The 57,671-nt window shown below is 43.5% G+C and carries 52 protein-coding genes, 1 tRNA gene, 1 other RNA gene and 2 pseudogenes (1 of these 56 running past the window's edge); 12 read left to right on the top strand and 44 right to left on the bottom strand.

Going from position 1 to position 57,671, the window contains the following annotated elements; genetic code table 11:
* A protein-coding gene (gene dnaX / locus EAI83_RS12215) for a DNA polymerase III subunit gamma/tau (protein ID WP_110102770.1) crosses the window boundary here: on the bottom strand, positions 1 to 816 show its 5' portion. The gene continues 807 nt to the left of window position 1, outside the view; the window shows 816 of its 1,623 coding nt (coding positions 1–816); the start codon lies at positions 814 to 816; its stop codon lies off the left edge, out of view.
* Positions 817 to 886: 70 nt separating this feature from the next.
* Positions 887 to 1,969 (bottom strand): 6-phosphofructokinase, encoded by a 1,083-nt coding sequence (locus tag EAI83_RS12210; protein ID WP_021977972.1) that lies wholly within the window; start codon positions 1,967 to 1,969, stop codon positions 887 to 889.
* A gap of 290 nt (positions 1,970 to 2,259) precedes the next feature.
* Here EAI83_RS12210 and EAI83_RS12205 point away from each other — a divergent pair, with 290 nt between their 5' ends.
* Together EAI83_RS12205 and ffs are read left to right on the top strand one after the other, a co-directional pair.
* A complete protein-coding gene (locus EAI83_RS12205; protein ID WP_059086189.1) occupies positions 2,260 to 3,021 on the top strand; it encodes a hypothetical protein in 762 nt (253 codons plus the stop codon).
* 53 nt (positions 3,022 to 3,074) lie between these two features.
* Positions 3,075 to 3,336: signal recognition particle sRNA large type (ffs, locus tag EAI83_RS12200), an RNA gene on the top strand.
* Positions 3,337 to 3,430: 94 nt separating this feature from the next.
* Here ffs and EAI83_RS12195 read toward each other — a convergent pair.
* From EAI83_RS12195 to EAI83_RS12185, 3 genes and pseudogenes are all read right to left on the bottom strand, one after another.
* Positions 3,431 to 3,868, bottom strand: coding sequence for a GatB/YqeY domain-containing protein (locus tag EAI83_RS12195; protein ID WP_129975521.1), 438 nt, complete (start codon positions 3,866 to 3,868; stop codon positions 3,431 to 3,433).
* A 122-nt stretch (positions 3,869 to 3,990) separates the two neighbouring features.
* A complete protein-coding gene (gene tadA / locus EAI83_RS12190) occupies positions 3,991 to 4,551 on the bottom strand; it encodes a tRNA adenosine(34) deaminase TadA (RefSeq protein ID WP_243113491.1) in 561 nt (186 codons plus the stop codon).
* A gap of 304 nt (positions 4,552 to 4,855) precedes the next feature.
* Positions 4,856 to 5,044 (bottom strand): annotated as a pseudogene (locus EAI83_RS12185) (family 1 glycosylhydrolase); the annotation flags it as partial.
* A gap of 163 nt (positions 5,045 to 5,207) precedes the next feature.
* Here EAI83_RS12185 and EAI83_RS12180 point away from each other — a divergent pair.
* A complete protein-coding gene (locus tag EAI83_RS12180; protein WP_129975518.1) occupies positions 5,208 to 5,903 on the top strand; it encodes an anaerobic ribonucleoside-triphosphate reductase activating protein in 696 nt (231 codons plus the stop codon).
* A gap of 51 nt (positions 5,904 to 5,954) precedes the next feature.
* Here the strand turns inward: EAI83_RS12180 and EAI83_RS12175 are convergent, their stop codons facing one another.
* The 5 genes from EAI83_RS12175 to EAI83_RS12155 all read right to left on the bottom strand — a co-directional run bounded on the left by EAI83_RS12175 (position 5,955) and on the right by EAI83_RS12155 (position 12,378).
* Positions 5,955 to 7,067: a DUF6128 domain-containing protein gene (locus EAI83_RS12175; RefSeq protein WP_129975516.1), complete on the bottom strand. Its 1,113-nt coding sequence runs from the start codon at positions 7,065 to 7,067 to the stop codon at positions 5,955 to 5,957.
* Between the two features lie 135 nt (positions 7,068 to 7,202).
* Positions 7,203 to 7,276, bottom strand: a tRNA-Pro gene (locus tag EAI83_RS12170).
* Between the two features lie 209 nt (positions 7,277 to 7,485).
* The gene (locus EAI83_RS12165) at positions 7,486 to 10,992 is read right to left on the bottom strand and encodes an Ig-like domain-containing protein (RefSeq protein WP_129975514.1); all 3,507 of its coding nucleotides are present in this window, start codon (positions 10,990 to 10,992) and stop codon (positions 7,486 to 7,488) included.
* A gap of 404 nt (positions 10,993 to 11,396) precedes the next feature.
* Positions 11,397 to 11,837, bottom strand: a complete 441-nt coding sequence (locus EAI83_RS12160; RefSeq protein ID WP_129975512.1) for a DUF1284 domain-containing protein — start codon at positions 11,835 to 11,837, stop codon at positions 11,397 to 11,399.
* The gene (locus EAI83_RS12155) at positions 11,827 to 12,378 is read right to left on the bottom strand and encodes a biotin transporter BioY (protein ID WP_059086926.1); all 552 of its coding nucleotides are present in this window, start codon (positions 12,376 to 12,378) and stop codon (positions 11,827 to 11,829) included. Before EAI83_RS12155 ends, EAI83_RS12160 begins: the two co-directional genes overlap by 11 nt.
* 278 nt (positions 12,379 to 12,656) lie before the next feature.
* Here EAI83_RS12155 and pduB point away from each other — a divergent pair, with 278 nt between their 5' ends.
* Positions 12,657 to 13,379, top strand: coding sequence for a microcompartment protein PduB (gene pduB / locus EAI83_RS12150; RefSeq protein ID WP_015525654.1), 723 nt, complete (start codon positions 12,657 to 12,659; stop codon positions 13,377 to 13,379).
* Positions 13,380 to 13,534: 155 nt separating this feature from the next.
* On the opposite strand, the gene EAI83_RS12145 is transcribed toward pduB, so the two are convergent.
* The 4 genes from EAI83_RS12145 to EAI83_RS12130 all read right to left on the bottom strand — a co-directional run bounded on the left by EAI83_RS12145 (position 13,535) and on the right by EAI83_RS12130 (position 17,938).
* Positions 13,535 to 14,923 (bottom strand): PcsB-like coiled-coil domain-containing protein, encoded by a 1,389-nt coding sequence (locus EAI83_RS12145; RefSeq protein ID WP_021652858.1) that lies wholly within the window; start codon positions 14,921 to 14,923, stop codon positions 13,535 to 13,537.
* Between the two features lie 265 nt (positions 14,924 to 15,188).
* The gene (spoVG, locus tag EAI83_RS12140) at positions 15,189 to 15,485 is read right to left on the bottom strand and encodes a septation regulator SpoVG (protein ID WP_015525652.1); all 297 of its coding nucleotides are present in this window, start codon (positions 15,483 to 15,485) and stop codon (positions 15,189 to 15,191) included.
* 57 nt (positions 15,486 to 15,542) lie between these two features.
* Entirely contained in the window at positions 15,543 to 16,664 is a 1,122-nt protein-coding gene (gene glgD / locus EAI83_RS12135; protein WP_021652857.1) for a glucose-1-phosphate adenylyltransferase subunit GlgD, read from the bottom strand.
* Complete coding sequence (locus EAI83_RS12130; RefSeq protein ID WP_015525650.1) at positions 16,661 to 17,938, bottom strand: glucose-1-phosphate adenylyltransferase; 1,278 nt, start codon at positions 17,936 to 17,938, stop codon at positions 16,661 to 16,663. The genes glgD and EAI83_RS12130 overlap by 4 nt, the downstream gene beginning before the upstream one ends.
* A 313-nt stretch (positions 17,939 to 18,251) precedes the next feature.
* Here EAI83_RS12130 and murC point away from each other — a divergent pair, with 313 nt between their 5' ends.
* The 4 genes from murC (at position 18,252) to EAI83_RS12110 (ending at position 23,254) form a co-directional block, all read left to right on the top strand.
* Positions 18,252 to 19,631, top strand: coding sequence for a UDP-N-acetylmuramate--L-alanine ligase (murC, locus tag EAI83_RS12125; RefSeq protein ID WP_129975509.1), 1,380 nt, complete (start codon positions 18,252 to 18,254; stop codon positions 19,629 to 19,631).
* Positions 19,632 to 19,961: 330 nt separating this feature from the next.
* The gene (locus tag EAI83_RS12120) at positions 19,962 to 21,059 is read left to right on the top strand and encodes a DnaD domain protein (RefSeq protein ID WP_118752415.1); all 1,098 of its coding nucleotides are present in this window, start codon (positions 19,962 to 19,964) and stop codon (positions 21,057 to 21,059) included.
* Positions 21,060 to 21,081: 22 nt separating this feature from the next.
* Positions 21,082 to 22,068 carry an ATP-binding protein gene (locus EAI83_RS12115; protein ID WP_015525647.1) on the top strand — a complete coding sequence of 329 codons (987 nt, stop codon included), beginning with the start codon at positions 21,082 to 21,084 and terminating at the stop codon, positions 22,066 to 22,068.
* Between the two features lies 1 nt (position 22,069).
* Complete coding sequence (locus EAI83_RS12110; RefSeq protein ID WP_015525646.1) at positions 22,070 to 23,254, top strand: ribose-phosphate pyrophosphokinase; 1,185 nt, start codon at positions 22,070 to 22,072, stop codon at positions 23,252 to 23,254.
* A gap of 163 nt (positions 23,255 to 23,417) precedes the next feature.
* Here EAI83_RS12110 and EAI83_RS12105 read toward each other — a convergent pair whose 3' ends face one another.
* The 9 genes from EAI83_RS12105 to EAI83_RS12065 all read right to left on the bottom strand — a co-directional run bounded on the left by EAI83_RS12105 (position 23,418) and on the right by EAI83_RS12065 (position 35,825).
* Positions 23,418 to 24,965, bottom strand: a complete 1,548-nt coding sequence (locus tag EAI83_RS12105; protein ID WP_110102762.1) for an ATP-binding protein — start codon at positions 24,963 to 24,965, stop codon at positions 23,418 to 23,420.
* Between the two features lie 27 nt (positions 24,966 to 24,992).
* Positions 24,993 to 26,054 (bottom strand): metallophosphoesterase family protein, encoded by a 1,062-nt coding sequence (locus EAI83_RS12100; protein ID WP_129975507.1) that lies wholly within the window; start codon positions 26,052 to 26,054, stop codon positions 24,993 to 24,995.
* A 111-nt stretch (positions 26,055 to 26,165) separates the two neighbouring features.
* Entirely contained in the window at positions 26,166 to 27,557 is a 1,392-nt protein-coding gene (asnS, locus tag EAI83_RS12095) for an asparagine--tRNA ligase (protein ID WP_022426258.1), read from the bottom strand.
* Positions 27,558 to 27,760: 203 nt separating this feature from the next.
* On the bottom strand, positions 27,761 to 29,242 hold the full coding sequence (locus tag EAI83_RS12090; RefSeq protein ID WP_129975505.1) for an InlB B-repeat-containing protein: 1,482 nt from the start codon (positions 29,240 to 29,242) through the stop codon (positions 27,761 to 27,763).
* A gap of 54 nt (positions 29,243 to 29,296) precedes the next feature.
* On the bottom strand, positions 29,297 to 30,787 hold the full coding sequence (gene galT, locus EAI83_RS12085) for a UDP-glucose--hexose-1-phosphate uridylyltransferase (protein WP_044962316.1): 1,491 nt from the start codon (positions 30,785 to 30,787) through the stop codon (positions 29,297 to 29,299).
* Between the two features lie 139 nt (positions 30,788 to 30,926).
* Positions 30,927 to 33,380: a hypothetical protein gene (locus EAI83_RS12080; RefSeq protein WP_110102759.1), complete on the bottom strand. Its 2,454-nt coding sequence runs from the start codon at positions 33,378 to 33,380 to the stop codon at positions 30,927 to 30,929.
* A 1-nt stretch (position 33,381) separates the two neighbouring features.
* Positions 33,382 to 34,551 (bottom strand): class I SAM-dependent methyltransferase, encoded by a 1,170-nt coding sequence (locus tag EAI83_RS12075; RefSeq protein WP_129975529.1) that lies wholly within the window; start codon positions 34,549 to 34,551, stop codon positions 33,382 to 33,384.
* A gap of 113 nt (positions 34,552 to 34,664) precedes the next feature.
* Positions 34,665 to 35,045, bottom strand: a complete 381-nt coding sequence (locus EAI83_RS12070) for a hypothetical protein (protein WP_021652849.1) — start codon at positions 35,043 to 35,045, stop codon at positions 34,665 to 34,667.
* Positions 35,046 to 35,123: 78 nt separating this feature from the next.
* On the bottom strand, positions 35,124 to 35,825 hold the full coding sequence (locus EAI83_RS12065) for a 5'-methylthioadenosine/adenosylhomocysteine nucleosidase (protein WP_015525635.1): 702 nt from the start codon (positions 35,823 to 35,825) through the stop codon (positions 35,124 to 35,126).
* Positions 35,826 to 35,999: 174 nt separating this feature from the next.
* On the opposite strand from EAI83_RS12065, the gene EAI83_RS12060 reads away from it, so the two are divergent.
* Positions 36,000 to 36,248 (top strand): TIGR03905 family TSCPD domain-containing protein, encoded by a 249-nt coding sequence (locus tag EAI83_RS12060; RefSeq protein WP_015525634.1) that lies wholly within the window; start codon positions 36,000 to 36,002, stop codon positions 36,246 to 36,248.
* Positions 36,249 to 36,365: 117 nt separating this feature from the next.
* Here the strand turns inward: EAI83_RS12060 and EAI83_RS12055 are convergent, their stop codons facing one another.
* The 3 genes from EAI83_RS12055 to EAI83_RS12045 all read right to left on the bottom strand — a co-directional run bounded on the left by EAI83_RS12055 (position 36,366) and on the right by EAI83_RS12045 (position 39,718).
* Positions 36,366 to 37,982: an MBL fold metallo-hydrolase RNA specificity domain-containing protein gene (locus EAI83_RS12055; protein ID WP_129975503.1), complete on the bottom strand. Its 1,617-nt coding sequence runs from the start codon at positions 37,980 to 37,982 to the stop codon at positions 36,366 to 36,368.
* A 347-nt stretch (positions 37,983 to 38,329) separates the two neighbouring features.
* Positions 38,330 to 38,809 carry a DUF6147 family protein gene (locus tag EAI83_RS12050; protein ID WP_049947028.1) on the bottom strand — a complete coding sequence of 160 codons (480 nt, stop codon included), beginning with the start codon at positions 38,807 to 38,809 and terminating at the stop codon, positions 38,330 to 38,332.
* Between the two features lie 66 nt (positions 38,810 to 38,875).
* The gene (locus EAI83_RS12045) at positions 38,876 to 39,718 is read right to left on the bottom strand and encodes a DUF4367 domain-containing protein (protein ID WP_129975501.1); all 843 of its coding nucleotides are present in this window, start codon (positions 39,716 to 39,718) and stop codon (positions 38,876 to 38,878) included.
* A gap of 92 nt (positions 39,719 to 39,810) precedes the next feature.
* On the opposite strand from EAI83_RS12045, the gene EAI83_RS12040 reads away from it, so the two are divergent.
* Positions 39,811 to 40,878, top strand: coding sequence for an undecaprenyldiphospho-muramoylpentapeptide beta-N-acetylglucosaminyltransferase (locus EAI83_RS12040; RefSeq protein ID WP_044962288.1), 1,068 nt, complete (start codon positions 39,811 to 39,813; stop codon positions 40,876 to 40,878).
* A gap of 64 nt (positions 40,879 to 40,942) precedes the next feature.
* Here the strand turns inward: EAI83_RS12040 and EAI83_RS12035 are convergent, their stop codons facing one another.
* Positions 40,943 to 41,470 (bottom strand): RNA polymerase sigma factor, encoded by a 528-nt coding sequence (locus tag EAI83_RS12035; protein ID WP_118368464.1) that lies wholly within the window; start codon positions 41,468 to 41,470, stop codon positions 40,943 to 40,945.
* Between the two features lie 23 nt (positions 41,471 to 41,493).
* Positions 41,494 to 41,898: an HIT family protein gene (locus EAI83_RS12030; RefSeq protein WP_015525628.1), complete on the bottom strand. Its 405-nt coding sequence runs from the start codon at positions 41,896 to 41,898 to the stop codon at positions 41,494 to 41,496.
* 130 nt (positions 41,899 to 42,028) lie between these two features.
* Here EAI83_RS12030 and EAI83_RS12025 point away from each other — a divergent pair, with 130 nt between their 5' ends.
* Positions 42,029 to 42,703, top strand: a complete 675-nt coding sequence (locus EAI83_RS12025; RefSeq protein WP_092071665.1) for a two-component system sensor histidine kinase NtrB — start codon at positions 42,029 to 42,031, stop codon at positions 42,701 to 42,703.
* Here the strand turns inward: EAI83_RS12025 and EAI83_RS12020 are convergent.
* The 16 genes and pseudogenes from EAI83_RS12020 to EAI83_RS11945 form a co-directional block, all read right to left on the bottom strand.
* Entirely contained in the window at positions 42,670 to 43,272 is a 603-nt protein-coding gene (locus EAI83_RS12020; RefSeq protein WP_092071668.1) for a rhomboid family intramembrane serine protease, read from the bottom strand. The genes EAI83_RS12025 and EAI83_RS12020 overlap by 34 nt on opposite strands.
* A 157-nt stretch (positions 43,273 to 43,429) precedes the next feature.
* Positions 43,430 to 44,860, bottom strand: a complete 1,431-nt coding sequence (locus EAI83_RS12015) for a DUF6382 domain-containing protein (RefSeq protein ID WP_129975499.1) — start codon at positions 44,858 to 44,860, stop codon at positions 43,430 to 43,432.
* A gap of 1 nt (position 44,861) precedes the next feature.
* A complete protein-coding gene (locus EAI83_RS12010; RefSeq protein ID WP_021652838.1) occupies positions 44,862 to 45,293 on the bottom strand; it encodes a TadE family protein in 432 nt (143 codons plus the stop codon).
* Positions 45,290 to 45,706, bottom strand: coding sequence for a prepilin peptidase (locus EAI83_RS12005; RefSeq protein ID WP_129975497.1), 417 nt, complete (start codon positions 45,704 to 45,706; stop codon positions 45,290 to 45,292). The genes EAI83_RS12010 and EAI83_RS12005 overlap by 4 nt, the downstream gene beginning before the upstream one ends.
* A gap of 11 nt (positions 45,707 to 45,717) precedes the next feature.
* Complete coding sequence (locus EAI83_RS12000; protein WP_237972017.1) at positions 45,718 to 46,317, bottom strand: hypothetical protein; 600 nt, start codon at positions 46,315 to 46,317, stop codon at positions 45,718 to 45,720.
* A 195-nt stretch (positions 46,318 to 46,512) separates the two neighbouring features.
* Positions 46,513 to 48,006 (bottom strand): DUF5702 domain-containing protein, encoded by a 1,494-nt coding sequence (locus EAI83_RS11995; protein WP_180214086.1) that lies wholly within the window; start codon positions 48,004 to 48,006, stop codon positions 46,513 to 46,515.
* 59 nt (positions 48,007 to 48,065) lie between these two features.
* Positions 48,066 to 48,236, bottom strand: coding sequence for a Flp1 family type IVb pilin (locus tag EAI83_RS11990; protein WP_044962312.1), 171 nt, complete (start codon positions 48,234 to 48,236; stop codon positions 48,066 to 48,068).
* A gap of 44 nt (positions 48,237 to 48,280) precedes the next feature.
* Positions 48,281 to 49,306 (bottom strand): type II secretion system F family protein, encoded by a 1,026-nt coding sequence (locus EAI83_RS11985; RefSeq protein WP_021652833.1) that lies wholly within the window; start codon positions 49,304 to 49,306, stop codon positions 48,281 to 48,283.
* 9 nt (positions 49,307 to 49,315) lie between these two features.
* Positions 49,316 to 50,098, bottom strand: a complete 783-nt coding sequence (locus EAI83_RS11980) for a type II secretion system F family protein (RefSeq protein ID WP_021652832.1) — start codon at positions 50,096 to 50,098, stop codon at positions 49,316 to 49,318.
* Positions 50,095 to 50,436: pseudogene (locus EAI83_RS11975) on the bottom strand (ATPase, T2SS/T4P/T4SS family); the annotation flags it as partial. The gene EAI83_RS11980 and the pseudogene EAI83_RS11975, both read right to left, overlap by 4 nt.
* Before the next feature lie 139 nt (positions 50,437 to 50,575).
* Positions 50,576 to 50,956, bottom strand: coding sequence for a hypothetical protein (locus tag EAI83_RS11970; RefSeq protein ID WP_227337809.1), 381 nt, complete (start codon positions 50,954 to 50,956; stop codon positions 50,576 to 50,578).
* Between the two features lie 47 nt (positions 50,957 to 51,003).
* The gene (locus tag EAI83_RS11965; protein WP_008374212.1) at positions 51,004 to 51,384 is read right to left on the bottom strand and encodes a TnpV protein; all 381 of its coding nucleotides are present in this window, start codon (positions 51,382 to 51,384) and stop codon (positions 51,004 to 51,006) included.
* A 20-nt stretch (positions 51,385 to 51,404) separates the two neighbouring features.
* Positions 51,405 to 51,812 carry a DUF6262 family protein gene (locus EAI83_RS11960; protein ID WP_008374214.1) on the bottom strand — a complete coding sequence of 136 codons (408 nt, stop codon included), beginning with the start codon at positions 51,810 to 51,812 and terminating at the stop codon, positions 51,405 to 51,407.
* Positions 51,796 to 53,304 (bottom strand): tyrosine-type recombinase/integrase, encoded by a 1,509-nt coding sequence (locus EAI83_RS11955; protein WP_227337806.1) that lies wholly within the window; start codon positions 53,302 to 53,304, stop codon positions 51,796 to 51,798. The genes EAI83_RS11960 and EAI83_RS11955 overlap by 17 nt, the downstream gene beginning before the upstream one ends.
* Positions 53,291 to 55,021 carry a tyrosine-type recombinase/integrase gene (locus EAI83_RS11950; RefSeq protein ID WP_055164289.1) on the bottom strand — a complete coding sequence of 577 codons (1,731 nt, stop codon included), beginning with the start codon at positions 55,019 to 55,021 and terminating at the stop codon, positions 53,291 to 53,293. Before EAI83_RS11950 ends, EAI83_RS11955 begins: the two co-directional genes overlap by 14 nt.
* An 18-nt stretch (positions 55,022 to 55,039) precedes the next feature.
* Positions 55,040 to 56,143, bottom strand: coding sequence for a tyrosine-type recombinase/integrase (locus EAI83_RS11945; protein WP_055164292.1), 1,104 nt, complete (start codon positions 56,141 to 56,143; stop codon positions 55,040 to 55,042).
* A 241-nt stretch (positions 56,144 to 56,384) separates the two neighbouring features.
* On the opposite strand from EAI83_RS11945, the gene EAI83_RS11940 reads away from it, so the two are divergent.
* A complete protein-coding gene (locus EAI83_RS11940) occupies positions 56,385 to 57,182 on the top strand; it encodes a helix-turn-helix domain-containing protein (RefSeq protein WP_129880098.1) in 798 nt (265 codons plus the stop codon).
* Positions 57,183 to 57,671 lie beyond the last annotated feature (489 nt).

Genomic DNA, 57,671 nt, shown 5'->3' with positions numbered 1-57,671 from the left:
CAGGTCCTCCAGCACATGGATGGAACCTGTCACATCGCCGGAAAGAACCTTTCGGAGAAGTCTGCTGAATACCTCTGTATCCACAGCTCCCAGAACATCCAGGACTTTATCATAAGTAAGCACCTGTCCCAGATAAAAGGAAATACACTGATCCAGAAGACTCAGGGCATCTCGCATGGACCCGTCGCCTTTTTTTGCCACATAGCGTACAGCCTTCTCCTCTGCTTCCACCCCTTCTGCTGTCAGAAGCTCGGAAAGTCTGGCAGCAATGGTATCAATGGATATCCGGTGAAAGTCATAGCGCTGACATCTGGACAGTATTGTGATCGGTATCTTGTGGGCCTCTGTAGTCGCCAAGATAAAAATAACATAAGAAGGCGGCTCCTCCAATGTTTTCAGAAGAGCATTAAATGCACCTGTTGAGAGCATATGCACCTCATCGATGATATAAACCTTGTATTTGCCCTCTGTTGGACGATAAGCCACTTCCTCACGGATCTCACGGATGTTATCAACACCGTTGTTGGAGGCTGCATCGATCTCGATCACATTCATGGCAGTTCCCGCCTGAATGGCCTTGCACATGGCACATTCATTGCAGGGGCTGCCATTTACAGGATGTTCACAGTTTACTGCCTTCGCCAGGATCTTTGCAACCGTAGTTTTTCCGGTACCACGCGTTCCGCAGAACAGGTATGCGTGTCCGATACGGTTCGCCTTGATCTGGTTGGTCAGTGTTGTCACAATATGGTCCTGTCCTTTTACATCGTCAAAATTGTCGGGACGAAATTTACGGTAAAGAGCAGTATAACTCATAAAACTCTCCTTCTCTTCGCCACAGTCGCCGCGGAAAGACTCCCGCGGCGGCCAGATGACTCATAATTCATTAATCGCCAAAACTGATTCCGATCTGTTTGGCTGCTTTTACAAGCTGATCCTTTGGAGATACCATCTTCAGCTTGCCTGCGCATTCAGCAAGAGGAACCCTCTTGATCTTGCCGTTGATGACACCGATCATAACACCGTATTCCTCATCCATGATCGCCTGCGCTGCACCGGCACCGATCCTTGTGGAAAGAACGCGGTCATATGCACATGGCTCTCCGCCTCGCTGCATATGTCCCGGAACTGTGATACGTACCTCACTTCCGGTCACCTGCTGGATCTGGTCTGCGATCTCATAGGATACAGACGGATATTTCTTCGCTCTTTCCGCAAGCTTTTCTTTGTATTTTTTCTTCGGAAGCTCTGCATCTTCTTTTGAGATAGCTCCCTCAGCTACTGCAAGAATGGTAAAACGCTTGCCTGCCTTGTTACGCTTCTGGATGGCTTCTACAACCTTATTGATATCATATGGGATCTCCGGGATCAGGATCACATCTGCTCCGCCTGCAACACCGGCATTCAGTGTAAGGCTTCCGACCTTATGTCCCATGATCTCAACAATAAATACACGTCCATGAGATGCAGCTGTTGTATGGATGCAGTCAATGGCATTTGTTGCGATCTCCAGAGCGCTCTGGAAGCCAAAGGTCATATCTGTACCCCAGATATCATTATCAATGGTCTTCGGAAGATGGATGATATTCAGGCCTTCCTCGCGGAGAAGATTGGCGGTTTTCTGCGTTCCGTTTCCGCCGAGGATCACAAGACAGTCAAGACAGAGCTTATAGTAAGTCTGTTTCATGGCCTCAACCTTGTCCAGTCCCTTCTCATCCGGAACCCGCATCAGTTTGAATGGCTGTCTGGATGTTCCGAGAATAGTTCCGCCCTGAGTCAGGATTCCGGAAAAGTCCCTGGCTGTAAGCATACGGTATTTCCCGTAGATCAGTCCCTTATATCCGTCATCAAATCCATAAACCTCAAGGTTCTCAACGCTGTTGCTCAGACCCTTTACAACGCCTCTCATGGTTGCGTTCAGTGCCTGACAGTCACCACCGCTTGTCAGCAGACCGATTCTTTTAATCATAGCGTCCTCCATTCTATGCCCTCTTATGTGCACATTTTATTTGTTGCTGTCTGCATATAAGACAGATATTCCACCTGACGTATTTCTGCAGAACAACTACTGTATCCTCTCTTTTCACAGAGTTTTACACAATATAATATTATAAAGCATTTTCAGGCAGTGTACAATAGCCAAAAAAGCACGAAAACAGCGAGTGTATTGATTGACTTTACCTGTATCTCATCGTAAAATAAAATTATCAGTAACTTTCGTATGTTTACAGAAAATTTTTACCAGGAAAGGAGCGTCCTATGAAAAAAATCCTCAAAAAACTATCCTGCGCTTTATTAGCCGCAGCCATGGTATGCGCCATGACTCCTCTCGCCGCCAGTGCAGCGATCAATTATTCCAAAACCCGGATCGTTTATATGCCCACATCCGGAAAGGACTTGGGATACGATGAGATCTCGATCAGCAATATTCCTGCTAAACAGAACATTCTCAAATCCAATGTTAAAGTGGTCAGCGGCGGTTCTGTGATCGCACTGGACTCCTTCGGTTCCAGCAGCTTCAAAAGTACCACGGAGGCTTTCCGCAAGGGTGCAAAACCGTACACTCACTCCGATCATTTCTACAATATCGGTTTTGCCGTTAAAAAGCCCGGAACTGGAAAGATTTCCTTCAAGGTCGGAAACAAAACCTATACTTCCACCATCAAGGTGCTTCGTTATGTCAACCCGTTGAAATCCGTCTCCATCACAGGTGTAAAAGGCAATCTTGCCGGAAAATTCAAAAGCTCCGGCCATAACGCCTTTCGTTACGCCAACAAGGCACAGAAGAATGCTGTCATGAAATGCACCGCTGCAAATGGCTGGAAGATCACAGGCGTTTCTTTCAACAACAACCGGACCCATACACAGTATAGTACCAATTACAACGCCCCTAACAGCGGGGCTTCTTCTTCCACGCTCCGTATCGGAAATCTTTCCGCGAAGCAGTCCGCCTATATCAGCTTCACCCTTCGCAACACCAAAAACGGGGCGGTACAGTACTGTACACTTAATATGAACTGATTTATTTCGGTCTGTACCTTGACAAATCCGGTTTCAGAGTCTATAATTAAATTCCGCGCAGCCGGGGAGATAGCGGTGCCCTGTACCTGCAATCCGCTACAGCAGGGGTGATGCCAATCTGAGGCTTGTATCTTGCAGAGCAGCCCTTTATAAGTGGCGTTGACGTCTGGGTCTTACGCAACAGGAATCTGTGAACCGTGTCAGGGCAGGAATGCAGCAGCACTAAGCAGAAGCTCTTGTGTGCCGTGAGGGTGCCTGGGCTGAGTTAACTGTAAAGGTAACGTCTGTGAGACCATTCCGAGGTGCGGCGCGCGTAAAAAAGGTTATAATATATGATCTCTATATAAACAGCATTCCCGCCGGGTCCGTCATTTATGACTGATCCGGCGGGATTTTTTGTGCTATTATTTTATTTACAATATCCGGCAACTACCTGATTAATCAGCTTGCCGTCTGCCTTTCCCTTCAGATCTCCCATAACTGCCTTCATGATCTGGCCTTTATTTCCTGTTGCCAGAACATCTGCAAATTTCTCCTCGATATAAGCCTTGATCTCTGCTTCATCCATCTGCTTCGGAGCATATTTCGCAATGATATCATATCTTGCCTGATACTCCTCTTTCAGATCTGTACGTTCTGCAGGGCAGGTGTCGATCTGCTCTTTTGCTGTTTTCAGCTCTTTCAGGATAACTTTGTCTACAAGCTCTCCTTTGATGTCATCACGGCATCCCTTATCAATGGCAGCTTTTTTTACTGCTGCGATCAGTGCGGAAACTGCTTCCTTTGTTACCTTATCTTTGGCCTTCATTGCTGCTACCATGTCTTTTCTTAAAGCTTCAAGTTCCATTTTTTGTTCCTCCATTTTCTGTCGTTCCTGTATCAACGACTTTCGTTTGACCTGAATGGATTTTCTGTCTGTAATAGTGAAATCCATTTATGATTTTATTTTGATATTTTCACAGGATTCTGTCAAGAGTAAATCTCCCGGGATTTTTCGTTCTGTTCCGCTCTCTCTGACTGTGTCTGCCCGGCAAGGCGCTCTGCTTCCTGCTTCTTCAGGATTTTTGCCTGCTTCTTTTTCTCCCGCAGTTCCCTGAAAAATGTGGAAAGCATTTCGGAGCATTCCTCTTCCAATATCCCTTCTGTGATCTTTACCTGATGATTAAAGCCTTCGATCTGAAGAAGATTCATCACAGATCCGGCACAGCCTGCTTTCGGGTTCATACAGCCGATCACCACCTCATCGATCCTGGATTGTACCAGTGCACCGGAACACATCTGACAAGGCTCCAGCGTTACATACATGGTGCATCCCTCCAGACGCCAGTCTCCCAGCTTTTTACTTGCCCTTCGGATAGCATTAAGCTCTGCATGGGATAAGGTATTTTTATCTGTATTGCGGCGATTGTAGCCTCTGGCTATGATCTTTCCCTCATGCACGATCACGCAGCCGATCGGCACTTCCTCCAATGCACGGGCCTTTTTTGCCTGGCGGATCGCCTCTTTCATAAAACGTTCCTGATCTGTCACGTTTTTACTCCTCCTGTAACTTCACATTCCGGAAAAAGCTCCGGGATCCTATCTTGTTCATACTAAGACTGCTCTCAGCCTTCTGTCCGTTCGATTATAGCTTTTCCGGTATTTCATGTCAATCTGCTGCAAAACAGATATTCGCACACAGCCAAAAACGCCACAGAAATTTCCACACTAATTTCTGCAGCGTTTTCTTATTGTATGACAGAAAAACGCAGACAACGGAAGCTCTCGCGAACTCCATTGTCTGCGTCAATGAATGCATTATATCTGCTTTTTTCCGGAAAGTCAAGCAGCCAGATTATTTGTGAAGTGACTCACCATTGGTAGCGATCACATCTTTATACCAATAGAAGGATTTTTTCTTATAACAGTTCAGTGTACCTGTTCCATCGTCGTTGCGGTCCACGTAGATGTAGCCGTAGCGTTTTTTCAGCTCTGCTGTAGATGCACTGACAAGGTCAATGCAGCCCCAGGAGGTGTAGCCCATAAATTATATGTTTTTTTCTTCCATGAGCAAGTCCCCATCTCTGCTTACTGCTTTTCGCAACTCCGCAGGAAACTTACTTGATTCGGTTAAAAAGGCTTGCAGCTTTTTTCGGGGGAGAGTATGCTTGTAGTATCATAAATAAGAGAAACAAGGGGATTTTCCTATGAAAATATGTGGCTTTAACAAAACAACCCTGCTGGATTATCCGGGAAGGGTAGCCTGTACCATATTCTTAGGCGGCTGCAACTTCCGCTGCCCATTCTGCCAGAATGGAGCTCTTGTCGTGGAGCCTGACACCCAGCCTGAATATTCCCAGGAGGAAATCCTGGCTTTTCTAAAAAAAAGAAAGGGGATTCTCGATGGCGTCTGTATTTCCGGCGGTGAACCCACACTTGCACCGGAGCTGCCGGAATTTCTCAGCAGGATCAGGGAGCTGGGCTATGATGTGAAGCTCGATACCAACGGTTCCCGCCCCTCCGTGGTAAAAAATCTCGCAGCAGCTGACCTGATCAACAAGGTTGCCATGGATATCAAGGCCTGTCCTTCCAACTATCATGTGCTTACCGGTGTACATGCTGATCTGGATGGGATCCGGGAAACTGCCGGATGGCTGCTGGACGGACACCTTGATTATGAATTTCGTACAACAGTTGTGAGGGAACTTCATTCCGAAAAAGATTTTCAGGAGATCAGCCGGTGGTTAAACGGTGCAAAAGCTTATTATCTCCAAGCTTACCGGGATTCCGACGGAGTTCTGATACCGGGATTCTCTGCCTGCTCCGAGGAAGAAATGAAAAACTACCGGGATATCCTGTCTCAGACGATCCCGGTAGTAGAAATTCGTGGTATGGAGCTGTGATCTGCAGATTTGCAAAACTGTTTGCTTATATGGATGCCAAAATTTTTCTGATCAGATGTTAATAAAACAGTACCAGTATCCTCCCTTTCCGCCTGGGATATGAATATCCGGACATTCCTTAAAGTAGGGAAAGCCAAACATATTGGCCATAAACCGTTCCTGCTGGCTGTATCCACCGGGTACTCCCAGTATGTACTGTCCCCGGGGATTTCTGCACAGCAGAAGATGGCCGAAATTCTGATATCCGTACATGACAAAACGGTTGCTGCAGAAGCAGCCGTTTTTTCTGCATAAGGCACTGCAGTCCGATGGTCTGATCTTGCGGCAGTCTGTGAAATAGCCGTCGTTAAAGGGATCATCACAGGGTATTCCCGGAAGTGGACGCGATGGCTCCGGTCGCGATGGTTTCGGCGGATGCGGTGACGGCTGGCCTGGCCGTGGTAGTTTCGGCGGATGCGGTGACGGCTGGCCTGGCCGTGGTAGTTCCGGCGGATGCGGTGATGGCTGGCCTGGTCGCGGTGGCTCCGGCGGATGCGGACCGGGAGCCTGATATGAATTTCCGGTTTCCGATGTCTTTAATACATCCTCCTGAATCTCCTCCACCGTCATGATCCTGTCTGACTCCTTCTGATTTTCCTGCACTTCTGGCAAGGTTCCATCTTTTTGATTTTCTTCTTCCTTTTCTTCCCGCTCTCTGCCTTTTTTCTCCGCCGCCTTCTGATATTCCGTTCCTGTTTTCTCCGTTTCCTTCCGAGGTTCCGTTTCTTTTTTCTTCCACTCGCGGAAATTCTCCGGCCGGATCGGCTGATCATCCCATTCCGTTCCCCAGAATCCGCCGGCATCGGAGATCAGAAGCAGTCCTCCAAGCTCCTGAAGACTTTTTCCCATGCCTCCAATATCCCCTGTATCCGTCTCCAGTGCGCACTCGATCCGTTCCCGCCCGGTAACACAGCTTCCGATCAAAATACCATCCATCAACCCTTCCTGCCGCACAAACCCATACACTCTGCACCGACTTCCAGGCTCCAGTCCAACGCAGCGCAGATGAACCTCCACACGGCATTTCCTATCTCTAGCCTCCACCCTCACATAACCGCTGCTGCCATCTTTTTTTCCTTTCCGATACTCGTACACATACGCAACAAAACGCTGATATCCAGCCAACGCACGTCCCTCCGGTATTTCGGTTTCGTTAATATATATGAAGATCGAGAGAAATCATTCCATCAACTGAAAAAAGCTCCAGGATGTACAAACATAAAAAAGAACCCCTCAACCAAGGGATTCTCAAGCTGTTAGTCGAAGCGACAGGATTTGAACCTGCGACCTCTGCGTCCCGAACGCAGCGCTCTACCAAACTGAGCCACGCTTCGTTATTCTGTTTCAGTTGTTTGTGTGTTGCTCAACTGCAAGAGCTATTATATTAGAGTTTCTGTACTTTGTCAATAGAAAAAATTAAAATTTTTCAAAAAAATCGAATTTTTTCTTTTTTCCTGCTTCGGGCGTGCATTTTTGCAGACCCGAAGCAGTTTTGGGAAAGGTTCTTTATAACATATCAAATATATTCAGGTGAAATATGTGCTTATTTCACTGTAACTGTTACCTTTTTTGTGATTCCGTTGCTGCTTACATAGATAACAGCTTTTCCTTTTTTCACACCTTTAACAACACCTTTGCTGCTTACAGTAGCAACTTTTGTATTGCTGCTTCTGTAGGTGATCTTTGCCTTTGAAGTAGCAGCTGCCTTGATGGCTGTTGTTTTCTTTGCTTTTACACTTACAGCTGTTTTGGATGTGATCTTCAGGCTGCCTTTTTTCACTGTGATCTTGCAGGTTGCTTTGTAGCTTCCGCATTTTACTGTAATTGTAGCTGTTCCTGCTTTTTTTGCTATTACTTTTCCGCCTGCGCTTACCACTGCAACGGATTTATTACTGCTTGTATAAGTAACTTTTCCGCTAACGCCTGTTTTTTTCACTGTGATCTGGCTTGTTCCACCCACAAATACAGTTTTCGCTGAAGCCGAAGCTTTTACAGACGGCTTCTTAACTGTAATTTTGCAGGTTGCTTTATAATTTCCGCATTTCGCTGTGATCACAGCTGTTCCTGCCGCCTTTGCAGTTACCTTTCCATTTGCGGCTACAGCTACAACAGATGGTTTACTGCTTGTATAGGTTACTTTTCCGGTAACACCTGCGGTCGTTGCTTTCAGCGTCACTATAGCCGGAGATCCTTTTACATAAAGCGTCTTCGCTGATGCATTCAGTTTTACAGATGGCGTTTTTACAGTAAGCTTGTACTGTGCAGTTTTTCCTGCTGCAGATGTTGCTGTGATCACGGCTGTTCCTGCTGCTTTTGCAGTTACTTTTCCGTTCTCGTCCACAGATGCAACCGTTTCATTATCGGAAGCGTATGTTACATCCTTGCAATTTTCGCCTGCTGCTTCAAGCTGTCTGGAGCTTCCGATATAAAGAACTCCTGAATTTTCTTTAAAAGCAATTGTTCCATACACCAGCTGAACAGAAACATCCGCGTGATCATCACTGGAGACTCTTACTGTATAGGTTTCATTTTCCGGTCTCGCCACAGTAGAATCCAAAGCAACCACTCCATCTGCGGCTACACCATCCTGTACAAGATATGTTGTCTGTGAATCATGTCCGACACCTGTTGTATAGAAAACAGATACCTTCGGATTTTTGTATTTATCAAGATTTGCAAGCTTTACATGGGTGCTGTCCGTAAATTCCGGAGAAACATCCATCTCTTCTGTTGCCTGCGGTTTGATATAAATACCATCTGCAAATTCATATACATACGCACCGTCTGACATAATATACGTGATCCTGTTTACGGTTTTTCCTTCAAGACCTGCATCTTTTGCAAACGCAGCCTTATATACCTTCACCCACATCTCGTTCATATGACGCATACCATATTTTCCGCCATCTGTTGTTTCCAGGATCATTCCCTGGATCCCGGAGTTAACTGCAAAACCAGCATCACTCTTTGTGTCGCGGAGATATTTTGTGCTGGTTTCTTTTACTTTGATCTCATAATCTCCCCAACGAGAAGATGTATTGAGTGTTGCCTCCGCATCTGTCACAGTTGCCTTTACATTAAATTTTGTAGCACTGTATGTTCCATCTGCATTCAATGTTTTATACTGCCCAGGCTCTACCGTCGGAGTACGTCCAAGGGTGATCCCTGCTGCTTCTATATATGCTCCGCTTTCCGGAAGTTCTCCCGCTTCTGAAAGGATCCGCGCCTCTACATACGTTTTTGCATCTGTAGCTACACTAACCTTTTTTACTCCTGCGATCTCATATCCATTTTCTGTCAGATTCTGAACATCTGCATTTCCGAAAGCAGTGCTTTTTCTGGTTGTGGCAGATGTAACGGAATCATATTTGCGGCTCGTTGCATCTCCCGCATAAAATTCCTCGTATGACAGAGATGCCGTACCGTAAAGTATTCCTGTCAGTGCCTGATGTCCATTTGCCGCCTTATAATAAATATCTGTTCCCGGGATCTGTGTATATCCATCCAACGCTCCCTTTACCCAGTAATAGGAAACATTGGAAACCGTGATCGGCTGGCCTGTCAGTGTGATATTTTTTGTCATATCCACATAATTGTCGCTTGAGATCATAACCGTGTAGATCTCATCCCCGGCCCTGGCTACACTGCTGTCAAAGGTTACCACCCCGTTCTCTGCCACTGCATGATCTACAACATATGTTGTCTTTTTACCATGACCACTTCCTGTTGTGTAGTATACGGAAACCTTAGGATTTTCATATTTGTCAAGGCCATCTACTTTAACCTGAGTTGTATTTTCTTTTACAAAAGCCGCCTGTACCTTCATTCCTGCTTCAGGCTGTTTTTTCACAAGAGGAGCTTTGTCTCCGAACTCATATACATAGGAACCGTCCGGAGTAATATAAGTCACCTTTGATATTTTTTCCCCGATAAGCCCGGATCCTGCTGAAAACGCAAGTTCGTAGGGCTGTACCCAGATTTCATAGGTATGACGAAGTCCTACCTTCTTGCCACTGGCAGTTTCAAGGATCACTCCCAGTGTATTTCCGCCTACAGCAAAATCACCCTGTCTGGAATTGCGGAGATATTTTGTGCCGGCTTCTTTTACCACCAGCATGTAATCACCCCAGATCGATGGTGCCTGAATCTGGGTGGATGCATCTGTGACCGTTGCTTTTACATCGAATTTTGTTGCACTATATGTTCCGTCTGTATTCAGAGTTTTATACTGTCCTGTTTCCTGTGACGGTGCTTCATTCAGCGTAATATCTGCTGCCTCTGTATAGACACCCTCTCTCGGAAGCTTGGAAGCAGCTTTCAGCGCCTGTGCATCTACATAGGTTTCCGCGTCCACTGCAACACTTACATTCTTCACACCCTGGATCTGATATCCGGAAGAAGTCACCTCTGTGCTGTCCTCATTAGCAAAAATCTGATTTTTACTCGTTGTTGCCGAAGTGATAGCGTCATAGCTCTCCTGAGTGGTATCCCCGGCATAAAATTCCGAATAACTTAAAGTTGTCGTTCCGTACAGTTTTCCGTTCAGAGCGGTCTGTCCATCTGCCACTTTTACATAAACGCCTGTTGTTCCTATCTGTGTATATCCCTCTGCCGGCTGCATGGACCAGAGATATTTCACTCCTGCAACAGTGATCTCAGAAGCATCCTGAAGAACCTCGCCTGCTTCTGCCATAAATGCTTCTCCATCACCGAATGCCTCTTCTGTATCCTCCTGGATCTGCGGTTCCTCTTCCTGTTGAATCTCTTCTGCTGAAATTTCTGCTACTTCTTCCTGAATAGCTTCTGCATCACTTTCTTCCGGCTCTTCCGACTGAATATCAGCTTCACCAACTTCCAGCTGGTCCTGGGAAACCGACTCCTGATCCTCGTTCTCTCCTTCTTCCTGTGCTGTCTCTCCTTGTGTTTCTTCTGACACGTCACTAAAAACTTCCGCCTCAGACGCCATTGCCGTTACCGGCACTCCTGACGCGATCACCGCTGAACTCAGAACGAGTGCAGCTGACTTCTTAAAAAGCTTCCACTTATGCATACCTGTCCTCCTCTTTGTCTTTTATATTACACGACTTTATACCAGATCATGACCTTACAGCTGCTCTGGTTAATTGAAATTTCTTCTGCAGAATATTCAACATATGTCAGTTTCCGCAGAAGTGCTCTGTCAAGCACACTTTAGTTTGTCCAAACTAACATATCGTCATTTTATCAATGCTTAAATTATTTGTCTATACATATCTGGCAAAAAAGCCTCGCGGTTATTGTTGTTTTTTTCTCAACTAAAAATTGTTTTCAAAATATTTATATTATTATCTGATATTTCAAATAAAAAAAGTATATATTCCAAGACATCATTTCAGGAAATGCAACAGCCATTGCCATTTCCTCCGGCATTCTCAGATCATATACTTTTTTATATTTCTATATTTTTGCTTTCTTTTATGCCCAGCGGCTCTTCTGTTCTTCGCAGATGCTGTTCCACTGGCAGTTTCCACAGATTTCCTTACGTTTATCCGTCGCAAGGATTTTTTCCTGGACTTTTTTTGTAAATTCGCTGAAGTGCAATGTCTGTCCGGCCTTCAGTCCACATTTTTCCAGCACGGCATTGTCATACTCTGCCACTTTATCTCCGGCTTCACAATGTCCGCCCAGATTATTCGGACAGGCAGAGCAGATCTCATCCGTATCCACATGAAGCCTTATTTTCTTTCCCTCCAGAAAAATCTTCAGCATCTCGGCCATATGTGCAGTAAAACCGTTACTGTAGCCTTCCCCCTTAAAATACGCCAGGCACATACCATGATGAGGGCGCAGAGGAATGACTATTTCCTCTGTGCCCTCATCAGAAGCATATGCCGCAGCACTGCTTTTATCTTGCATATTTACGTACCTTTCCTGATAAAACATAAGCCAGTGCGATCTTGATAAGATCCGGAATGATAAACGGGAACACACACCAGCCAAGAACTGCCATAAGGCCTACCGGACCTGTGCTTCTTGTGTAGGCAAACATAAACCATGCGGTTCCAAAGGCATAGCATACGATCAGTCCAACGATCATGGAAATGATCTGAACAACCGGCTTTCTGCCAAAAACGTGCTCAATTGCCCACATAACAAGTGCGGAAAAGATAAATCCAATGATATATCCACCTGCATTTCCGAGAAGAGCTCCAATGCCTCCGGAAAATCCTGCAAAAACCGGAACTCCTACTGCTCCAAGAAGAACGTAAACCAGAACTGCCAGAGTTCCTCTTTTTCCTCCAAGCACACCAACTGCCATAAATACTCCGAATGTCTGCAGAGTAAACGGTACCTGTGCCGGAATGGAAATCCATGAGCAAACTGCCATCACTACTGCAAAAACTGCACTGTAAACAAGATCATACGTCTTGCTTCTGCCTGCTGCCACTGTTGTCATAATAATCTGTATCCTTTCTTTCCTTTTCTGCTTTTCCTGTCGGAAGATCATTCCTGTCCTTTATAAATGATATCCGCTCTTTCGCTGTTAACAATTTAACACAGCAGGATTTGAATGTCAACTTAATTTTATTTTTTAAGTTTACATTTTACAATGCCGTTTACTACTATGTAAACCTGCCATTTACAAATGATATTGTCAATTTTCACTTTCAAATTCCCCTCTCTGATGCTATACTGAAACCAATGAGTTTTCAGCAAAAAGGGGGATTTTTCCACATGGATATACACGATATTCATAACATCAGCACCAACTGCACACGTACTGAATTTGTAGGGACCGCAGTCCTTGACACAATCGGACTCGTGATCTCCGGAGTTGATGATTCTCTGCTTAAAAAGATGAACGTAGGTACCCAATACCACTGTCTGGGGCTTTTCAGTTCCCGAACAGGCGCTGCCGGCCAGATCACAGCTATTGACGATGCAGTAAAAGCCACAAATACAGAAGTCCTTTCCATTGAACTTCCAAGAGACACCAAGGGCTGGGGTGGTCACGGAAACTATATCGTCCTTGGCGGAAATGATGTATCCGACGTGCGTCACGCCATTTCTCTGGCTCTGGAACTGACTAACAAATATGCAGGTGAGGTCTACATCAGCGAATCCGGCCACCTGGAGTTTGCTTTTTCCGCAAGTGCAGGTCCTGCTATCCATAAAGCCTTCGGCACACCTCTGGGTGAAGCATTTGGTTTCATGGCAGGTTCTCCGGCTGCTATCGGTCTTGTGATGGCAGATAATGCCGTGAAATCCGCAGCAGTATCCATTACACAATATATGACTCCGAATATCGGTACCAGTCATTCCAATGAAGTGATCATCGCCATCTCCGGTGATGCCAGTGCTGTAAAAGCTGCTGTACTGGAAGGCCGTCAGACAGGCCTTGAGCTTCTCATCGGTATGGGAACCTATCCGGAGATCCCGGGTACGCCGTATCTGTAAAATCTCCGGATTGCAGGAAATTTGTGAATTTCCACACACTACACTTCACGAAACACATATCTGCGTCATGTATACAAAAGCAGCGCTGCAAGGATCAGCATACGATCCTGCAGCGCTGTATTTCTCTTAAATATTCTCCTATGGATTTTTCCGGATCAGCCCACCTGATATACATCTGCAGACTGAAGTCCGAAGCTTAATGCCTCAGAATGGCTTCCACAATAGATATCCACATGTCCGTAAGGAGTTCCCAGATCCTCTACCGTATAAACAGTGCCGTTGATCAGAAGCTTGGTCCCAAACGGAACACCTGCCATAGCAACGGTACGTCCTGCTGTCGGAACTGTTCCGCTGGCGGTAAGATTGCCGGCTGTACCGCAGCACTGTGCACAGTTGCAGTATGCGGTCAGTGTAAAGTTTCCAAGATATGTTCCCTGACTGGAAGAACCGGAATCGGACGTATCCGCAGAGGCATCTTCCGTCTCCTCGGAAGCTGTCTCATCATTGGAAACCTCCTCAGAAACCTCCTCCTGGGAGCTGTCCTCGGAAACATCTTCGGAACTTCCGGACTGTACATCATCCGCTTCCTCTTCCTCCTCTACAACAATGTCTGTACTTGTAGAGCTACTGGAAGACTCGGTTGTATCCTCCTCCGGATCATAGCCATAATCATCGTCAGAATCAGCCTCTTCACTGTCCTCGTTATCCTGATCGGCTTCTTCCTGGGCTGCCGCTTCTGCTGCCTGTCTCTCAGCCTCTGCTGCCGCTTCAGCCTTAGCTTTCTCTTCTGCAGCCTTCTCCGCCTCTGCCTGCTGTACCAGAGCGGTAATACTGCTGTCTGCATTACTGATATCTGCCATCAGCTGCTGAGCCTCTTCCTGGCTGGCGCTGATCTGGTTTACATAAGAGTTAATATCATCGCTTGTGCTGGAAGCCATGGACTGCACTTCCTGCTGTTTAGCTGCACGCTCCGTCATCAGATCATCGATCTCTGCGGACTCCGTCTCAACCTTTTTCTCATTCTCCTGGATATTCTTCTGAAGACTCACATATTTATCCAGCATGTCTCTGTCGTATGTAGAAATCTGTATCGCATTCTCCGCGCGATTGAGGAATTCTGCAAGGCTTTCGGAAGAAAGCAGTGTCTCCAGTGCGGAAGTTCCGGCATTTTCATACATATATGCGATTCGAAGCTTCATGGATTCATACTGATCTGCAGAAGCTTTCTTTGCTTTTTTCAGTTCTTTTTTTACTTTATTTAATTCATCTTCCTTCTCAGCAGCCTGGATACTAAGCTCAGAAATGCTGTTGGTAAGATCCTCATACTGTGCGTTTAAATCAGCCAGATAGCTCTCCAGCTCCTGCTTCTTGCTCTCCAGTGTGCCGATGCTGCTCTGTACCTGCGCAAGACCCTCCTCAGCGGCCTGTTTCTCCGCCTGTGCCTCTGCGATCGCAGCGTCTGTACCTGATGCATATACGGTGCTTCCCATGGAAAGGGTCAGCATACCTGTAAGCAGTAATGTGAAAACTTTTCTATTCTTCATATAAACACCTTTCGTCCTTTCATGGATTCTAGTATAACACATTTTTCATAAAAAGCAATAATTTTATTTTATTTCTGTAACAAATACGTAATAATTTAAATTTTTATGAACTGAAAAGCGTTTTTTTGTTTTCCGGAGCATAAAAAAACTGCCCTCTCACAGATTTATCTGTAAAACGGCAGTTTTTATTCTATGCTGTTTCAATCCAAAGATCATCAGCTACGAGAATACTTCTCTGATGTAATCCCCCCTGAAGCTACTTCTCTTACTCCGCAGCCTCCATAAGAACCTCATTCTCAGCTTCCTCAGCCATTACTTCCTGATACTTGTCCAGGATGATCGTCTGGATCTGCTCTCTTGTTGCTGAATTGATCGGATGTGCGATGTCACGATATTCACCGTCGCTTGCCTTACGGCTTGGCATTGCGATGAACAGCCCCTTCTCACCTTCGATCACCTTGATGTCATGTACCACAAACTCATCATCTATTGTGACAGACACAACGGCCTTCATTTTCCCTTCTTTTGCTACCTTCCTCACACGTACATCTGTAATATTCATTGCTACTTGCCCCTTTCATTTCGCTAACCGTATCTGCGGAAAACTGATCTTCCGCATTTATAATACGTAGCGTTCGTTTTTCTCTACGACGATCTTCACTTCTCCTTCTTCGCCGCAGTAATATGAATTCGCCCGGATGGTATCCCGGCTCTCAACAATGCAATTCTCAATATGCGTATTATCTCCAAGATATACGTCATTAAGGATCACAGAGTTTTTGATCACACAGTTATTTCCTACAAATACATCACGGAACAGAACAGAATTCTCCACGGTTCCGTTGATGATACATCCGCTGGACACCAGACTGTTCTTCACAGTTGCACCCGGATTGTACTTAGCAGGAGGTACATCTGCGATCTTGGTTTTGATCGCCGGCTCCTGTTTGAAGAAATAGTTCCGGATCTCCGGTTTCAGGAAATCCATATTTGTCTGATAATAAGCCTCTGCAGTAGAGATATTATTCCAGTAGTTATCGATCTTATATCCGTAAATCCTCTTCAGATTTTTGTAACGGATAAGAATATCATTTACAAAATCATGCCTTCCTTCCTGGGCAGCACGCTCGATCAGTTCGATCAGCTGCCTTCTTCGGATGACATAGATACCAGTAGATACCGTATTATAGGAGGAAACGATCGGTTTCTCCTCAAATTCCTCGATCCGACAGTCCTCATTCATGCGAAGAACACCAAATCTCTCAACCTGGCTCTGATCCTTGCATGTAGTACATACAACGGTAACATCTGCCCGCTTTGCGATATGATACTCCAGGACTTTATTGTAATCCAGCTTGTAGATTCCATCGCCGGAAGCGATCACCGCATAGGGTTCATGACTGTTCTTTAAAAAGCTCAGGTTCTGATAGATCGCATCTGCAGTACCCTGATACCATAAGCTGTTATCTCTGGTAATGGTTGGAGTAAAGACATAAAGTCCTCCCTGTTTTCTTCCGAAATCCCACCATTTGGATGAACTTAAATGCTCATTAAGGGAACGGGCATTATACTGTGTCAGCACAGCAACCTTCTGGATATGTGAATTTGCCATGTTGCTGAGGGCAAAGTCGATCGCGCGGTAACTTCCTGCAATAGGCATTGCCGCGATTGCTCTTTTGTTTGATAATTCTCTCATGCGGTTATTATTACCGCCTGCCAAAATAATACCTATCGCTCTCATTCTTTCCCACCGTCCTTTGCTGCAATTACCTGGCCGGCTGCCAGTTCTCCGTCAGGGTAGTCTTCTTTTGTTGTAACACCGGCGATAGCGGTATTCTTACCGATTTTGACACTGTCCGGAATCACGCTGTTTTCGCCGATAGCCACAAGTCCAAAGGAATATACAGCCGGTTTCAGAACATTCGGTACCTCCTCGCCGCATCCGATCACAACATTATTTCCGATGACAACATCTTCTGCCACGATGGCTTTATCCATAACAACGTTCTCACCAACTGCTGTATTCTTCATGATAATAGAATCACGGATCACACTGCCCTTGCCGATGATAACATTCGGACCGATCACTGAATTATGTACTTCACCATAGATTTCTGTTCCCTCACCGATGATACACTTGTCCACAACTGCATCTGCGGAAATATACTGTGGCGGGATCACATCTCCCTTGGTGTAGATCCTCCAGAATTCCTCATAAAGATTAAACTCCGGAATGATATCGATCAGCTCCATATTTGCTTCCCAGTAAGAACCAAGAGTTCCTACATCTTTCCAGTAGCCGTTGTACTCATAAGCAAAAAGGCGCTGCCCCTTCTCTTTACAGTACGGAAGGATATGTTTACCGAAGTCACAGCCATTCTGATCCTTCAGGGCGATCAGTGCTTCCTTCAGAACCGGCCATGAGAAAATATAGATACCCATGGATGCAAGATTGCTGCTTGGATGCTCCGGCTTCTCCTCAAACTCAGTAATACGGCTGCTCTCATCAGTAACCATAATACCAAAACGGCTGGCTTCCTCAATGGGAACCGGCATACACGCGATCGTAATATCTGCCTTGTTCGCCTTGTGGAAATCCAGCATCACTTCGTAATCCATCTTATAGATATGGTCACCGGAAAGGATCAGTACATAATCCGGGTTATACTGCTCCATATAAGCCAGATTCTGATAGATCGCATTGGCAGTTCCTGTGTACCATTCACTGCTTGTGCTCTTCTCATACGGAGGAAGGACTGTGACACCGCCTTCATTGCGGTCAAGATCCCACGGAATACCGATACCGATATGTGTATTCAGGCGGAGAGGCTGGTACTGTGTCAGCACACCCACCGTGTCAATTCCCGAGTTAATACAATTGCTCAGTGGAAAATCGATGATACGATATTTACCACCAAAAGCGACTGCCGGCTTTGCAACCTTTTCTGTCAAAACTCCTAACCTGCTGCCTTGCCCACCGGCCAAGAGCATGGCAATCATCTCTTTCTTAATCATGCGATCACCTCTTGTATGTTATGATTATTCCATTATAGCATACTTCACTGTATTAGTGAACATTTTTTACAATTATTTTAGCTGTATTTTACTTTTTTTATCGCTATTGTATATTATAAATTGGTAAGACTCATCATTTTTTTCATTTCTCTGGTAATTTTCAACATTTTTCGATGTTATTTTCTGGTTACTTTTATATTCCGGAAAAAACCGCTTTTTTAGCCAAAAGAACCACTTTTCAATTGTTTCTGTTGGCGTTATAATAAAACAGACAAAAGAGCTACGAAAATAACATATATATAAGGAGATTATTATGTATCAGATAGACTTTCATAAACCGCTCCATATTCATTTCATCGGGATCGGAGGCATCAGCATGAGCGGCCTTGCCGAGATCCTTCTGGAAGAAAATTTCCGGATTTCCGGTTCCGATGCCAAATCCAGCCCGCTGACCCGCACACTGGAAGAACGTGGCGCTGTGATCTATTACGGACAGCGCGCTTCCAACATCAAGGATGATGTAGATGTGGTTGTCTATACAGCAGCGATCCACCCGGACAACCCGGAATTTGCCTGTGCGAAAGAAAAAGGGCTTCCAATGCTCACCCGCGCAGAGCTTCTGGGACAGATCATGCGGAACTACGATACACCGATCGCAATTTCCGGAACCCACGGAAAAACCACTACTACTTCCATGGTTTCCCATATCCTTCTTGAGGGTGAATGTGATCCTACCATCAGTGTTGGCGGAATCCTTCCTGCTATCCACGGAAACATCCGCGTTGGAAATTCTGAGACCTTTATCACAGAGGCATGCGAATACACCAACAGCTTTTTAAGCTTCTTCCCTAAGATCAGTGTGATCCTGAACATGGATGCCGATCATCTGGATTTCTTCAAGGACATCGATGACATCCGCCATTCCTTCCGGAAATTTGCAGAGCTTCTCCCTGCTGACGGCACTCTGATCATCAACGCCGACACACCGGAGTATGAGACGATCACCCGGGAGCTTCCATGCAATGTTCTTACCTATGGTCTGGAGCACGATGCCGATTACACCGCAGCAGACATTACCTGGGATAAATACGGACATCCTTCCTTCTCCGTTCTCTTCCGTGGCAAAAAGATCGGCAGCTATTATCTGCGTGTACCGGGTATCCACAACGTATCCAATGCACTGGCCGCCATTGCCGTAGGACGCCTTCTGGACCTTCCGGATGATGTGATCGTCAAAGGTCTCGGAAGCTTTACCGGTACAGACCGTCGTTTCCAGTATAAAGGTGAGATCGGCGGTATTACCATCATTGATGATTACGCGCATCATCCAACCGAGATCGAGGCAACCCTTCATGCTGCAAAGAATTATCCGCATCAGAAGGTATGGTGTGTATTCCAGCCTCATACCTACACACGTACCAAAGCTCTTCTTCCGGAATTTGCAAAAGCGCTGACTCTGGCCGATCATGTTGTACTGGCTGATATTTATGCCGCACGTGAAACAGACAATCTTGGTATTTCTTCCCAGGATCTCCAGAAACAGATCCAGGAACTTGGAACCCCCTGCGAATATTTCCCGACTTTTGATGAGATCGAGAGCTTCCTCTTAAAAAGTTGTGCACATGGTGATTTGTTGATAACTATGGGCGCCGGAGACGTTGTAAATATTGGAGAACACCTTCTCGGAAAATAATTATCCACATTATCCACATGCTTATGCACATTTCAGACGTGCCTGGCATGTGGATTTTTTTGTGTATAACCTACTTGACATAATTCAACAGCCAAATTCAACAAATACCGCATTTTTCTTACAAAATTAAGGTTTTTGTTAGTTGCTAATAATGTTATCCTCGAAGTTTTCCACACTATCCACATTTTCCACATGGAAATTGGTGCACAACTTCTGTGAAAATAGACTATTCTCAAGTAAAAGCGGTTGTGCTATAATCCTTTTTAGCATGGCGGACTTCGGGATATCACCTGAAATATCTGCTGTATTTTAGAAAGGGAGCTGCTGATCATGAGCCTGATTTCACTTCAGAATTCCTCTGAACTGGAGGTAACGATTCTTTCCAATCGCTTTATTGACAATTTCATGCCTCGTGCCAACGGGGAGTTCGTAAAGGTATATATCTACCTTCTCCGGATGGTATCTGCCGCTCCTTCTTCTTTCAGCCTGGAGCATATGGCAGACAGCCTTTTCTGCACGGAAAGAGATATTTCCCGTGCGCTGAAATACTGGGAAGGTGAGAAACTGATCGCATTAACCTATACTGCAGATCAGAAGCTTTCCGGGATCACTTTGCTGGAACCCTTTGCGGATACCGGTCAGAGAGAGAGCAGCGCTTCCGTGGATACTTTCACCGGTTCCGGCAATTCTGCTTCCGTTTCCGGGAACACGGATCCGGGAGTCCCAAGCTCCGCTGATTACATTCTCAGTCTCACTCCTGACCGGATCAGAGAACTTAAGCAAAACGAAGAGATCAGTCAGCTTCTCTATATCACAGAGCAGTATCTGACCAAAACACTGACGCCTACAGAAATGCAGAAGATCCTTTTTTTCTATGATGAACTCCATATGTCTGCGGATCTCATCGAATATCTGGTGGAATACTGTGTTTCCAGAGGCCGCAAGAGTATGCGTTATATTGAAACTGTTGCACTCGCCTGGGCAAAAGACGGCATCACCACCGTCGAGATGGCCCGGGATGCCAGCTCCCGTTTTTCCAAGGATTATTACACGATCCTGAAGGCTATGGGGATCAGCGGCCGCAATCCTGTTGATAACGAGATCACTTACATTGATACCTGGCGCAAGACCTACGGTTTTGATCTGGAGCTGATCCAGGAAGCCTGCAGCCGTACTGTCCTTTCCACCGGACAGCCCAGTTTCCAATATGCAGATAAGATCCTCTCCGGCTGGAAAAAGAAAAACGTACATACGCTGGAGGATATCCGGCTTCTGGATGCCGCACACAAAAAACGCCAGCTTGAGAAATCCGTTTCCAGGAAGAAGCAGCCCCAGACTCAGCCTCAGAATAGCAACCGCTTCAATAATTTCCACCAGCGTGATTATGATTTTGCGGAATATGAGAAACGTCTTTTAAATAATCAGTAACAGAACCTGGAAGGAGCGCTTTATGCCTTTACAGAATTTTCAATATGATACTATAATGAGAGAATACAGCCGCCGGCAGGCACAGAACCACCGTATTCTGGAGGAGCACACAGCCGAAGCCTACGGAAAGATTCCCCGTCTGAAAGAGATCGATGATGAGGTGGCAACTTTAAGTGCTGACAAAGTCCGTCGCCTTTTAAACGGCGAAGAAAAGGGAACTTCGGATCTGAAGGCAGCCATCCAGGAGCTTTCCGATGAACGGATCACCCTTCTTGTTGCAAACGGCTTTCCCGGAGACTATCTGGAGATGCCTTACACCTGCCCTGACTGTCAGGATACCGGCTATATCGGCAGCCGAAAATGCACCTGTTTTAAAAAAGCTGAGATCGAACTGCTTTATGCACAGTCCAATCTGAATGAAATTCTCGAAAAAGAGAATTTTGACAGCTTTTCATTTGACTATTATTCTGCTACAATAAAAAACGAAGCCACGGGACTGTCTGCCCTGGAAACAGCCAGACGGGCCTATGACACTGCACAGCGCTTTGTGCAGAACTTCGACCATAAATTTGAAAACCTGTTTTTATATGGTGATACCGGTGTGGGAAAAACCTTTCTTTCACACTGCATCGCCCGAGAGCTTCTCAGATCCACCCACTGTGTCCTGTACTTTTCCGCCTACGATCTTTTTGATATGATGGCTGCGAATTCTTTTTCCCGAAAAGATACCGGCACAGACGAGGAACTGATCTATGACTGTGATCTTCTGATCATTGATGACCTGGGAACGGAGCTTACCAACAGTTTCGTATCTTCACAGCTTTTTCTCTGTCTCAATGAGCGGATCATGCGCAGGAAATCCACGATCATTTCCACGAATCTGACGCTCAAAAATTTCTCGGATACCTATTCCGAGAGAACATTTTCCCGAATTGCCAGCAACTATCAGATGATATCGTTGATCGGGAAGGACATCCGTATACAGAAAATATTTTTAGGAGGAAATTAAAATGGCACAGGTAAATACAAAAGATTTTTCCACACTCCCGGTAGGAAGACTTGGACTGATTCCCCTTCAGAGCTGCAGCTCATTAGGCGCGAAGGTGAATGACTGGCTGGTCAAATGGCGTGCCGAAAGACAGTATCCTGGAATGGACTCCTTTGCATTCGAGGGATACAAGCGCGATTCTTACATTATTGACGCCAAGACTCCACGTTTCGGCTCCGGTGAGGGTAAATGCACCATCAACGAATCTGTCCGCGGTGATGATATCTACGTAATGGTAGATGTGACAAATTACAGCTTATCCTATCCGATCGGACCTTACACGAATCTTATGTCCCCGGATGATCATTTCCAGGATATGAAGCGTGTTATCGCCGCTGTAGGCGGAAAAGCCCGCAGAGTCAACGTGATCATGCCATATCTCTATGAGAGTCGCCAGGACAAACGTGTCGGAAGAGAGTCTCTTGACTGTGCCAATGCACTTCATGAGCTGATCGATATGGGTGTTGAGAATATCATCACCTTTGATGCACATGATTCCCGTGTACAGAATGCGACTCCTCTTCATGGTTTTGAGACTGTACAGCCATCCTACCAGTTCATCAAGGCTCTTCTTAATAATGAAAAGGGACTTCATATCGACAAGGATCATTTCATGACGATCAGCCCGGACGAAGGAAGCATGAACCGTGCGATCTATCTCGCCAATGTCCTCGGTGTTGATATGGGTATGTACTATAAACGTCTGGATTACTCAAGATATGTAAACGGCCGTCATCCGATCGCAGCATATGAATTCCTCGGACCAAAGATCGAGGGCAAGGATATGATCCTGATCGATGATATGATCTCCTCCGGTGATACGATCATTAAGATCGCGTCTCTCCTGAAAGAGAAAGGAGCAGGCAGAGTTTACATCTGCTCTACCTTCGGATTCTTTACCGATGGTCTTGATAAATTTGACGATGCTTACAAGAAGGGCTACTTCGACAAGCTCCTTACTACTAACCTGGTTTATCAGTCACCGGAGCTTCTTGAGAAGCCATACTACATCAGCTGCGATATGAGCAAATATATTGCTCTGATCATTGATACGCTGAACCATGATACCTCTGTCAGCCACCTTCTGAATCCGGTAGACAGAATCAAACGCTGCGTAACAAATTACATGAGCCAGCATGAGAAATAAATAAATCATAACGCACGCAAAGCGGCTGCACCTTCTGAGAACGATATAACAGTCTCTCAGAAAGCGCAGCCGCTTTATATTTCTGTAACAGACGGATATCCATGATCCGCATCTGCTATCTGCTTTGCTTTTGATCTTTATGCTGAAATCTTCCTGCAAAAGCTCACATAGGAAGCTTCTGATAGGGAATCCTCTCTTTATCCAGGATCTCCATTTCTCTTTTATGGCAGGTACTTATGATCACTTGTCTGTTTTCTTTATGCAGCCACCTGAGAGCCGCTGCAAGACGTTCTTCATCATACATGCCAAATACATCATCCAGGATCACAGGGAACGGTTCCTCTTTGCAGAAAAGCTCTCCTGCTGCCATACGAAGGGCAAAATAGATCTGCTCCAGTGTCCCGCGGCTCAGTCTCTCAATGGATACGATACGCTCCCCTGTGTTCACAGACATATGCAGTGCCTCATCCATCAGAACCTCCTGGTATCTGCCACCGGTGATCTCACTTAATATCTCAGATGTACGTTTTTTCAGACGGACCCCTACCTGATCCGTAATGTTTCCGGAAAGTGCCTCAATCGTCTCCATAGCCATATTCAGCGCCTGGATCTCCGTTTCCTCCGGAGTGATCACTTCTGTGTTTTCTTCACATTCCGTCAACTCTGCCTGCAGGTTCTCCAGCGCTGTATGCTTCTCTTCGTAGTCACTGTCCAGACTGTTCCGGTTCCAGGTCAGCTCCTCATGTCTGGAATGCCAGCGCTCTCTCTGACGTTCTCTCTTATTCAGCTCCCTGCTGAGCCGTATGCGAAAAAACAATGCCGCTACAGAAATCGCCGCAGTTGCCACGCCTGCCAGAACACTGAAAATGACCTGCCCGGAAAAAGCTGCCAGGCAGCCGGTACCGACAATCCCACCAAGCAGCACAACTGCCAGAACTGCATCTGTCAGCTCCCGTCTTCTTTTTACACGATCGATCCGAAGCTCAAGAAGATCCTCTGTACTCCGTTCTCTGGTCCCTATGTTCATCCCGTCCTGCTGCTGCATGATCCGATCACGCTTCTCATCCAGTTCACGGATCTCTCTGCGGATATATTCCATGTTTGCGGAAATCTTTTCTTTTTCCTTTTCCAGCTCCTTTTTTCGCCGGGCCGCTTCTGTCAGATATCCTTTTCTGGACATTTTCAGCATCTGCATGGCTCGTCCCATGTCAATGGAACTGTCACCGGTTCCCTGATAGCTGGCCATGTAATTCTGCAGTTCACGTACGAGATCTTTTCCTGTAACGCTTTTCAGCTGTGCCACAGACACCGTATTATCATAAACTGCCTCACTTACATTTCCCAGAATAGTCCCAAGAGCTCCCTGTTCCGCATCCACAAGACTGCCATCATCTTCACAGAGAAGCTCTCCCAACTTCTTTTCTTTATAAAAATTCCTGGTAAGACGATACTTCTTCCCCTTGCTTGTGAACCACATGATCCCACCATATTCTGCCGGATTTTCCCATGGTTCATATTTTGTATATGTATCGTTCAGAGCAGCCTTTCCCCGCAGTCTGCGAACGCCGTAAAACATGGAGCGGATAAATGTATGTGTGGTAGTTTTTCCACTCTCATTTTCACCGTAAAGTACGTTGATCCCAGGTGAAAGCTCCATATCCTTGTCCCGGATCTTCCCGAAATTTTTTATTTTTAAACGTCTGATAACCATCTTATGCTATCCTCCTGTGCTGCCCCTTTATCGCCGGCTGCCTGTCTCAAGCAATGCCTGAAGCCCATAATACAGCGCCTTTTTTTCCACGGTATCCATACCCTCTTTGGCCAGAAAATAGCCGATATAATCACCGATCAGAGTACCGCTGTAGCGTTTGTAGAGCTCACCAAGATCATACGCCGGCCAGGATTCATCCACAACATCGGTAACATTTCCGAGACTTTTCAGTTTCTCAGGGATCAGAAGAAGATCCGGCGAACGCATTCCCTGAAGAACGATCCTGTAGATATTCCTTCCTCCTCTGCGGAAAATCTGGGATTTTACCGCTTCTTCCAGAGATATCTGTGTAGTTTCCTCGTGAACTGTCATTACCAGCTGCTGATAGGAACGACAGGCAAAGGGAACGAACTCTGTACGGATCCTTCCGTTGATCAGTCGTCCCTCCATATATCCATGTTCCCCTGTATCATTCCTGTCAATGGGCTCCAGAGCCCCGGAAAAGGCCGCCTGGTCACGGATCAGGATCTGCGGCTTGTGGATATGCCCTAACGCTACATAATCGAAGCCTGACGCCGCCAGAGCTGCTGCACTGAGAGGAATATGCTTCTCATCGCCGCCATGAGCCAGCAGAATATGGATTCCTTCTTTCTGGACAGGGACAGCCTGATCATAAAGTCCGTCTTTTATTTCCCGGTCATAGTAACTCAGTCCATATACATAGACATCAAGCCTGGGATCTTTAACGCAGGTCAGTTCCCTGCTCCTGAAAAATATAACATTGGAATTCCACTCAAACGTATTATAAAAAGAATCTCTGCTTATAAAATCATGATTTCCTGCCATCAGATACACTCTGGTATCCGGGATGGTGGAAAACAGATAATTTACTTCCTTAAGCTCTCTCATAAGAGGCTGGCGGTGGAACAGATCTCCGGATATAAATAGCAAATCCACCGGATCTTCGCGGATGCCCGCAATAACCCGGCGGAAAGTGCTCCAGATTTCTTCCTCCCGCTCTTTGCTCCACGGGCAGCCCCTGTCGGGAACTGCGCCCAGATGCACGTCTGCAAGATGAATAAATCTCATAATGTTCTCCCTTGTGTGTCAGTCACACATATCAATACCTGTTGCCAATTTCTCCCTGCTGTTCTCTGATCTCAGGAGCACAGAACGTCCTGCTGTGCAAAAGTGTTCTGATCAAAGATCGCAGTTCTTTACAGTTCTCGGGAATGGGATCACGTCACGGATGTTGCCCATACCTGTAAGGTACATGACACATCTCTCAAATCCAAGACCAAAGCCGGAATGACGTGTGGAACCATATTTACGAAGATCCAGATAGAAATCGTAATCCTCCGGTTTCAGACCCAGCTCATCCATACGTGTTCTCAGCTTGTCGTAGTCATCCTCTCTCTGGCTTCCTCCGATGATCTCTCCGATTCCCGGCACCAGACAGTCCATAGCCGCAACTGTCTTTCCATCCTCGTTGAGTTTCATGTAGAATGCCTTGATCTCCTTCGGATAATCTGTAACAAATACCGGTCTCTTGTAGACCTGCTCTGTCAGATAGCGCTCATGCTCTGTCTGAAGATCACATCCCCAGAATACCTTGTAATCAAATTTGTCATTGTTCTTCTCAAGGATCTCAACAGCCTCTGTATAGGTCACATGCGCAAATTCAGAATTAAGCACATGGTTCAGTCTGTCAAGAAGCCCCTTGTCAATGAAGGAATTGAAGAAGTTCATTTCCTCCGGTGCATTCTCAAAGACATAACGGATCACGTATTTCAGCATAGCCTCTGCAAGCTCCATAGCGTCCTGAAGGTCTGCAAACGCACACTCAGGCTCGATCATCCAGAACTCAGCTGCATGACGGGTAGTGTTGGAATTCTCAGCACGGAAGGTCGGTCCGAATGTGTAGATATTGCGGAATGCCTGTGCATAAGTCTCTCCGTTCAGCTGTCCGCTTACGGTAAGGTTTGTCTCCTTTCCGAAGAAATCCTGTGAATAATCAACACTTCCATCCTCTGTCAGTGGAATATTCTTCGGATCCAGTGTTGTTACCTGAAACATCTCTCCTGCACCTTCACAGTCACTTCCTGTGATCAGCGGTGTATGCACATAGACAAAGCCTCTCTCCTGGAAAAATTTATGGATCGCATATGCACAGAGAGAACGTACACGGAATACAGCCTGAAAAGTATTTGTTCTCGGTCTTAAATGTGTCATGGTCCTTAAGTATTCAAGACTGTGTCTCTTCTTCTGAAGTGGATAATCCGGTGCGGAAGCTCCCTCTACAGATATCTCTGTTGCCTGGATCTCAAATGGCTGCTTCGCCTGAGGGGTAGCTACCAGCGTTCCCTTAACAATGATGGCTGCTCCAACGTTCAGCTTGGAAACCTCTGCGAAATTCTCCATGTTATCATGATATACGATCTGAAGAGTTTCAAAAAAGCTTCCATCATGAAGTACGATGAATCCAAACGCCTTGGAATCACGAACACTTCGTACCCATCCACCTACGGTGATCTCTTTGTCGAGATACTGTTCACGGTTTCTGTAAATCTCTTTCACTGTTGTCAGTTTCATAATCTATACCTCATTCCTCATATTCAGGATCACACGTCCCTGCGGACCTCCAAACGTCCGTATCGAATTAAGTATAGACTATTCTCATGGTTCGTGCAAGGAGTAATTGCCCTGTCGGACAGAAAAATAGCGGGCCGCCGGACAGAAAAATCCCGCCTGGCGGAATGTCTCCGGCAGACGGGATTTTTCTGTCTGTTATACCATTAATAATAAGATGCGTTGATACTTCCTGTGTTGAGATAAGTAATGCAGTAATAGTAGATCCTCTTGAATGTCTTTGTTGTGTAGTGAAGTCCATCATCACTGTCAGCGTCTGTGCCATTGTAGGAAGCATTGGTCCCGTAGCCTTTTTTCATAAGTACGCTGTACATATCGATGTACTTGTAATCCAGAGAAAGACCGGAACGGATCTTGCTGTTGAATTCTCTTACCTGTGCCTCTGTACGGGCGCCTCTTCCTGCTTTTGTGATCATGGTACTGTTGATCGGGTTTACAGACATATAAAAGAGTTTACAGTTCTTACTTTTCAATGTGGATGCGATACTGGTCATATAGCTGACATAATTGCCTGCATTTCCCAGGTCATTGACACCCAGATTAAAGATAACGGCGATCGGTTTGGAACCTTCTGTTTTGTCGATCTCTTCTATAAGCTGTGCATATCCTGTATCTCGGAACCAGCTCAAGCCCTTTCCTGGGTTTGCAACAAAAGAAACCCCATTTGTTACAGAACTGCTCATCTGTTTTTTCAGTGTCGCCTGTATTCCTGCAGTACGGGAATCTCCCACAAAAATAACCTTACTGTACATCATACCGATCGCCGGATGAGCCATCTCATCGGAGCTGATATCCTTCTCCAGTGCACGGTTAAATACTGTCGCATACAGATTGGTGTTTTTGTTGATCCGCAGAAGTTCGCCGGCTTCATAATCCGGATCTGTGGAAGAACCGGTCCGTCTGGTCTTAGACCAGCCCATAAACGTATAACCTGTCGCATTGGATACAGATGGGAGCTTAAGGTAACCGCCCTTTCCAAGTGTTACTGTCTTCCATACGGTTCCGTTTGCCTTGCGGAGATTTACTTTTACTGACTGCATCTGTACGGAATAGTATCTGATATTACCGGAGATTTTAATCTTCGTTCCTACTTTTTTTGCAGTAGATGCCTTGCCGTTCTTTGCTATTGACCAGCCAAGATTTACATATCCCGATCTGGATGGAACTGCAGGCAATGTGTAATATGTACCCTCTTCTACTTTTTTCTGCAGCTTCTTATATGCGGAATTGGTGCTTCCATTTCCAAGATAGAAGTTTACGGTATAGTATCTGCTCTTTCTGCGGACCGCATACAGAGTCATATCTTTTCTGACCTTTACGCGGGCACCTGCTTTATATACTACCTTACTGCTCCCCTTCCGTGTGGTCCATCCGAGATTCTGATATCCCACAGCCTTGGGTACTGCCGGAAGCTTGATCGTAGTATTTAATGTCACGTTCCGTGTCAGTGCGGTATACGTCTTACTTTTGCTGGTACCTGAATTATTATTGAACTTAACGGTATAAACAAGCTTCGCCGCCGACACCTTATGCGATGCAGCCGGCACAAAGATCAGTGCAGCTGCCACAAGTGCCAGCAAAAGCCATTTTATCCGAAAGGCCTTTCCGGTTTTTTCCCTGTTTTTCATATAAACAAACTCCTCCTGAAATACATATCCATCCCCGGGTGCCTCCGTACTTTTTTACAGAGTATTGATAAATCTCATAAATGCATCCCTGCCCTCTGGTGTGCATTTATAAACACCGGCATCCTCCAGTACATGAACAAATACATTGCCCACTTCCCTGCGAAGGACTTCCTGGATATTATCTTTATCAAGTTTCTCATATTTTGGCAGAAATTCTGCAACCCATGCAGCATGTTTCTCGATTTTCTCATTGGAAGCGATGTCCCTGCCGCTTAAAATGTATTCTTCAAGAAGCTCCAGCTCTTCTTTCAGACGTGCCGGAAGAACAGCGAGTCCCATAACTTCGATAAGACCGATATTCTCTTTCTTGATATGATGATAGCATGCATGCGGATGATAAACCCCCAGCGGATGCTCCTCTGTTGTGATATTGTTACGTAATGTCAGATCCAGTTCAAAGGTATCTCCCACTTTACGTGCGATCGGTGTGATGGTGTTATGCGGCTCTCCGTCTGTTTCTGCAAAGATAAATGCAGCCTCATCCGTATATCCTCTCCAGCCTGCCAGTACATGTGTTGCCAGATCGATCAGTCTCGTCTCGTCTTTACTGCGGATACGCAGTACGGAAAGAGGCCATTTTACAATGCCGGCTTCCACATCTTCGTATCCCGGGATCGTCACATGCTTTTCAATCTCTGCCTTCGCCATGGCAAAGGTATAATGCCCGCCCTGGAAATGATCGTGGCTGAGGATAGAACCTCCTACGATTGGAAGATCCGCATTGGAGCCAAGGAAATAATGTGGGAACAGCTTTACAAAATCAAACAGCTTGATAAATGTATTTCTCTCGATCTTCATCGGAGTATGCTGACTGTTAAATACGATACAATGTTCATTGTAGTAAACATATGGAGAGTACTGGAAGCCCCATGGACTGTCATTGATGGTAATCGGGATGATCCTGTGGTTCTCCCTTGCCGGATGATTGACTCTTCCTGCATAGCCTTCATTTTCCGGACAAAGCAGACATTTTGGATAGCTGCTGGATTTTACCAGCTTGGCAGCTGCGATAGCCTTTGGGTCTTTTTCCGGCTTGGACAGGTTGATCGTGATATCGATCTTGCCATATTCGCTGTCTACTGTCCATTTCTGATCTTTTTTTACGCGATAACGTCTGATATAGTTACTGTCCTGACTCAGCTTATAAAAATAATCTGTGGCTTTTTCCGGATCTTCTTTATAAGCATCCCAGAATTCTCTCTGCACCTGGGCAGGACGCGGCATCAGACAGTTCATCAGTTTTGTATCAAAGAGATCTCTGTACACAATACTGTCCTCGATGATGCCCCTCTTTACAGCCTCATCAAGAAGTTCGTTCAAAGTCTCCTCAAGATTGATTTTAGCATACTCTGTCTCCGGTTCTGTATATTCGCTTTCCCCAAAGGCATCCAGAAGAAGATTGGTTGCATAAATTCTTTCGCATTCTGGAGTAATACCACTCTCCACCCCATACTGTACCAGTTTTTTAATACTTTCACTTAACATTGATTTTTCCCCTTTCCTGTCGCGCTTTTCCCGGAAAACAGGAACTTTTTTCCTGTTTTCCGATTTATGCCAAACGGGAACTCCCGTCTTGCCATCCTGCTGTAACCCCATGGCCTTCATCCGGCCTGCTCTGTAAGCATCACTCTATGACGTTTTCTATATAGGTGAGAAATACATTTCCGGCACTCTCAAACAGCGCTGTACTGTCATTCATTCCATACGGGCTGATCTGCCCTGTTGCCGGATCATAAAGATAGGTATTATATTCATCATAGCCTACGATCACCACACTGGAATTTTCTCCTGTCTTGGCGATCACCGGTCTCTGGGCACTGACCTCATAAAGAACATTGTCAAGAGTGCAGCCGGTCAGATCGATCACCGTTCCCATATCACCAAGGCTATCCTGAAGTTCTTTTTTCTTCCAGTTGGCTGTACGTATACTTTCCGGTACATCCTCTATATTCATCTGGAGCTTTGTTTTTTTGTTTCCACGTTCCCAGACATACTGCTGCGCACGGTTAAGTACCACTCCAGTCTGCGCATCCGCGCGTTTCACAGCTGCAGCCGGATCGGTATAGATACGGTCAAGAGAACCATATGCATAAACATAATAAAGTTCTCCCTGTGGAACGGTAGTATCCAATGTTACCGATGAGTCTTCAGTACTCTCGATCTTGGAACAAACAAGCAGCGGACTGTCTGTCTCCGGTTTCTGAGTCATGGTCAGGCGGATCAGCGTTCCTGCACGGTTTGTAGTGATCAATGCTACATCTATCTGGCTTCCGGATGCTTTTTTGTTATTCATGATATTGTCCTTTTTCTGGACTGTATAAGCATTCCCCGATTTTGCAGAAAGTTCAAACTCCATCATGGTACTGCCAACCGTTACGTTGGTGATATAAAGGCCATCCTGACGATACTCTTTTTTCACCTTTCCTTTAAAGCTTTCAATGCGGAATGTACTGATTCCCTCTGTTTCATGTCCGTTGGCATCCGTAAGAATATCTTCATCGGAAAGGATCCCATATACCAGATCTTCATTCATAAATCCCAGAGCTCTCAGATTTTTTCCGCTTTCCGGCGAAATATCTCTTGTTTTCAGAGAATCAAATTCAATTTCCCGGATCTTCCCTGCATCATCTCCGGATTCGATCAGCCATGCTGCATGTGCCTTGGTATCTGACACAACAAAATGGTTCTGTTTGATTCCTTCTTCCAGAACCTGTGAGGTTCCTGTCTCAATATCTACCTGATACAGCTTCTGTGCAAACAGCAGAAACAGCTGATTGTTTTTGTTTACATAAGTGAGTGTTCCAAGATCTTCCTTCAGGAACTCGTAGGATTCTGTACTTGGTATGAATACTTTTTCTTCCACCACATTACGGTCGCTGTTGTAGTGATAAACACAGACACCGCTGTATCCCTCGTGAACACCACGGTTCATGTAACCGTACAATACAAAGTCCACATCCCCGTTATCTGCCACTCGGATGATCTTGATATCATGTTCGTTGCGCACATATCTGGAATCGTTATCTTCCTCTTTGCGGAAGCTGAAGATCCTTGTGATCTTTCCGCTGGACGGTGCATAAGACCAGAGATCCCCATCCTGCTCAAAAGCAACGATCTTTCCACTGCTGTCTGAAGCATAGGTGACATTCTTGTCACGGACACCCAGAAGCAGGCCTGCATCGGAAACTACCTTCTGAGACGGATCAAATACCTTCGTTGCAGAACGTTTAAAATCCAGCAGCATGATCCTTGTTTCTGTATAACGCATACGGTAAAATTCCGTAACATCATAAATTTCGGTTTTACCCTCATCATCCTGTGCGGAAACCTGATAATCCAGCGTGATACTTGCAGTCGTTTCATTGATATCATCGATCAGCGGAACTCCTTCCATGTAGAGCTTCGGAGAAAGGGATCCCCAGCTGATATTGGAAAGTCCAGAACTGATGGAAATATTATTGTAATTCGTTCCGCCGGAAATATCCTCCGCTTCCAGATATCCGGTCAGCGTATCTGCCTGTTCCTTGTCCAGACACTTTGTGGAAAAATCCTTGACAAACTGAAGATACGCTTCTGTATTCAACTGGGTTCTGGAAACCACTCTTGTATAGTAGTAGACTTCCCCCTCACTGGTATCCAGCGTGATCTGCATGGAATACTCCTGGTTCATGCGAAGGTCACTGCCGATCTCAATCTCTGTACTTAAACAGCCGTTGTCCTCTTTCGTGAGATTCTTGATCTTACGGTTCTCCATAACCTTGCTTCCGTCTGAAGTCCGTACCTCATAAGCAAGCCCTGTTACTGTATCAGCATATGGGTTGATCTCAAAAGACACTTTTTTGGTCGTATCCAGCGGAGTAATACTTCCTCTCATGAAATCGGTCTGCATCTGCTGTCTGTATCCATACATCTTATTTGCCTGGGTACTTCCGATCTTTACCATAACCTCTGGAAGTGTGGCATCGTTCATATCTGAGCGGTTATCTGTAGACTGACTGTTCATCAGAAATGAGGTCCCGGCTACTACTGCCACAAAGATCACCAGCAGTATCGCTCCCTTACGTAGGATCTTCATCATGTCATTCTCCCTTCTGTGAGGCTGACTCTTCCGGATAAAGAAGCCTATCCAGGGTAGGAGCCACATGAAGAGCCTTCATGGTATCCGAAAAACTGTCCCTGCTCTTTTTCTTTCCGGTTTTTACTGCGCGGATCAGAATATTCTTTGGTGTATGTTCCATATCGATAAATTCAAGAAGCTGGGTTTCATATCCTTTGCTTTCCAGAAGCTCAGCACGAAGACCATCTGTGATCAGAGCTGCCATTCTTTCCTTCAGGATCCCATAACGCATAACAGGCTGGAGCATTTCGTTTCGGATCTGACGATTCAGTTCATGCTGACAGCATGGAACAGACAGGATCACCTGAGCCCCCCATTCCACTGCCTTGGCCAGAGCGAAATCTGTTGCTGTATCGCAGGCATGAAGTGTCACCACCATGTCCACAGAAGAAACGCCTTCGTACCCTGCAATATCTCCCTGGTAAAAATGCAGCTTGTCATAACCATAAGATCTGGCCAATTCACTGCAATGCCGTATCACATCTTCCTTAAGATTCAGCCCTATGATGTTTACATCAAAACCCTCCAGTTCTCTGAGATAATAATACATAGCAAAAGTAAGATAGGATTTTCCGCAGCCAAAATCCAGGATCGTGATCTCTCTGTCTTTAGGAAGCTTCGGAAGGATATCCCTGATAAACTCCAGAAAGCGATTGATCTGTCTGAACTTGTCATATCTGGAAGCAACGATCTTTCCATCCTTTGTCATAACTCCCAGATCCACCAGAAACGGAGCTGCCGTTCCCTCTCTGAGAATGTACTGTTTCACCCGGTTATGAGGAGCGATCTTTATCTTCTCATTCTGTGCAGGCCCGTGTTGTTTTGTTTTGATGGTTGCTTTCCCTTTCTTGCTGATAAGGATACTTCCATCCTGACTGCGTCCGGTTGCCTGAAGCTGACGAAATTCCTCCATGGCATGCTCCAGATAAGCGATCATCTCTTCCCTGGTAAAATTCTTATGATAAACCTTCGTCCCTTCTGTCATGGACGCCTGGTAAAAAATCTGACCCTTCAGCTCCACAGGACGAAGCTTCACCTTGGAAGGTCCCTCGCCAGTCCTGCGGCCACTGACAACAGCCTGTATCAGCTGTTCATTAATCTGTTCTTCTAAAAATTCCCTTATTGTTTTCATCATACTTCCATTATATTCACTTTTTGTTTTATTGTATATGGACAGATGTTGTGCGAACCAGTTTTGGTCGCTTCTGCCAGTATCACTGTATCGTTCATGGGTAAACCGCCATTTTAATACTCAGTGCGGAAACATTTTCTGCACCTTCTCCTCCTGCATCTTCGTCTGGAAATCTCCTGATACACCAGCACTTCGATCAGATCATCCAGGAACCCTCCTGGAATCTCCTGTACACTGGTATCTCCTTCCATCTGTCCTTTCACCTGGTGACAGATGTGATAGAGCATGAAACGATCCGGATATTCATCATACAGCCGGCTTCCCTCATAATCCAAAAGCTGACACTGTGCTTCCGCTTTTTCCTGGATCCTTCGGGCTGTATCCGGATAGTATGATCTCATCAGATCAAATTCCTTTTCCTGTTCTCTCTCTTCATTATAAAAACCAGGACTTCCCTGTGTAGCATAAAACGGATAAAAATCTGGATAGATCATAACTCTTCTGCTGTCCTCTCTCTGCTATCTCTTACAGTATATGCAGAAGAAAAATGACGGTTCCCTCCAAAGTTCCGATCAGGCCATCCGTTTCAGCATTCCCTGGGTCAGACGTACGCTGTGCTCAATTGCAAGCTTTTCAAAAGCCGGATAATCCATGTTTGCACTATTATCTGCTTTATCTGAGATAGCACGGATGATCAGGAATGGAATCCCGTTAAGAGCTGCTGCCTGTCCGATCGCTGCGCCCTCCATCTCAACAGCATAGGCGCTGAATTCCTTTACAATATTATCTTTTACACCCTGATCACATACAAACTGATCTCCGGAAGCAATTCTTCCTTCAAAAACCCTGATCTCCGGATTTACTTCCTCGCATACATCATGTGCGATCTTACGAAGGCACTCATCTGCCTGGAAGGAAAACTCTTTCATCTGCGGGATCTGTCCCTTCGGATATCCGAATCCGGTTGCATCCATATCATGATGAAGAACATCTGTGGAAAGTACGATATCTCCAATATTGATATCATTGTTAAGGCTTCCTGCGATACCGGTATTGATCACCGCTTCCACCTGAAAGAGATCTGCCAGGATCTGGGTGCACATGCCGGCATTTACCTTACCGATCCCGGACTGTACCACAACTACCTTCTTTCCTTCCAGAACACCCTCATAAAAATCCATTCCGGCTCTGGTAGTAATGGATACATTCTCCATAACCTCTTTCAGTCTTGCTACTTCCTGTTCCATTGCTCCTATGATTCCAACACATTTCATGATCTGTAAATCCTCTCTTTCAATATGATATCCCGCTGAATTTCACAGTTTTTTCCGTTCAGCAGTATCTTTTTCTTTTTCTACATTGTTCATTATAACAAATTTTATTTTTTATGGAAACTTTTTTTGAGAGATGCTATAATCGATAAATAAACAGAACAGGAGGTAACCAGAATGGTTTATAAGACAAAAGGCGTCTGTGCTCAGGGAATTGAGTTCGAGATCGACGATAATAAAAAAGTTCACAATATCAAGTTTACAGGCGGATGTTCCGGAAACACACAGGGTGTTGCACAACTTGCAGAGGGAATGGATGCAGATGAAGTGATCTCCCGTCTGGAAGGCATCCGCTGCGGATTCAAACCAACTTCATGTCCGGATCAGCTTGCAAAAGCCATCCGCCAGGCATTGAACGAAGGCTGATCTCACATAATCTTATTTTGTATATCGGATTTATCATCACCCTGCGAAAAATTTCCGCAGGGTGATTTTATGATGATTTGACAAAATAATTGTTTCAATGTTATCTTTGTTATCCGGTTAAATATCTGTTCTGTCCCACTTGTCACACAGTGACTGGATATCTCTTGCAAAACGATCCAGATCTTTATTGGGGCAGCCTTCATTCTTCCGGATCACGGACATCAGGCGACGTCCCATAGCCAGCAGCTTCTCATATGCACGAGCAGCCTTGGTTGTTTTCGGCGAAGCAGTTGCCTTTACGATCCGAACACCGACAGCCTCATGGATACACCGGTTCTCCAGAAGATCATATTCAGTTCCACTAAAGGGTGCTGTTGCATCATACCCAAGCTCTTCTTTAAGCCTCTGGGCAAAAATCTCCGTCACCGTATCATCACCATGCGTAACAAATACGTGTTTTGGTCTCGTCTCAAAGGCTTTCGCCCATTCTATAAGTCCGTTTACATCAGCATGACCGCTGATTCCCGACATTTTGCATATTTCAGCAGCTACCTGCACAGTCTCACCAAACAACTTCATCTCCACAGCACCTTCCAATAATGCCCGTCCCGGAGTTCCGATAGCCTGGTATCCAACAAAAAGAATGGTATTTCTGGGATTCCACAGATTGTGTTTCAGATGATGTTTGATACGACCAGCATCACACATACCGCTGGCGGAAATGATCACCTTGCAGTCCTCATCAAAATTGATAGCTCTGGAATCATCGGTAGTAACGGAGGTCTTCAATCCCTGGAAGGATAACGGATTGATACCTTTATTCAAAAGATCCATTGCTTCCTCATCATAGCAGGTATATGCATTCTCACTGAAAATCGTAGTTGCCTCATTGGCAAGGGGACTGTCTACATATACCGTAAAACCATCATGGCCGTGAACCAGTCCCTGTTCTTTGATCTGTCGGATAAAATACAGCATTTCCTGAGTACGGCCTACTGCAAAGGACGGGATCACCAAACTGCCGCCTCTGTCAAAGGTCCTCTGGATGATCTCTGCCAGTATTGCCGGATAATCCGGACGTTCTCCATGACTGCGGTCTCCGTAGGTAGATTCCATCACAACATAATCTGCCTCTCGGATATATACCGGATCTCTGATCAGCGGCTGATTGATATTTCCGATATCGCCGGAAAAAACGATCTTTTCTGTTTTGTCCTCTTCCGTCATCCAGACTTCAATACTGCTGGAGCCAAGAAGATGTCCTGCATCCACAAATCTTACTTCGATTCCCTCTGCCGGTTTGATGATCTTATCATATGGACATCTGACGAAGTTCCGGAGCACACCCATGGCATCTTCCATAGTGTACGCAGGAATAAATTCCGGTTTTCCTTCTCTCCGCCCCTTTCGGTTTCTCCACTCAGCCTCGAACATCTGGATATGTGCGCTGTCACGAAGCATGATATCGCAGAGATTACAAGTTGCCTCTGTCGCATAGATCGGCCCCTGATAGCCTTTTGCATACAAGGCCGGAAGATTTCCGGAATGATCCATGTGTGCATGTGTCAGAAGCACAAAATCCAGATCACCCGGAGCCACCGGAAGCTCCTTATTCTCATAATAATCCGGTCCCTGCTCCATTCCATAATCCACCAGAAACTTCCGTCCTGCCGCTTCCAGATAATAACAGCTTCCAGTCACCTCATGCGTAGCACCGATAAATGTTATCTTCATGCACAAGCCCCCTTTTCCGTCCCACGTTCTGAAATTTCCATATCAAAAAAAGCCTGAAGGATCTCTCTGTGATATCCGATCGTCCAGAAACGCTGTGATATACAATTCCAAGAAGAAATAATCGACTTTTTGTTTATTAACGGTTTGTTATTGTATTTATTATACACGAAATATATGTTTTTTGACAGTCTTTTTGTGAAATATGTTTCTTTTTTTAAGGGGATTTTTTTAGGTTTTTTGATATTATTCAGAATTTTTAGGCATTCCCCAGCGAAGGTAATGTAAAGTTTACTGGATTTTTTTATTTTTTGGGGTGTGACATCGCTGGGGATGTGAGAGTTGATTTGTTATTTTACTAAAACACCGCTGGTTAATGTTGTAGTTGATTCCTTGCTTCCATCTTTTGCTGCATGATATCCTCGTACGCGATAATAATAACCGCTCGGAACGATAACTGTCAGTCCCTTATTTAAATGATCTACATTGTTTGCTGTATAACTCCAACTTTTATAAGTAGAATATGTACCTTTTACTTTCCGTTCCAAATATATCTCCAAATATACTTTATCACAAACATGATGACACTGTGTTATTCCTGAAACAGCCACCTTATTGCTAGCCATTTTTTTCACAGAAGTTGTTCCAAAATTTAAATTGTTGCCTCTTAACATACTGTATGTAGTATCTTCAGCATAATCCGCATCTGTATCCGTATCCACTGAAAAATCATCTGATAAATTCTCTGCCATTACAGGTGACGCAAACAATATGCTGCAACAGCATACTAATAATAAATTTCGCACAATTCTTTTCATTTTCTCTTTCATATAGTGCCTTTCCACCTTTAAACTTCCATTACAATATATATACGAGTTAAGAAATAAATTATCTCGTCAAAATCTTATGTTTTTTATCATTTTTAAAAATTCTTCTTTTTCCATCTTTCCACTTATCTCATAAAAAGCGGTATTATCCTTCCAATAAGCAACATAATTTTCTTTTTTATCCTGATTATCTTTTATTTTTTTTATTTCAATTACAATATTTTCATCTTTCCACTTAAGTGTTTCTAATGTTTCTCCATCTAAATTATAATCACTATTTTTACTGCCATCACTATGATCATTAATATATAATGTTATAATTACATTTTTATAATCATACTCTATCAAAGCATTGCCAATATCCGTGTTAATTTCATAGCTTTTAAATTTAAGTCCAACTGGTCTGTACATAAATTGGGGAATTGTATTTAAATTTAATTTATTTTTCACTTCATCTAACGCCATCTGCTCATCCTTCTGCGCTCTCTCATTTTCTTCATCATTTTCAATTGAAATACTCGTATCATCCCCAGCCCAATACCTCACAGAATCAATAAAATAACTCCTGTTCGCCTGGCTGGTCATGCTTGCGGCGAAGATACCGGCTGAGCATACAAGTACTGCTGCCGCTACGCGAGCTGTTTTATGACTTTTCTTTTCGGGCAGATAAACGATTTTTACATTCTCTTTATGATCATCAGTTTTAATACTGTCAGTTTCGTCTTCTTTGTAAACACCATCTGCTTTCAGTTTTTCTACAAGCCTCTGATAAGCAGCCTTTGCCTCCTCTTCTGTTTCTCCATCATCAGGAATCACTCCATCTGGAAACAGGATTTTTTCCATCTCTTCGGTTTCTTTTTCATATTCTTCTGCCAACCATTTTTTCAGTTCGGCATCCCTGAAATTTTCCATTATTTTTCTCCTGTAATCCTATCTTTCCTTGACAATTCCTCCGTTAGAGTTCATATTTAATGATAGTATATGACTATTCAGGAGGAATCCAAATGAAACACATCGTACTTACCGGCGGTGGTACTGCCGGACATGTAACTCCAAATATTGCCCTGATTCCAAAGCTCAGGGAGCTTGGTTATAAGATTTCCTACATCGGTTCCTACGAAGGAATCGAAAAAAAACTGATCGAAGAACTTGGAATCCCATATTATGGAATCTCATCCGGAAAGCTGAGACGTTACTTCGATCTCAAAAACTTCTCTGACCCGTTTCGTGTACTGAAGGGATTCAGCCAGGCCAGAAAGATTCTGAAAGAGCTGAAACCGGACGTTGTTTTTTCTAAAGGCGGTTTCGTTACGGTTCCCGTTGTGATCGCGGCCAAACGTTTAAAAATCCCCGCATTGATCCACGAGTCCGACATGACTCCAGGTCTTGCCAATAAACTCTGTCTCTCTTCTGCATCCAGAATCTGCTGTAATTTTCCTGAGACAGTCGCCAATCTTCCAGCTGACAAAGCAGTTCTTACAGGAACTCCGATCCGCCAGGAACTTCTTTCCGGAAATGCGGAAAACGGTCGTAAATTCTGTGGTTTCACTGCTGACAAACCGGTACTTATGGTTATCGGTGGTAGTCTGGGAGCTGCTTCTGTCAATGATAATGTCCGCAAGATCCTCCCTGAACTTCTGAAGGAATTCCAGGTTGTCCATCTCTGCGGAAAGGGAAAAACCGATAAATCTCTCAACGGTACTGCCGGATACGTCCAGTATGAATATATCCAGGACGAGCTTCCGGATCTGTTTGCCATGGCTGATATCGTGATCTCCCGCGCAGGCGCTAACGCGATCTGTGAGATCCGCGAGCTTCATAAGCCAAATCTTCTGATCCCGCTTTCTGCCAAAGCCAGTCGTGGTGACCAGATCCTTAACGCACGATCCTTTGAACGCCAGGGCTTCAGTAAAGTGCTGGAAGAAGAGGAGATCACAGAAGAAAAGCTTCTGGAAACCATCCGCCAGCTCTATACCGATCGTCAGAAATATACAGATGCTATGGCAGGAAACGGCCAGGTAGATTCCATCAGTAAGATCACTGATCTTATTGAAGAATGCGCCAGAGCCTGACTATATTTCCACAACAGCCATATGAAAACTCTGCCACTCCCTTCCGGGCTGGCAGGGTTTTCTTTTATTCGTATACTTTGCGAAATTCTTCCTGCAGCCAGCGCTTCGCTTTATATATCCTGTTATTGACACCACTTTTCGTCAGACCATATTCTTCTGCAACTGTTTCAACGGAAATCTCCAGATATTTGACCTGAATTAAGATCTCATAATTTATCGGCTGTTTCTTTCGAAATCTTCTCAGCACCATATACATAAATTCTTTCTTCTCTTTACGCAGAAATACCTCTTCCGCATCGACCGAATTCTGTTCTTCCAGAAATGCCGCAACTTCTTCCTGACAGACAAACTCATGCTTGGAGCTTGATTTCTTTATATAATCCAAAGCCTTATTCATAGATGCCCTCTTGATCAGAGAAAACATCATCTTTTCATTATCAATATTCAGGCCATCCTTTATAGTATACATTTTGTAAAGTACATCCTGACTGACATCATCAGCAGCACTCCAGTCATGGAGAACCCCATACGCATACCCTCTGGATATTTTTCGGTATTTAAGATAAAACTCTTCAAATGTCTGATTATTCATTTTTCCTCTTTAGTGGCTATTTGTCATTCTTTAATTTTCTTTAAGATTTCATCTCTCACCTCATCGCTGAGTTCTCCGGGTTTCCAGGTTAAACCAACACCATCTCCCTCATATCTCGGAATCAGATGCATGTGAAAATGAAACACAGTCTGTCCTGCGATCTCTCCATTGTTCTGCACAACATTAAATCCATCACAGTTCAGTGCATCTCTCAGCTTTCCTGCCATTTTTTTAGCCAGGATCATTGCTTTTCCAGCAGTCTCATCCGGAAGTTCATAAATATTCGCTGCATGCTTTTTCGGCAGGATCAATGAGTGTCCTTTGCTTGCCGGTCCCAGATCCAGAATCACGCGAAATTCCTCATCCTCATAAAGTGTTGCTGATGGAATCTCTCCATTTGCGATTTTACAAAATATGCAATCTCCCATTATTTTGTCCTCCTTGTTTGCAAAATTATTTTATCTATATTCTTATTTTGTCGTATTTTCTCGAATTTTTCAATACTGTTCTTGTTGATATTTGAAATTTCTGATGTTAATATTTTTTCGAGGTGATAATATGTGCAACGATACTACAGTCAGTAAATTAAAAAACGATTTTCATTATACACTTTCAAAATTTTCACATGAACTCCGGAATCCTCTGACTCTTATTAACAGCGGACTCCAGATGATCGCATCTGCACATCCTGAGGTCAAAGAATATGAGCACTGGGATGATGTTATGGATAATCTTGATTATGTAAAAGAACTTCTTGATGAACTTTCTGCATTTAATAATGCAGGCCATGTCAAAAGAGAAAACATTGACACCTGCAGCTACCTCCGAACGATCCTTTCCTCCATAAAACCTACCCTGGATTATCTGGAGATCACGCTTGAAGCAGATATTCCGGATTCACTGCCATCGATAGCTCTTGACCGGATCCGTGTCCGGCAGATGCTTCTGAATCTTCTGAAAAACGCATGGGAAGCCGTTCCCGTTCCCGGAGGAAAGATTTCTTTTTCTGCCATTCCGGAAAATTCCGGCATCCGCATTGATATCCGGGATAACGGATGTGGAATCTCAAAGGAACAGCAGGCTACGATATTTCAGCCATTTTTCACAACCAAGGAATCCGGGACCGGACTTGGGCTTGCTGTTTCAAAACAGATTGCTCAGGCTCACAGTGGAGACATTACGCTTGAGAGCGCTCCCGGTCAGGGAACTGTTTTCCATATTTTTCTGGGATGATAAAAAATTACAGCGATCAGGAAACCACTCAACAAACCGCCTATATGCGCTACGTTATCCACGCCTTCACTTGCAAATCCGAAATACAGTGAAAATGCGGCCATGATCAGCATCTGTCTGACAGTCAGATCCGCCACTCTTCCTCTGTGCCTTATGATCACATAGATCATACCGCCCATGACTGCAAAAACAGCTCCGGAAGCTCCTGCAGATAAAGAAGCGTTTCCTGCATACATATCAAAAAACAAAGAGAGCATATTTCCGCCCAGACCACCAAATATATAGATCAGAAAAAATTTTATCTTTCCTGTTACCGGTTCCAGCCTCTGGCCAAGCACAAACAGAACCAACATATTATTGATCAGATGCGGCGCACCAAAATGCAGAAACATACTGCTAAACATCCGATACCACTGTCCCTGTTCCAGGATCAGCGGTGCATAAGCAGCACCGCATTCCAGCATATGCTGCCCGTTCTCCGAGCCGCCGGTAAATTCCACCACAAGAAAGATCAGCGTATTTATGAGGATCAGTAAAACTGTCACAGGTTCTTTTTTTATTTCTTCCAATTCCGGCCTCTTTCCACAGCGGTTCCGGAAATATTTCCCATAACTCGCTGTTATAATCTGAAAATTCGAATTTATTTCATTATTTTAACAGATTTTCATCAGGCGAACAACCTACTGTCCCATGTTAATACGATACAAAACTGGATTTTTCGCTCTGTTATTTCAAAAAAATATAACGGGCCTGTGCAAAATCGACTTCATCCTCATCCTCCAGCAAATAATCTTCTCCTGTTTTCAGAAGCTGTCCATTTACAGAAGTCCCATTTCTGGAGTTCAGATCTGCCAGATAATATGCCCCCTCCCTTTTTCGGATCTTGGCATGGATCCTGCTGACAGTTGGTATATTGATCACTGCATCCGCCGCAGTTTCCAGTTTTCCGATCACTGTGATATCTTTTTCCAGATAAATGGTAGCCAATTCCCCCGGTTCCCGGCTTACTAATGTAGCAGGACCTTTGGATGCACCTGCCGAAAGAACTACTGTTTCACCAAATCCATCTAAAAAATCTTCCGCTTTTGTCGGGATATTTTTTTTGATCTTTTCCAGTTCTTTTCTGCTGTCATCGGCATTGCTCCCTGACAGCGTACCAGATTCTTTCTGATCTTCAGAATATACAGCTGCCTCTTTTTCCGCCGCACCATATTTCTGCTCAGGCACCGGCGTATCCAGTTTTTTCTTTTTTCCACAGACTTTTTTGATCAAAATATAGCTCAGCATCCCCAGTATCATTGCTGCAAGAATTCCCAGAAGAAAAATTTCTTTGCTTATTCTTGGAATATATCCGCCGGCCATTCCTGCCGTAATTCCCAGAAGAAGCACCAATGCTGCACCAAATCCAGCCACTGGCTTCCATATTTTGTTTGTTTTCCGCTTCTGTGAGTCCGCTGAAGATTTTTTCTGTTTTTCATTTCCGGACACACTGGCTCTTTCCCAGCCTTCCACCTGCCACAGATCCTCTGCTTTTTCCTCCTCAGTCATCCTGTTTTCTTCCTGGAGCACTGTTTTCTTTTTTTCATATGGAGAAAAATCTTCCTCGTCGCCGTTACATATTTTATATAACTCTTCCTTGATGTATTCCAGATGAAAGCTGTCCTCCAATGCACGTCTGTATACATTATATCCCAACATGACCGCTTTTCCGTCTTCATGATCCAGCTTTGGAAGGATATACTCCGCAAGACTCTGAAACTGTTTCTGTATTTCCCCATGAAATCCCGGAAGATAACAAAATCGGACACTTTTTCTTTCCGCATCCAGATAGATATATTCCGGTTCCAGGATCAGCTGACAGGGATTCAAAAGATACTCGGACATTTCTTCCATGATCTGTATAAAGCCTCCCAGTATCACCTGAAGCGACTCCAGATCCATCTTTTTTTCCTCAAAAAGCGCAGTCATGGAATGCCTGGAAGTTATATCATAATACACCATGAATTTTCCGTCGATTCCCTGTATCCGACACTGAAGAAGATCCGGCACAGCATTGGCCACGATCATCCTTACCTGGTAAGAATCTGTATCGATTCTCTCATCTCCTGTCAGGATCAGATAATTATGATTCATATCTCTTTTATATTCCGTTCTCATTTTATGGCGTCACCTCTCCCAGCATATCCACAGTTCCTTTTACCTTGCGAATCCATCCCACAGGCCGCAGAGGCTTTGCCTTACCACTGACTTCCAGCTTCCATTTCTGCCCCAGGAACCCGGCAGGTACTTCCAGTCTGTAAGTTACTTTCACAGTTTTTCCTGCATTTGTCTGCATGCTCAGATTCTCTCCTCCCGGCAGCCCGATATCTCCCAGCATTCTTCCCTGTATATCCGCCTTTTCATATATGTTCCCTTTCTTTTTATATCCTTCCATACTGCCGCTGACTGCTGCCTCATAAGCTGCCGCAGTGAGATATGCTCTGTCATGTACAAAAAAATCCAGATACAGCACTCCGATCAGTATCATAAGCACCAGAGGCATGAGCAATGCAGCTTCTATTGTAAAGCTTCCCTTTTTTATTTTTCTCACAAAAATATCCCTCCAAAATATCCGATCAGCAGAAACGGTACAAAAGGAATTTCCTCACTTCGACTCTTTTTTAGCATAAGATACTCAATACCTGAGTAGATTCCGCACAACAATAATGCACCACAGAGGATCCCTGCCAGTTCTCCGGCTCCCAGCACAGAGCCCATTGTCAGTATCAGCAATCCGTCTCCAAATCCGACCATTCCTCCACTGATCAAAGCGATCAAAATTATAAATACTCCGATTCCCATGGAAATAATCCCTGCCGGCCAGAGAAGCCCCTGCCTGATCCGCCACAGGATCCCGCCTGCCAGAAATATAAAAAGCACCGGTAAACAGATTTCTTTTTTTCGGATATCTGTCCAGGTATTAATTACAAGAAGTACAGTCATGCAAATTTTTACACTGCTCATGATCTCTCCCTTCAGCCACATCGCCCGCAGGCACTCATTTCACCGGAAACCTCAGTTTCTTTCACCATCCGTACAGATCGTTTCAATGCGCTGCAGCTTTCCCTGTTATGAAAACGGTTACTCTTTTTTGTGATATATACCACTCCGGCCGGTTCCTGCCCACGACTGCACAGCTCACAGGCCTGATACTTTTCTCCATATGCATTTTTTAAAGCTTTAACCGAAGAGCCTGATATCTGCTGAACAAACAGATTCAGATAACTGCACCCCAGTTTTCTGTGATACACACTCCCTGATTCTGTCACATACACCATAGGCTGGCTCTCCACTGTATCCTTTCCATTTTCGTATACCACACCATTCCACGTATGAACCTTTACCGTATTATGGAACCATATTTTAGGAAGCGGGATCAGACCGCCTATGGGCTGATAGGAATATATGTCCGGCAATGTGATCGTTTCTGTACCTGAACCGCCAGCACCATACGCATACATACCTGCTTCCTTTGCTTTCTGGCACAAGCCGGTCAGATGCTCCGTCTGTACCTTGTAAATATCCATAAAAGAAAGCAGCGTGAGCACTCCGAAAAAAAACAGCGGCAAAGCCATCGCCGTCTCCAGGGTGAGACTTGCTTTTTTCAGAAAGGTGCACAGGGATACTTTTCCAGAAAGCGTTTTCCGGCTTATCGGGGAAAGCAGGAAAAAAGCTCTTCGAGAGCGCCTTTCTCTTTTTTGATCCAGTCTGTTTATCTGATTTTTATCTTCTTTTTCTTTCTGAAAAAGCATCCCTGTACACCTCTCTTTCTATTCATACGCATACTGACGTGTAACTGTAAATATTTTCCGTCTATTTGCTTTTACATCTGCAGACGCTTCCATGGCAGTGATGCAGTGATCCATCTGAAAACCCGGTCTTTTTCCCTTTTCACGTACAGAGCACTCGATCATGTCCATTCCTCTCAGAACTTTATCCTGTTTTCCTTTCACCATAAGCAGAACCTGAAGATAATCCTCATAAGACATTCCATTCCCTGCATCCTTTCTTGAAGAATCCAGTTTGTCCAGGATATTGGGCAGATTACTCAAAGACAGCTGCCAGTCTGAGGAGTTTTTTATAAGAGGTACATGTCCTCCTGCAAAAAGTTCCCGGACATCCAGAATACTCTCCGCAAATGCCCAGCAAAAGATCAGTGCCGCTTCGATCACTGCTGCCGCCGGTGGGATCAGAAAACCTGATGCAATCGCCAGCGCCAGTGTTTCGACCTGTATCCGTTTTCCACCATCTGAAAGCAGATATGCCATGTTAACCCCCTGACGGATCACCAGAAGTTTTCCTGCCACGGACTTCAGATTTTCCCGATCACTGTTCTTCCCTCCAAGAATATATTCCACCTGATAATTCAACCCCGCCGCTGCCGGTCTTCGATAATTTCCCAGTTTCTTTAGCAGATACTGTCCAAACAATATTCCGGACGTATACGAATTATCGGATCGTATATCCGTATCCAACATTAGTCCTGTCTGGAGCTTTCTTCCGGATGTAAGGCTTTTTCTGTCTGTAACCGCATCCGATATTCCCCGTTCGGATGGTACTACCAGATCAATAAGTCCCATTTTACGGACTCTTCTGATGATCGGAATAGGATTTTCCACGCTTTCATCAACACCGCCGGTAAAATCATCCCCATTTCCTGCATCCGAAAAATCTCCCTGGTTTTTTTGTTGTTCCTGTTCTTTTTTGGCTTCTTCGCTCTTCTGCGCAGCGTCCGTAATAGCAGAATCATAGGAATCCAACGTTCCTTTATTTTCTGCCTGTTCTCCTTTTTTCTCTGCATCCTCTGTCTTCTTTTCCTGATCCTTCAGTTTTCCTAGAAGAGTCTGTACCCCCTGGCTTCCCAGAGTTTCACGCATATACTGAACAGCCTGCTGGTAAAAAATCTCGCCTTTTCCGTCGCTCAGAAGCTGATAACCATTGAATCCGCCCTGGAGAAGCTCCAGTTTCTGACTGTTCTGTTTCAATACAGGTTTCATATAAGTCTGAAAATCATCATATACAGAAGCCATATCCAGTTCTTCTTTTCCACCTGCATACAGTGCAAACAGCTCATAATCTTCCAAAAGCGTTCGGTCATACTGTCCAAATAAGGAATATAAGCCAATATCCATACTGTTAAGTATCTGTGTCCTGGCAGCTGCCATGCGTACAGATTCAATGCTGGCACACACAAGAGAAAGAACCAGGCTCAAGATCAGAGCCAGAAAGATCGTAATGCTGCCTTTTTTCACATTTCCTGCCAAGGGGTACCTCTCCTTTCCAAAACGAAAATATCAGCAGATATCACCGTTTTTTCTTATTTTCAGATCGTATTGCTTTGTTTTGTGATTTTTGTAAGGATTTTTTTAACAAGTGCTGTAAGCTGTTCCTTAAAGATGATGACCAGACTGATCAGAACCACCAGAATCAGGATGATCTCCACAACACCCACCGCATCCTCTTCCATCGCAAATTCTTTTACATACTTCCACATATTTTCATTTGTCACCTCACATTTCCTTTCTCTGTTCTCCAGTCCTACCCTCCGTAAAAGGAAAGGCATGCCGGCAGCATGATCACCGCCATCACCACCAGGAGCATCAAGACCATCGGAAGAAGCAGTTTTGTTGCTGCTGTATCTCCCAGCACTCTTGCTTTTCTTTTTCGCTCCTCCCAGGCTTCCACGGATTCCTTTTCCAGCAGATCGGCCAGATACCTACTTCCTTTCTGGAGGTTCTGGATCAGTAGTGTTGACAGAGTTTTATACTTTACCTGTCCGCACCGTTCTCCAAATCTCCGGTAAGCCTCTGCTTCGGAAATCCCACTGTCCATCTCATAACAGGCTACTCGGATTTCTTCGTAAGCCTCACGTTTTTTACCATCTTCTCTCTTTCCGTAATCCAGTGCTATTTTCTGGAACGCTTTTCTGGCAGTTAAGCCTGCCTGCACCAGAAGGGTAAATTTCATGATCAGTCCTGGGTAATCCATCAGCATCTGTTCTCTTCTTTTTATCTGAGCATTCTGTTCTTCCCGTTTTTTTGCAATGACAGCTGCTGCCGCTGCTGCCAGACCAAGAGCTGAAAGCAGGTTTCCTGTTTTGTCTTTTGGCTGCTCCCATTCAAGATGTTTTCCATTCCATTCATCTGGAAGATAATAGTACTGCGGATCGTTTTTTTTCTGATTATATTGTACGATCATGTCCTGCAGCTCTTTCTCGCGCTGCTGTTCTTCGCTAAGTTCTGTTTCCGGTTCTTCTTCGGATCCTTCTGTTTCTTTTTCCGGCACCTGCACATACAGGGAACCGGCTTCTTCTCCGTCTACAGATACTTTGAATTTCTCTTCATAAGCACCTGTCTCCTCTTTTTCCATACGGTATCCGGATGAATAAACCTTATCTCCGCCACTTTGAAATGTCAGGAGCATACCGATGATATTTCCGGTAAGCGCTATCCGTATAAACAGTTTCTTTTCTTCCGGATTTCCGGCTTCCGGAGGCAGCCGCCCCATTTTTCCTGCCAGAAACACCCCAAGGATCACCATAAATATCAAAATATGTATCCACATTATCCTCACCTACACTTCTATGTCTACAATCTTCACACCCAGCCAGTAAGACAAGCCATAGATCACCATGCAAACTGTCATGGCACAGATTCCGAAAGGATTCCCATAAAGTACATCCAAAAATCCCGGCGAAGTCAGTTTCAGATAGCAGATGATACCGGCCGGCATGATACTCATAACCATCTGTTCCGATTTCTTTGCGGCCAGCGTTGCCTCGATCTCTTTTTTTACCTCAATCTTATCACTAAGCATTCTGGCTACTTTCTGGATCACCTGCGTCATATCCCCGCCTGTTCTTTTTGCTGTATAAAATACTGCTGCAAAATTTTCAATATCTTCCACTCCGCTGCGTTTTCCCAGATCCAGGAACAGCTCTTCCACCGGAACACTCAGACGCAGCTGGCTTTCGATATACCGAAATTCATCCAGGATATCACTTCCCTTTTCATAAAGTCTCCCCAGATCCTTTACACTGGCACGCACCGCATTCTCCGCGGAATAGCCGGCCTGTACCGCCACATTCATGGCCGTCAGAGCATCCCGGAACTGGTAATTCAGCTCCCTCTGCTGCCGTGCAGTGCATTTTTTCCTCTGCATTTTCAGAAAAAGCACTGGTATTGGAAGCATAAACAGCAACACAGGAAGGCTCTGATAAAACAGATAGTCGGCTGCAGCGCATACGGCAGCTCCCTCCAGAAGATACTTTGCAGTCTCCTTCCCCGTAAAATGATACATCCTGTAATCTTTCCTCGTAGATCTCCATTTCTGATTCTTTCCTTTCCGCTCTTTCATAGTCTGATTCCTGCCCGTTTCATTTTTTCACAATGCAAAAGTTCTCCGGTTTTTACAAGTCCCTTTCCTTCTTCCCAGCGATACAGCGGCCTGGTCTGGATCTCTCCGTTTTCAAATCCACATACTTCTGTGATTTCCAGCAGCTTTCTGCTTTTATCCCGCATACGCCCGAGATGTACCAGAATGTCTACCCCGGAAGCGATCTGCCTTCGGATCGCTTCCAGGGGAAGATCGATCCCCATCAATGTCATCGTTTCAATTCGGGAAAGCATATCCTGACTGCTGTTTGCATGAAGTGTTGAAAGGCTTCCATCATGTCCCGTATTCAGGCTCTTTATATGGACTCCCTATGTTCCCATCATGCAGAAATACAATATCTGCACTTAATATACACTGTATATAACGTTATTATCTTGCCATTCCACAGTTGCAAAAAGAAAAGAGAGCCTTTCACAGCCCTCTTTCATATTGACTTTCTCATTCATTTGTCATACTTAACAGTTTGGCAACCAATGTCTCTAAACTTTTTCCCAAAAATGGGACAAAGTCTGGTATTGCACCAAATGCCATCCCAATTATTATCATTCGCCCACATTCTCTTGCAGATTCCAATGCAAATCCATAACTCAAAACACCTGTCAGAATAAATATAATTGATAAAAAGTAAAGCAAAATATTTCCCAACATCATCGGAATTTTTAATAACCAGCGAATCAATGTCATTACTGCAAGAATTAAATATAAAAACACTTTTATTATGTACTTAACCAACATTTTTAATCCCTCACTTTTTTGTCTTTCCGGACAGCAAGAATCTTGCCATCCGGACTTCCTTTTTTTTGCTATCCGGACTTCCACTTTTTTGCTATCCGGGCTGCAAAATTCTTGCTATCCAATGCAGTTCATTATCCTTTTGTATATATCATTTCCGTCAAAATCATCTCTTCTGCATCATGACAAATGGCATTCATCCTCCTTGTCCATTCCATGTTGTCCTGCCTTTTTAATTTCTCTGTAATTCCTTGTTTCTCCATCATCTGTTTTACTAATTGTTCTTCCCTATCCCTTGCTTCTGCATCAATCTGATTCAAATGCTCGACAAGTTTTCCTTGTAACAACAATATTTGATATTTTGCCTTTCTGTGTTCCTGTAAATAGCTTTTACGAAGCATCCCATATTTCCCATAAGTTGGTTCGATATCTGTAAGTGCCAATTTTGGCAAATAATAATCACCACATAACATATAAGTAAGTCCATTTTTCTCATCATAAATTTCGTTCTGCATAAAATATTCTCCTTTTCTTCCTATAATTGGTCGTACATCTTCAACAGTGTTCCCTTTTTCATTTGACTATATTTCACCTGTAATTCTTCATATTTTTTCTGAAGACTTTCATATTCGTTTTTCGGAACACTATCGGATAATTTCTGTTCTAAACTCTTAATCCGTGCTTCCTGTGCTTTTGCAATAGCATCACTTTTAGGATTTCGCAATATCATTCCCTGTTGTTTTTCCTTCAATTCCATCATGACCTGTTTCACATTCGGATTATTATAGAAAAAACCTCTGGAAAGTCCTGTTAGTTTTGTAAGTTCAGCAACTGAAATTTTTATATTTTTTCTATACATTGTTTCAATAGCTGTTATTGCTGTTTCCGTCATTTCCGCACTTTTTTCTTTTGCCAGTGCTACCATTTTATCGTGTTTCTGCATTTTCCTTTTCCCTCCTGTATTGTGCTAATAATTCATTCATTTCATCTCGTACAGCCTTTGTATCCTCCGCTAATGCTTCGTTTCTTAACCGCCGATAATGTGGTATGGTTCGTGTATCCTTATGCCCCAACAGCCTTGCAATGCTATCATCATCTAATTTCATTTCTGTAAGTTTTACTCCAAAAGTATGTCTAAAACGATGTGTACGAAACTCAAAATAATTTCCATTATCATCCCTGATATCATTTTCATAAATCATGATATTTACATGATATTTCAGCATTGAATCTGTATACAATTTTCCATTATCTTGCAGAAAAATATATTCTGAATCTGGATGCTCCTTTTCTGAAACTTCTATTGCTTTTCTAATCAATTCTGCCAGCTGATTGCTAACTGGTCTTTTATATTTCCTTGTTTTCTGCTGGATAATAGTTATAAAATAATGTCCAGATTTCTCAGATAAGCAATCCCTTCGCAAAGTCAACGTATCCTCTATTCTTGTACCGAGCATCTGATGTATTATTAAACATCTGCCTAACTGGGGCTTTAATTTTGTTAATGCACAATTAAATCTTCTGATTTCTGCATCTGAATACGCTTCTGGTAAAGCGTTGTCATATGCTCTGCAATCACTGGACAGAAAAAGGTTGCATATATTTCCTATTTCCAGTTCACGCCCTATTTCATCCAACAGATTATCCAAAACCGACAGCTCTGTCGTGTAACTGACTGATGTAAGACCAGTATCCGTTTTTATATAAACCAGATAATCTTCTATCATATCCCTGCTAATTTCTGTAAAGTGCTTTACTTCTGGGAATCGATCATACATGAAACTAGCAAACCGACGGAATCCACGCAATTCACCTTTTATACTACCCATTGCTTTTGTCTGGCAGTGGCTATACAATATTTTCTTTATTATCTCTTTAAATTCTTTCTGCCTGATCTCACGAAAATCTAATCTATATCTTCCACGAATCGGATTACTCCTTGGCACAATATCCAACTTTCTCATATCCCATACATCTTTTTCATTTTCTGGAATATCTGCTGTTTTACACTTCACAACATACTCATAATACATTTTCAGAAAAGAAATCTGAGCGCTACTTTGTTGCTCAACATTCCGCCTATCCGGTCTATTTCTTCTAACATACAGCGCCAATCCTTTTTTATATAAAAATGCTTTATAACTTCTCTCCAGTTCTTCCCATTTTTTATCAGTGATGCTACTACAACTTGTACACTTCTCATTCAGAAATTCTTTCAACAGATCAAATCTGTAAATATCATTTACTACTGTTGATAATGACAAACGTCTACATCTATCATCGATATACCCATAAATCTCATCCTGCATCTTTTCATTATGAATCTCTGATATGTAGTACACCCTGTTTTCCTTCCATTTCAGTCCTGCCAACTGTTTTTCTGTAGCTTGTTGATAACAGTCATACGAAATCAAATTAATATTACCTTTCATCATCTTCTGCTCCTTTCAATTTAAATGACTGATTTTTAGAGAAATATTTATCTTCAGCCGATACAATACGTTCCGGCATGAAATCAATGTACTGTTTTGTCATATTCTCACTTGAATGTCCTAGATAATCTCGTACCCCTTGTATAGAAACCCCATTTCCGTACATTGAAGTTGCAAGGTTATGTCTGTAATCGTGTGCTCTAAAGATATAATCTCCGCAGGCAATCCCACGAACCTTACACTCCCGAATCATCTGATTTGAAAATGTCTGTCCATTAAATGCACCACCCTTTTTATTTTTGAATAAATACTCCCCATTTTTTATTCCGTACTTTTTTTCATAATCATTCACCAGTCCAACCAATAAACTGGGAACAGGAATGACTTTTTCTCTCCGCATTTTGCTTTGATATATGCGCATCCAATTCTCATTGCCTTGTGAATAAAAGGCTCCCGATTTTATTGTACAAACCTCGCTTTTCCTAATTCCTGTGCAAAACAAAATCAAATACATCAACTGTAAATGCTCTGGGAATGCCGGCAGCTCCTTAATCAGATGAGCAATTGTTTTTTCTGGAACACTTCTTTCATTGTGTTCTGAAAAACCTTTTTTTAAAAATCGTTCCGGATAAAACTTCAACACTTCAATATTTTTCATTTTCAAAAACTGTAGAAATGTATGCATATGTGTGATATATCGGTTAAAAGTAGAATACTTAATATCGGACTTATCCAAAACAGACACATAACCCTCTATATCTTGTATCTCCAGTTCAGTTACTTTCTTACTCTGTCCATCCAGATATTTTAAAAATTGTGAAATAAAACTTATTGTATTTCGGATATTTGATAAAGACAGATCCGATATCCCGACCAAATATTTTGCGTATAATTGTAAATACCAACGATTTTCTTTTTCGTAAATATTAATAAATGAAAGGCTTTTAACAGGTGAACTAGCATTGATTCTCGATTTATCAAACTGAAACCTATCCATATACCAGATACACGCTCGCCAATTTGTCTCTGAATCTGTCAGAAATAATGTTCTTCTCGCAAACTCAACAATCTTAGAAGCCTGTTTTTTTATAATTTCCGACTCCTTGTTTAAATACAGATAAAATCTGTTTTCGTCTGCCTGTTCCATTTCTTCAATATCATCTATTCCGTACTTATCGCAAAACCGTATAAGTGCTTTTAATGGTTCTAAAAAATATCTTCGATGTCTTTGTACCTTATCCATATTCAGAATTTCACACAGCAATATTTTTGTCTGTCGCACCAACTGTGATGAATGTATCCTCGTTAAGTCCCATAACAAATCATTCTTATCAACCACCTGACGGAAAGATTGTGCTTTCTTCTTATTGGGGACATACAGCAAAAACAATTTGTCTTGCTTAAAAAACTCCTGTTCTACAGAGAAGGGCTTTCCTTGTGAATAGACATCCGGCATATTTTCTATTTTTAAACGATCAAATAAGCTCAGTAATTCCGCTTTATATTTTTCTGAAATATCCTCTTTTTCAAGAGAGTCCATATACATTTTTCTCGTTTCATAGTTAATATCTGCAGTACACTGTATATCTGTATACTGAAAAAATTTGTATAACCGGTTATAGTATTTTGCTTCTCCAGTCGTAACTAAAGATATTTCTTCCTTTAATTTCTCAGGTATTTTTTCCTGATATAACTTCGGAACAATTTTTAATACTGCCAAGGTAATCCCTCCTTCCTTTTACAGAAAATCTGCAATTTGGTATAAATTTTCATTATTTGAGTAGTATTGATCTGTCGCTTCTACCAATCGTTCATTATTTTCACCCAAGTATTTAATGGTAGTTTCAACTTTCTTATGCCCCAGGGCAAAACGAATGTCATTCAAATCCCATCCTTCTTTTCTTCTTTCCTCCGCAAAATAGTGTCGGAGCTGATGCGGATGGGAATTGATATCCGTTTTTTTGGATAGCCTTTTCAACATGCTATACACAGAATCCGCATCTAATGGCTCTCCTTTGTTTTTTCCAGTTAATTTTGTAAATAGATACTCCGAGTTCATCAGACTTTTTCGGTTATCAGAAATGTACTTAACCAAGAACTCAAAAGTTGTATTACTTAACAAAGCCATTCTATATTCTGCATTTTTTGCTCTTGCCAAGTTGGTATTGGATTCACGATACCTTACCCGAACCGTCCTTCTTTCAAAATCAATATCTTCGGTATAATGGATTCCTAGAATTTCCCCTAATCTAAGACCGGTTTCTGCCATCATTGCTATCAGCAATCGATCTCTATCATTCGTACAGGCATTTATCAGCTCCTGTATTTCTTCGGATGTTATTTCTTCCAGATTAGGTTCTTCTTCTTTGAAGAAACCTTTAAACGAATTCACTGCATTTTGATGATTTACTCCCATACTGTCAAAATATGATACTTTTTTTACTCGTAAGACTTTAAGCATTGGCAAAACATCTTCCAGTGCCAAAAACTGGTAGTATCTGAAGACTGCACCAAGATACATATTGCAGGTCTTATTGCTCGTCTGTGTATTATGCTCAGTATGCTTTCCACTCTTAACCCAATACAAGAAATCAATAAAATGTTTATTCTGCTCTGAATAGGATAGCAATGTAATCTCATCCAATCCTATCGTTTGCTCCTGCAGATAATTGTAATAATATGAAAGTGCGAAGGCTGCGGATTTTACAGTATTCGGAGAAGTATTAATCTGATCCAGATGCTTCAAATACTTTGATGGAAGGATTTCAATTTCTTCAATATCAGAAATAATCAAAAAACGTGGTCTATTATCTTTCAAAACCGAAACAACCCTATATTTCAATCCACAGCCCTCCTTCCTTTCGTTTTGATTTGTTTGACTTCTTTGACTTCTTAATTCTACATTATACACAAAGAAGTCAAAATGTCAATTACGTTTTTGATTTCTTTGACTTTTGTAAGAATATCAATAAAGCATTTTTTGATTTCTTTATGTTTTAAATTGATTTTTAGGGATATAATTGATAAGATAAAATACAAGAAGTCAATTTATACAAAGTCAAAGAAGTCAAGAGGAGATTTGCATGAACGAATTTATATCAAATTCAGGCACACTAATAAATCCTGACAGCGTTTACGATCAGGAAAGATTCATCAATATACTTCAAATCATTTTACAGAAAAAAACACAAAAAGAATTATCTGAACAAACAGGCTTAAATAATGCAACCATTTCACGAATGCTCAACGGTGCCCGATCTGGAAGACCATATAAAAGCACTATTGATAAAATTGCAAAAGCCATTGATGATCCAGAACTTATCCAAGAATTATATGATGCAACGGGATATTCTTCTAAGAAAATACAGGAACGGAAAAAGATAATTGCAGACAATGGATTTTCTCTGGATCTCTCTACTGTTCAGGTGCATGAAAAATTTTTTTCTACCTTAATGCGTGGACTTTCCATGATGACAAGTCTGCATAAAGTTGAATGGACAATAAAATCCGGAACACCCAGATCATACGATTATTTAATTGAATTAAAAGAGGGAACTATAGATTATTGGTATATTAGATATGTAGATAGAATTACTTCTGATGAAGAAAGAAAAAAAGCCTTAACTGCCATTTATGGAGAATTTGCAAAATTGAAATTGGACGGAAAAATCAAAGTTTCTTGCGCCACTCCTTCTTATGAAGATTATGATTATTTTATTACAATTCCGCCATACCAATTAAATACAAATGCTTCTATTATACATTTTGATTCTGAACTCGAAAGATTTGCAGACGAAACCTTTTTAGAGACAGCTTTACCACTTAAAGAAAATATTCCTGTTAAGGATTTTTGTAATCTTACCGAATCACTGATACTATAACTTTTTGGTTTTATCACAGAGAGAGTTGCTTATGGCTCTCTCTTTTTTTAACGCTTCCTCCTCCCATGTTCTAACTCATTATGGCAAATCATTTTCTAAAGCAAGTATCGCCTAGAGTAACTCAAAATCCCATTTCTGGATTATGATTCTCTGACGAACTTAATGGAGATTACGATTCCCCATACCCTCAATATCACAAAATATCAAATTTTGCTATTAGCTCATAATAAATTTTCGCAGCTATCTGTTTTTGCACTCATAGTTATCAAAAGCTTTTTATAACCATCTGCTTCTACCAGTAACAAAATGTCAATAGTTTTTTAATCACTTTTTCAAAAAAGGCAAAAAAATAGAACGTATAGATTATTTCCATACGCTCTATCTCACATTTCATATTAAATTTTTGAATTCTACAAATTCTTTAGGTTAGAATCGATGATGGGGTAAACGAAAAAGCAGTTTTGACATTTCAGTGAACTGCCCCTTCGT

Source organism: Blautia sp. aa_0143, from assembly GCF_004167315.1.
GTDB lineage: Bacteria > Bacillota > Clostridia > Lachnospirales > Lachnospiraceae > Blautia_A > Blautia_A fusiformis.
The sequence above is the reverse complement of the archived record's forward strand: the minus strand, read 5'-3'. Positions and strand labels throughout refer to the sequence as shown.

Bases quoted from the DNA above. Each gene is read 5' to 3' on its own strand.
- EAI83_RS12055 (WP_129975503.1), bottom strand. From the start codon at position 37,982: ATGAAGATAACATTTATCGGTGCTACGCATGAGGTGACTGGAAGCTGT.
- EAI83_RS12030 (WP_015525628.1), bottom strand. From the start codon at position 41,898: ATGGGAGATTGCATATTTTGTAAAATCGCAAATGGAGAGATTCCATCA.
- EAI83_RS12165 (WP_129975514.1), bottom strand. From the start codon at position 10,992: ATGCATAAGTGGAAGCTTTTTAAGAAGTCAGCTGCACTCGTTCTGAGT.
- EAI83_RS11940 (WP_129880098.1), top strand. From the start codon at position 56,385: ATGAACGAATTTATATCAAATTCAGGCACACTAATAAATCCTGACAGC.
- EAI83_RS12005 (WP_129975497.1), bottom strand. From the start codon at position 45,706: ATGAGCAGTGTAAAAATTTGCATGACTGTACTTCTTGTAATTAATACC.
- EAI83_RS12195 (WP_129975521.1), bottom strand. From the start codon at position 3,868: ATGGAACTTGAAGCTTTAAGAAAAGACATGGTAGCAGCAATGAAGGCC.
- EAI83_RS12065 (WP_015525635.1), bottom strand. From the start codon at position 35,825: ATGAAATGTGTTGGAATCATAGGAGCAATGGAACAGGAAGTAGCAAGA.
- EAI83_RS11960 (WP_008374214.1), bottom strand. From the start codon at position 51,812: ATGCAGAAACACGATAAAATGGTAGCACTGGCAAAAGAAAAAAGTGCG.
- EAI83_RS12180 (WP_129975518.1), top strand. From the start codon at position 5,208: ATGAAAATATGTGGCTTTAACAAAACAACCCTGCTGGATTATCCGGGA.
- EAI83_RS12025 (WP_092071665.1), top strand. From the start codon at position 42,029: ATGTGCAACGATACTACAGTCAGTAAATTAAAAAACGATTTTCATTAT.
- EAI83_RS11985 (WP_021652833.1), bottom strand. From the start codon at position 49,306: ATGTGGATACATATTTTGATATTTATGGTGATCCTTGGGGTGTTTCTG.
- EAI83_RS11980 (WP_021652832.1), bottom strand. From the start codon at position 50,098: ATGAAAGAGCGGAAAGGAAAGAATCAGAAATGGAGATCTACGAGGAAA.
- galT (WP_044962316.1), bottom strand. From the start codon at position 30,787: ATGTTAAGTGAAAGTATTAAAAAACTGGTACAGTATGGGGTGGAGAGT.
- asnS (WP_022426258.1), bottom strand. From the start codon at position 27,557: ATGAAACTGACAACAGTGAAAGAGATTTACAGAAACCGTGAACAGTAT.
- EAI83_RS12040 (WP_044962288.1), top strand. From the start codon at position 39,811: ATGAAACACATCGTACTTACCGGCGGTGGTACTGCCGGACATGTAACT.
- EAI83_RS12145 (WP_021652858.1), bottom strand. From the start codon at position 14,923: ATGAAGAATAGAAAAGTTTTCACATTACTGCTTACAGGTATGCTGACC.
- EAI83_RS12205 (WP_059086189.1), top strand. From the start codon at position 2,260: ATGAAAAAAATCCTCAAAAAACTATCCTGCGCTTTATTAGCCGCAGCC.
- EAI83_RS12100 (WP_129975507.1), bottom strand. From the start codon at position 26,054: ATGAGATTTATTCATCTTGCAGACGTGCATCTGGGCGCAGTTCCCGAC.
- EAI83_RS12155 (WP_059086926.1), bottom strand. From the start codon at position 12,378: ATGACAACAGTGGCAGCAGGCAGAAGCAAGACGTATGATCTTGTTTAC.
- EAI83_RS11955 (WP_227337806.1), bottom strand. From the start codon at position 53,304: ATGATGAAAGGTAATATTAATTTGATTTCGTATGACTGTTATCAACAA.
- EAI83_RS12105 (WP_110102762.1), bottom strand. From the start codon at position 24,965: ATGGTTATCAGACGTTTAAAAATAAAAAATTTCGGGAAGATCCGGGAC.
- EAI83_RS12075 (WP_129975529.1), bottom strand. From the start codon at position 34,551: ATGAAAACAATAAGGGAATTTTTAGAAGAACAGATTAATGAACAGCTG.
- murC (WP_129975509.1), top strand. From the start codon at position 18,252: ATGTATCAGATAGACTTTCATAAACCGCTCCATATTCATTTCATCGGG.
- EAI83_RS12110 (WP_015525646.1), top strand. From the start codon at position 22,070: ATGGCACAGGTAAATACAAAAGATTTTTCCACACTCCCGGTAGGAAGA.
- EAI83_RS12130 (WP_015525650.1), bottom strand. From the start codon at position 17,938: ATGATTAAGAAAGAGATGATTGCCATGCTCTTGGCCGGTGGGCAAGGC.
- EAI83_RS12080 (WP_110102759.1), bottom strand. From the start codon at position 33,380: ATGATGAAGATCCTACGTAAGGGAGCGATACTGCTGGTGATCTTTGTG.
- EAI83_RS11965 (WP_008374212.1), bottom strand. From the start codon at position 51,384: ATGCAGAACGAAATTTATGATGAGAAAAATGGACTTACTTATATGTTA.
- spoVG (WP_015525652.1), bottom strand. From the start codon at position 15,485: ATGAATATTACAGATGTACGTGTGAGGAAGGTAGCAAAAGAAGGGAAA.
- EAI83_RS12090 (WP_129975505.1), bottom strand. From the start codon at position 29,242: ATGAAAAACAGGGAAAAAACCGGAAAGGCCTTTCGGATAAAATGGCTT.
- EAI83_RS12000 (WP_237972017.1), bottom strand. From the start codon at position 46,317: ATGGCTTTGCCGCTGTTTTTTTTCGGAGTGCTCACGCTGCTTTCTTTT.
- EAI83_RS12060 (WP_015525634.1), top strand. From the start codon at position 36,000: ATGGTTTATAAGACAAAAGGCGTCTGTGCTCAGGGAATTGAGTTCGAG.
- EAI83_RS11990 (WP_044962312.1), bottom strand. From the start codon at position 48,236: ATGTGGAAGTATGTAAAAGAATTTGCGATGGAAGAGGATGCGGTGGGT.
- pduB (WP_015525654.1), top strand. From the start codon at position 12,657: ATGGATATACACGATATTCATAACATCAGCACCAACTGCACACGTACT.
- EAI83_RS12120 (WP_118752415.1), top strand. From the start codon at position 19,962: ATGAGCCTGATTTCACTTCAGAATTCCTCTGAACTGGAGGTAACGATT.
- glgD (WP_021652857.1), bottom strand. From the start codon at position 16,664: ATGAGAGCGATAGGTATTATTTTGGCAGGCGGTAATAATAACCGCATG.
- EAI83_RS12050 (WP_049947028.1), bottom strand. From the start codon at position 38,809: ATGAAAGAGAAAATGAAAAGAATTGTGCGAAATTTATTATTAGTATGC.
- EAI83_RS12070 (WP_021652849.1), bottom strand. From the start codon at position 35,045: ATGATCTATCCAGATTTTTATCCGTTTTATGCTACACAGGGAAGTCCT.
- EAI83_RS12015 (WP_129975499.1), bottom strand. From the start codon at position 44,860: ATGAGAACGGAATATAAAAGAGATATGAATCATAATTATCTGATCCTG.
- EAI83_RS12045 (WP_129975501.1), bottom strand. From the start codon at position 39,718: ATGGAAAATTTCAGGGATGCCGAACTGAAAAAATGGTTGGCAGAAGAA.
- EAI83_RS12115 (WP_015525647.1), top strand. From the start codon at position 21,082: ATGCCTTTACAGAATTTTCAATATGATACTATAATGAGAGAATACAGC.
- EAI83_RS12160 (WP_129975512.1), bottom strand. From the start codon at position 11,837: ATGCAAGATAAAAGCAGTGCTGCGGCATATGCTTCTGATGAGGGCACA.
- EAI83_RS12210 (WP_021977972.1), bottom strand. From the start codon at position 1,969: ATGATTAAAAGAATCGGTCTGCTGACAAGCGGTGGTGACTGTCAGGCA.
- EAI83_RS12035 (WP_118368464.1), bottom strand. From the start codon at position 41,470: ATGAATAATCAGACATTTGAAGAGTTTTATCTTAAATACCGAAAAATA.